Source organism: Streptomyces sp. P9-2, from assembly GCF_051903975.1.
Classification (GTDB): Bacteria; Actinomycetota; Actinomycetes; order Streptomycetales; family Streptomycetaceae; genus Streptomyces; species Streptomyces cellulosae.
The window spans coordinates 226,598-280,759 of sequence record NZ_CP192634.1 but is presented as its reverse complement, the minus strand read 5'-3'; the positions used below and the strand labels follow the sequence as shown (position 1 = coordinate 280,759).

The following is a 54,162-nucleotide window of genomic DNA, read 5'->3' as shown; positions in this document are numbered from 1 at the left end:
ACTTGCCGAGGGACACCTGGAAGTACTGCGAGAGGAACACCGTGCCGCCGAACATGGCGACACCGACCAGCAGGCTGGCGACGGTGGTGAGGGTGACGGTGCGGTTGCGGAAGATGTTCAGCGGGATGACCGGCTCGGCGGTCCGCGCCTCCACGAACACCGCGGCGACCAGCAGCAGCACACCGGCGCCGGTGAGCGCGGCGGTCTGCCAGGAGGCCCAGTCGAACTCGTTGCCCGCCAGGGTCACCCAGATCAGCAGGGCGCAGACGCCCGCCACGATCAGGAAGGCGCCCAGGAAGTCGATCTTCGCCTCGCGGCGGCCCACCGCCGGGAGGCGCAGGGTGCGCTGGAGCAGCGCGATCGCGAGCAGCGCGAACGGCACGCCGATGAAGAAGCACCAGCGCCAGCCCAGCCACGAGGTGTCCACCAGCACACCGCCGACCAGCGGTCCGGCGACGGTGCCGATGGCGAACACGGCGCCGAAGATGCCGGCGTACTTGCCGAGCCGGCGGGGCGGGATGATCGCCGCCATGACGACCTGCGCGAGCGCGGTCAGACCGCCCGCGCCGATGCCCTGCACGACGCGGCTGAAGATGAGCAGTTCGACGCCGTGGGAGAAGCCCGCGAGGAGCGAGCCCACGACGAACATGCCCAGTGACAGCTGGAGCAGCAGCTTCTTGTCGAACAGGTCGGACAGCTTGCCCCAGAGCGGCACGGTCGCCGTCATGGCCAGCAGTTCCGCGGTGACGACCCAGGTGTAGGACGACTGGCTCGCCCCCAGGTCGGCGATGATCGTCGGCAGCGCGTTGGCCACGACGGTGCCCGCCAGGATCGCCACGAACATGCCGGCCATCAGCCCGGACATGGCCTGGAGTATCTGCCGGTTGGTCATGGCGGTGGGCGGCGCCGCGTCGGGCGCCTGTGTTGCGGTCACGGTCGTCTCTCTCACGGATCGGTGGAACAAGCGGGATCACGCCCCGGAAGGGGCGGAAGCGGTGGGGGAGGGGAGGAGGCCGGTGTGCTGTGGGGTCTTCCGGCGCGCAGAGCGGGCCGGCGCCTACCGGGCCGGGGCCGGCAGTCCGGCGGCGAGCAGGTCGAACACCTCGCGGAACACGTCGGCGTACGACACCTCGTCGGCCCGTTCGCACCAGTGCTGCACGCTCACCCGCACCGCCGTGCCGGCGACCGCGGCGAGCAGCCGCGGGTACAGACCGGGGGTGGCGCGGTCGGCGTCGCTTTCGGACGGCACGGAGCCGTCCCCGGCGCGGATCCGCCGGGCGATCGCCTCGGCGAGCCCCGACTCGTCGGCCATCTGCGCGCCGAGGTTCCGCACCAGCAGATGAGGTGCGGACCGCAGCACACGGGCGTGCAGACTCCACAGCTCGTGCTGCCGCTCCGCCTCCCGCAGCTCGGCGGCGAGCGCCTCGCGCAGCGCCTCCAGCGGCGGAAGCCCGGGCGGTGCGGCGAGGAACGCCTGCCGTACGCGCTCGCTGGCGTCCGAGTCGACCACGACGAAGGCGTCGTCGCGCGAGTCGAAGTAGTTGAAGAAGGTCCGCACGGACACACCGGCCGCGGCGCTGATCGCCTCGACCGTCACCTGGTCCGCCCCGTGCTCGGCGGCCAGCCGCACCGCCGCCTCCGCGAGCGCGGCGCGTGTGGCGCGCTTCTTGCGCTCACGCAGCCCGCCGCCCACGGCGTCCTTCCCCGTCATGACGTGCATGCTATGCAAAAATGCACGACATGCAAAATTACGTTCGAGTGATCACGCCGGCGCCTGCTCACGGGCGCTCACGCCGTTGGCGTACGGAGGCGCGCGCCCGGCCCTCGCACGGCTAGCGTCGGGGCATGACCGGTGACCGGCTCGGATGGCGCGTGTGTCTGCTCGGCGGCGCCGTGTTCGCGGTGTGCATGACCGGCACCACGCTGCCGACCCCGCTGTACCCCCTCTACCAGCAGAAGTTCGGCTTCTCCGAGCTGACGGTCACCGTCGTGTACGCGGTGTACGCCTTCGCGGTCATCGGCGTCCTGCTGCTCGCGGGCAACGCCTCCGACGCCGTCGGCAGACGCCCCGTCCTGCTGGGGGGCCTGGTCTGCGCGGCCGCGAGCGCGGTCTGCTTCCTGCTGGCCACCGGCATCGCCTGGCTGTACGCCGGACGGCTTCTGTCAGGTCTGTCGGCAGGCCTGTTCACCGGAGCCGCGACAGCCTACGTCATGGAGTCGGCCCCGCCCGGGCGGGCCTCCCGCGCCACGTTCGTCGCCACGGCGGTCAACATGGGCGGCCTCGGCTGCGGTCCGCTGCTCGCCGGAATCCTGGCGGAGTACGCCCCCTGGCCCCTCTACCTCCCCTACGCCGTCCACCTGACCCTGGTCGCCTGCTCGGTGGCGGTGCTGCTGTGGCTGCCGGAGACCGTACGTGACCTGCGCCCGCTGCGCACCGTACGGCCGCAGCGCCCCGGCGTGCCGCCGCACGTGCGGGCGGTGTTCGGGCCGGCGGCGACGGCCGCGTTCGTGGGCTTCGCCCTGTTCGGGGTGTTCACCTCCGTCAGTCCCGCGTTCCTCGCGCAGTACCTGGACGTGACCGACCACGCGGTGAGCGGTGCGGTCGTCGCGACGGCGTTCTTCGCGTCGATCGCCGGACAGACGGCGGTCGGCCGCGTGGGGGTGGGCCGGTCCCTCCCGCTGGGCTGCGCCGGGCTGCTCGCGGGCCTCGCCCTGCTGGCGGGCGCCCTGCACTGGGACACGCTGGCGCTGGTCGTGCCGAGCGCGCTCGTCGGCGGTGTGGGGCAGGGGCTGGCGTTCCGCGGGGCGCTGACCGCGGTGGGCAGGGCATCCCCGCCGGACCGGCGGGCGGCGGTGATCTCGTCGCTGTTCGTCGTGGCGTACGCGGGCATCTCGGTCCCGGTCATCGGGGTGGGCCTGCTGACAGAACCGCTGGGCCTGGAGAGCGCGGGCCTTGTCTTCATCGCCTGCATGGCGGCGATGGTGGTGACGGCGGCGGGCTATCTGCTGCGCAGACCGGTACCGGCGGAGGCCGGGGCGTGATGGGCGGGGGCGTTTTCGGCCCGGGAGGCCCTTCGGCGCGCACGGCGGCGTCCGGCGTCCTATAGTCGTCGGTGCGGAGAATGTTGAATATCGAACTTCCTTGAAGGTCGAACGTCCTCGGTGGGAGGCACCCGGCATGAGCAACACGGAGACACGACCGGCGGAGATGAGGTGCGGCGGCGAGACCGAGGCGGACCGCCCGGCCGAGGTCGAGGTCCTCACGGCCCGTGACGTGCCGCTCGGCGGCCCGCGCGCCATGCGGGTACGGCGCACCCTGCCGCAGCGCGCCCGGTCACTCGTCGGCGCCTGGTGCTTCGCCGACCACTACGGTCCCGACGACGTCGCCGGCACCGGCGGCATGCACGTCCCCCCGCATCCGCACACGGGTCTGCAGACGGTGAGCTGGCTGTTCAGCGGGGAGATCGAGCACCGCGACAGCCTCGGCAGCCACGCCTACGTCCGCCCCGGCGAACTGAACCTGATGACCGGCGGTCACGGCATCGCCCACTCGGAGGTCTCGACGCCGGACACGACGATTCTGCACGGCGTGCAGCTGTGGGTGGCGCTGCCGGACCAACACCGCGGCACGGAACGCGACTTCCAGCACCACGTCCCGCACCCGGTCACCCTGAACGGCGGCGAGGCCCGCGTCTTCCTCGGCACGCTCGCGGGCGCGACGTCACCGGTCCGCACCTTCACCCCGCTGCTGGGCGCGGAACTCACCGTGTCCCCTGGCGCACGGCTGGTGCTGGACGTCGACCCCGCCTTCGAACACGGAGTGCTCGTCGACACGGGGGACGTCCTCGTCGAGGACACCCCGGTGGAACGGGCCGCCCTCGCCTACACGGCCCCGGGCCGCACCTGCCTCACCCTCACCAACCGTGGCACGGCCCCGGCCCGTCTGATCCTCCTCGGCGGCCCGCCCTTCGACGAGGAGATCATCATGTGGTGGAACTTCATCGGCCGCACGCACGAGGAGATCGTCCGGGCGCGGGGTGACTGGATGACGGAGACGGGCACGGGGACGGGGGACCGTTTCGGCGAGGTACGGGGCTACGACGGGGACCCGCTGCCGGCCCCGGAACTGCCGAACGCGCCGCTGCGGCCGCGGGGAAGGCCTGCGCCGAGGGCGTGAGAGCATCCGTCGTATGAGCGGCGACCTTGAAGTGAGTGCCCTGGCGATCAACGTCACGATCCCGGAGTCGCTCCGCTGGACGGACACACGGCGCGGCCAGGAGTTCCAGCTCACCAACTCTCAACGTCCGCCTCCTCCCGGACGGTCACCTCGCCGTGAAGGCGTACGGCCGCCCGGTCGCCGGCGGCCGGGGCGCGTACGTCTCGTTCCCGGTCCCGGACGACCCGGCGCTGGCGTCGCTGGTCGCGGAAGCGGCCACTCGCGCCGGCGCGCTGTGGGCCGCCCACCGAGGGCTCGGGGGCTGAGTGGGCCGGCCGGTGCGTCAGCCGGATCCGAGGAGGTCGGCGAGACCGACGGCGGGGCGGCCGAGCAGGGCGGTCAGCGCGAGCCGCTGATGCTCCGTCAGGGGGTTGGTGAAGACGACGGCGTCGGCGTCGGTCCGGTCGGCGGCGTGGGCCACCTCGCGGACCTTCCCCTGCCTCAGCAGCGTCCGGGACGAGAAGGGCAAGCTCATCTTCCGCGCCCCGCCGTCGGAGACGCCTCGCCGCTGCACGATCCGCGCGACGACACGTGCGCCGTCCGCTGCGAGTCGCGCGGCCCCCTCCGCCATGACCGTCTCGTAGTCCTTCTGCTTGCCGGAGAAGAAACCGACGAGGACCACGTCGGCGCCTTCGAAGGGGAGTTGGTACGACGCGTGTCGGGCCGGCTCGGCCGTCCCACGGCGGGACGACCGCCGGCCGCGTCTTCGGGGCTGGTGCATGAGAGGCAGGGTAGGGGGCAGTCGGCCTGCGGGCCTACGGAGTTTCTGTCTTCGTCGGTCCGACGCGGGTACTGGATGCCAAGGCTTCCAACGGAGAGGCGGGCGCATGTCGGTCGACCTGCTCGGGTTCCTCGGGGTGGTGCTCGTGGCCTATGTGGTGCCGGGGCCCGACTTTCTGGTGGTGGTCAGATCGGCCGCCGAGCACCCTGCGAAGGGGCGGGCGGCGGCGCTCGGTGCGCAGAGCGGGCTGTGCGTGCACATGGTGGCCGCGGCCGTGGGGTTGTCCGTGCTGGCCGCCCGTTCTCCGGTGGTCTACGACGCGGTCACGCTCATGGGCGCGGCCTACCTGGTCCACCTGGGAGTCCGCGCAGTGCTCGCCGCTCGGCGGGCGGCGCGGCAGCAGCGCGGTGGGCGCGGCGTGAGGGTGGGCGCGTCCCGCGCCCGGTGGCGGTCGTGCTTCGCCCAGGGGTTCCTCACGAACGTGCTGAACCCCAAGGCGGCCCTCTTCTTCCTCAGCGTCCTGCCGCAGTTCGTCCACGGCGACGGCTCCCCGACACGGCAGATCTTCCTCCTCGGCGTCCTGGACGTGCTGGTCGGCGTCGCGTACTGGTTCGCGCTGGTCACCGTCGCGTCCCGACTGCGCGTCCTGCTCGTGCGCCCGAGGTTCCGCCACCGTTGGGAGCTGACAACCGGGTGGTTGTTCATCGGCATCGGTGTCGGCGCCGCCGTCGCGACATGACGGCGCCCTTGACCCTCACGTGGCGTGAGGCCGCACCCTCGGGGGGGGGAGAAGCACTGGACCGTAGGACGCGTCGCCGAGTTGGCCGGGGTGAGTGTCCGTACGTTGCATCACTACGACGACATCGGTCTCGTCCGGCCGTCGGGTCGTACCGCGGCCGGGTACCGCGCGTACTCGGCGGGCGACGTCGAGCGGCTGCGAGAGGTGCTCGCGTACCGGCGGCTGGGCTTCGGGCTGCGGGAGATCGCGGAGCTGGTGGGGGGACCTCGGCGCCGACGCCGTCGCTCATCTGCGCCGTCTGCGCAAGTTGTTGCTGGAGCGGCGTGAGCGCGTCGACGTGACGGTCGCCGCCATCGACAGGGAACTCGAGGCGCGGGCGCAGGGGCTGACGGTGACGCCGGAGGAGCAACTGGGTCTGCTGGGCGCGCGGTTGTACGACGCGATCGGTGGCGCCTACACCGCGACGCGGCGTACGGATCCGCGGATCGCCGCGCGGATCTGGGACGCCCTCGGTGACGCGCGGCCGGGGGAGGTCTACCGCCCCTGAAGCCCGATCCGTGACATACGCATCAGCGCGAGCAGATCACCGTGACCAGCGTGAAGGACGCGAAGAAGGCTCCCCGCGACAGGTCCGCGAACCACCGACGTCCGCGCTCCGGGTCGACGTACCCGGCGGCGATGGCCGCCTCCATGTTGCGGCCGAGCCCCAGAGTGTGGTCCGCCTCCTCGACGTCACGGAACACCGGGGTGTGGGCGAGGACGGCCTCCACACCGAAGCCCGCCCGCTCGGCGAGACGCGCCAGACTGCGGCCGACGGTCGCGTGGCGGACCACTTCCACCGTGGTGTAGCGGGTGAAGGCGCGGCTCGTCTCCAGGTCCTCGGCGTCGACGACCAGCGTGTCCCAGTCGGGCTCGGCCAGACCCACGCGCGCGCCCGGCCGTGTCACACGGTGCAACTGAGCCAGAGCCGTCGCGGGATCGTCGACGTGCATGAGCACTCGGTCGATCTTGGCGCGGTCCACCGTGCCGGGATCGACGGGCAGATCCAGCACGTCCCCCTCACGGACCTCCACCCGGCGCAACTCCCGCGTCCGCTCACGCGCCTGCGCCAGCATGGCCGGGTCACGGTCGACCCCGATCACCGTGCCGTCGTCCCCGACTCGCTCGGCAAGGGTGGGCAGGTCGGTACCGGGACCGCACCCCGCATCCAGGACGGTGTGCCCCTCCCGGACATCCAGCAGGTCCACCAACTGCCGCTTGTACAACCGCCCTACGTCGGTGGCGGCGGCGCGCAGCATGTAGTCGGCCTGATCGGGTCGGGACACACCAAGAGTCGATGACATGGGAGTCAGTCAAGCACCCCTCACTGCCGATTGGCCATTCCGCAACGGTGGTCAGCGGTCGCGGACGTAGAGGACGATGCGGGCACCGTTCACGTGCGTCGTCGCACGTGCGCGGAAGTGCCGCCGCAGGGTGAGGGTCTTGGCCTGCTCCTGCGGGTTGCCCATCAGATGCGCGCCCGCCCGGCCGTGGACGACGACGATCCGGTCGAAGCCCAGCATGCGCGCCGCCATGACCGGCGCGGGCAGCTCCGTACCGGCCAGCGTGTGCGACGCGACCGGGCTCTCCGCCAGCGCCAGATCCGTCAGCGCACGCGTGTCCCTGGGGTTCGGCTCGGTCCAGTACCGGTGCTGCGCCGGGAGGTAGAGCAGTCCGTCACCCGGGCGGCCCGTCTCACGCAGGGCGGCGCCCACGGCGGTGGCGTCGTTGGTACGGCTGGCGGGGGTCCGGAGCTCCAGGGTCGTCGGCACGAGTGCGGCCAGTACGGCGACGGCCGCCACCGCCACGCCCACCGTGATCCACGGAGTGCCGTACGACCGCCGCAGCCGGCGGACGTAGTCCAGACCTGCCCCCATCAGCAGCGCAATCCCGACGTGGCTGTAGAGCACGTACCGGTCGACGAACAGCGGCTTGACGAGGGAGACGGCGAGCAGCAGCAGGCAGGGGAGTACGACCAGCGGCACGGCCAGTACGGGCAACCGCACCGGCCGTCCCCGCCGCCGCTCGACGGGCGCGAACGCGCACACCAGGCCCAGGACCGCCACGAGCGCGAAACCGGGAAGCCGCACCGGCGTCGCGATCCAGGCCACCTGCTCCGCCTGTGCGGCACTGCGTAGTACCAGCGGCACCAGCCCGGTCACCACGGCCGCCGCCGTCGCCGCCCACGCCCGCAGCACCGGGCGCGGCACACGGGACACGAGCAGCGTGACACCGTGCGCGACCAGGGCGAGGACCGCGAACTCGTGGAGCAGGCTCGCGAGCAGCATCGTGCCGCCGTAGACCGCCCATCGCCCACGGGCGCTCCGCCCGACGCCGGTCACGAGCGCATACGTCGCCCAGGCGACCAACGCGCAGACCAGGGCGTACGAGCGGCCCTCCTGCGCGTACTTCTGCACGTGGGGGAGCAGCGGGAACACCAGCCCGGCGAGCAGTCCGACGCGGGGGCCGGCGAGGCGCAGGCCCAGAAGGGCGACGGCGCTCGCCGCCGCTGCCATGGCCAGCACGGACGGCAGCCGCAGCGTCAGCAGTCCCGGGCCGAAGAGGTCGAAGAGCACGTGCATCAGGGCGTAGTGCAGGGCGTGGACCAGGTCGATGTGCTGGGCGGTCTGCCAGATCTGCGACAGGTCGCGCTGGGCGAGCGCGTACGTGACGGCCTCGTCGCCCCACAGGGTGTTCTCCCTGCGGACGCCCCAGAGCCCGAGTGTGAGGGTCACCAGGAAGGGTGCGAGGACCACCACGGTGCGGGACCGGCGCCGGAACGGCTGCCGGCGGACGGGTGGGGGAGGGGAGACCGTCGTCTCGGCCGGAGCGGGCACACGGGTGTCAACGGACATGGGGAGAGGGGCCTTTCGACAGGGGCCGGAAACGTGCCGACAGCGTGGCCGAACCCCGTTGACCGCTCGCTGACCCAACCTGATCGAACGGTCAGGAAGGTGCACGGGCGCTGTGCGAGGCTGCGGCGCATGCGGATACTCGTGGTCGAAGACGAGGTCGACCTCGCCCACACCCTGCGCACCGGTCTGACCGCCGAGGGGTACAGCGTCGACCTCGCCCATGACGGCCGGCAGGGACTGTGGATGGCCCGGACCGGCGAATACGCTCTGCTCGTCCTGGACTTGATGCTGCCCGGTCTCAACGGTTACAAGGTGTGCGCCCAGTTGCGCCGGGAGGGCAACGCGACGCCCGTCCTGGTGCTCACCGCCAAGGACGGCGACTGGGACCAGGCGGAGGCCCTGGACACGGGGGCCGACGACTACCTGGCAAAGCCGTTCTCCTACATGGTGCTCGTCGCCCGGTTGCGGGCCCTGGTCCGGCGGTCCGCGACCGTCGCCCCGCCCGTCCTCGCCGTGGGCGACCTGTCGCTGGACGTCGCCGGCCGGGTGTGCCGACGGGCCGGGGTCCGGGTGGACCTCACCCCGCGGGAGTTCGCCGTACTGGAGCTGCTGGCCCGCCGCGCGGGCCAGGCCGTGTCCAAGGGCGACCTGCTCTACCACGCGTGGCCCGACGAGGCCTACGACCCCAACTTGGTCGAGGCGCGCGTCAGTTCACTCCGCAGAAAGGTGGACACCGCGTTCCGGCGGCAGTCCCTGCAGACCGTACGAGGCACCGGCTATCGATTGGTGGACGACCGTGAACGCGAGTAAGAGACGCCGCCGTTGGTGGCCCCGCTCGGTACGGGCCCGCGCGGCACTCGCCGCCGCCCTGACCGCGGCGATCGTGCTGAGCGGGATCGGGTGGTGGGTGCACCAGGAGGTGTACCTGCAGAGCTTGTCGGTCGCCGAGGAGAAGGCACGCAACGACCTCTTCGCCCTCGTCGACCAGCTGAAGCAGGGTGACGTGCCCGGCCCTCGGCGTTCCGCGCCGTACGAGGTCGTCGCCACGGGGCGTCGCACCGCCGTGGCCTCCGGGGGAGGCATGGAGGCCTTCGACCGCAGCGCCGGGCATGTGCTGCCCTCCCCGCCCGCGCTCACCGCCCCGGTCCCCGAGGTGACCGACGGATGGGAGTACGCCTACCGTCCGCTGCGCATACCGGACCGTCCCGACTACGACTCCGGCAGAGGGCAAGACCTGGCCGGGCAGACGTACACAGTCCTGTACAACGACATCTGGGCCGGACAGCTGAGCCGCGAACAGGCCGCCGCGCTGGGCGTCGGCCCCGACGCCACTCTCCGTGCGTACGTCGTGCTCGTCCCGGACACCGCGGAGGAGATCGCCGCGGCCGTCGACGACATGCTGCTCCGCGCAGGTCTGGTAGGCCTCCTGCTCATCGGCGCCGTCGCCTACTTCACCGTCCGCATCGCACTACGCCCCGTCGAAGCCGTCCGTCGCCTCACCGCTTCCGTCACCGATCCACGCGAACGCGTCACCGTCCCCGCGACCGCCCACGAGATCACCGCGCTCGCCGACACCATCAACACCACGCTGCAACGCCTCGACCACGCCGCCGCCCAGCAGCGCCGGTTCGTCGCCGACGCGGCCCACGAGCTACGCAGTCCGCTCACCACCCTGCTGACCAGCCTGGAGGTCGCCCTCGCCTACCCGGAACGCACCGACTGGCCCGCCACGGCCACCACCGCCGCGCGGCAGACCCGCCGCCTCCAGGCGCTCGCCGAGGACCTGCTCCTCCTCGCCCGCCTCGACACCGGCGCCCCTACGGCCGACACCGAGACCGTCGACCTGAGCGCCCTCGCGTCCCAGCCGGCCGACCATCATCTGCTGTCGGCGCGCGAGCTGGAGCTGACCTGCGACAGCTCCGACGCCGCGTACGTCCGTGGCGACCGCGACCAACTGGAACGCCTGCTGCGCAACCTCCTCGACAACGCCGCCCGTCATGCCGCTCACCACATCCAGGTGACCGTTCGCAGTGAGGACGAGCAGGTCGTCGTCACCGTGCACGACGACGGGCCGGGTGTGCCCGCCGAGGACGCCGAGCGGATCTTCGAACGCTTCGTCCGGCTCGACGACGCCCGCTCCCGCGACCAGGGAGGCACGGGCCTCGGTCTCGCCATCGCCCGCGACCTCGCCCACCGTCACGGGGGCACTCTCACCCTCGTCCCCGGCGACGACGACGGCGCGTGCTTCGAGCTGCGCCTGCCGCAAGCCCCGGCCCCGGACGCCGCGCCCGACGCGGACGCGGCCTCTGCCCCGGACCCGACTCCGGCTCCGCATCTCGACCCGGACCAGACCCCCGACGCGGGCCCGAACCCGGGCCAGACTCCCCACCCCGGCCAGACTCCCCACCCGGGCCAGACTCCGGACCCGGACCCGGACCCGGACCCGGACCCGAACCCGAACCCGCACCCGGACCCGGACCCGGACCTAGACCCGGACCCGGACCCGGACCAGACTCCCCACCCGAACCCGGCTCACCACCCGGACCCGCATGCCGACCAGGTCACGAAGTCCGAGCCCGCCCCAGATCCCGACCCGATGCCGAACCCCGGCCCGGCCTAGCTCCTGCGCCAACTCCCGCCCTGACCCGAAATGACCCGTTCGACCGTGCTCACCCGTCCCGACGCCGCGGCGCCCCCGTGGAAGCCCGCACAACCAACTCCGTGGCCAACTCGATGTGATGGCTCTGCTCCTTCTCCCCGTTCGCCAGCCGCAGGGCGGTCCGCAGTGCGGCGGCCCCCATCTCCCGGAGCGGCTGGCGCACGGTGGTGAGGGGCGGAGAGGCCATCTGGGCGAGGCTGGTGTCGTCGAAGCCGACCACGCTCAGGTCCTCGGGCACGCGCAGTCCCCGCGCGCGGGCGGTCTCGACGACGCCGAGGGCGATCTCGTCGTTGCCCGCGAAGACGGCCGTGGGCGGCTCGTCCAGGTCCAGCAGCGCCGCCGCGCCGGCCAGGCCCGCCTCGTACGTGAACTCCCCGGGCCGGACGTACGCGTCCGGCACCGGGGCTCCCTCGGCCTCCATGGCGGCGCGATAGCCGTGCATGCGGGCCTGGTTGCAGACGGCCATGGCGGGTCCGCCGAGGTAGGCGACGCGGCGGTGGCCCAGGGACAGCAGGTGCCGGGTCGCGGACAGGCCGCCGGCGAAGTTGGTCGCGCCGACGCTGTGCACCTTGCTGTCCGGCAGGTGCAGGGGGTCGAGCACGACCAACGGCAGCCCGGAACGGGCGAGTTCGTTCAGGTGGGCGGTGGTGTAGACGCTGGTGACCGCGATGACGGCGCGGCGTCCGGCCGACACCAGGTTCCGCGCCCAGTGCGGTGCGCCGGTCGCCTTGCTCACCACCACCGATGCCCCGGACTCGGCCGCCGCGTCGACGATGCCCTCCAGCGTCTCGGCGACGTACGACTTGAGGCTGCCCTTGAACTGCACCTCGATCGTCGGGCTCTCGACGGCCTCGGTGTGCCGGAACACCGGTGCGAGGTAGTCGTGTTGATGCAAGAGTTCCTGCACCCGGACGCGGGTGTGCGGTGCCACGTCGCCGCGGCCGTTGACCACCTTGGACACGGTGGCGACGGAGACCCCCGCCGCTTGGGCGATGTCCGCCAAGGTGGTGCGCCGGGCGTTCGGTCGCATCGGTTCCTCTCAGCTGTAGGGCCGCCGGGTGGGTGACCCGCCGGTCCGGCCGGTCACGTGGACTGATCCGCTCAACCGTACCGGTGAACTCCGCCCCGCCGCCGGGATCGTCCGGCCGCCAGGGCGGTGCCGGACCGCACGGCCGACACGGAAGGCACCGACAGTGTGACAGCCTGCAGCCGCCGCGTCATCAAGGCCTGCCGACGCCTTTTTCGAAAGAGTTTCGGATCTTGCCGGAGCCCGAGGCGAGCCGATCAAGACCCTTGTGCCGCAAGGAATATGCCCGCATCGCAAGGCGGCTGCACGCGTATTGACACCGCATCAGCGTGAAACCTAGCTTGCTCGGACAGAGCTAGACGAAGTGATTTTCGAAAACCTTTCCACGACCCACGAGAAGCCGACGGCTCTCGAGTGCGGAGAAAATCATGGCGCTCTCCCGACGTACCCTTCTCGGCCTCGCGGCCGCCGTGCCCGTCTCCGCCGCGCTCGCCGCCTGCAGCGGCTCCTCGGGCCCCGGCAAGGGCGGTGCGGCCACCTACTGGTACCTGAACGGACAGCCGCAGGAAGGCGTCAGGGCCGGCGCCGTCGACGCCTTCAACAAGGCCAACCCGGATAAGCAGATCGAGGACACGACCTACCAGAACGACGCCTACAAGACGAAGATCAAGACCGCCATCGGCGCCGGACAGGCGCCCACCATCATCTGGGGCTGGGGCGGCGGCACCCTGCGCGCCTACGCGGAGGCCGGGCAGGTCGAGGACCTCACCCCGTGGTTCGACGAGAACCCCGACGTCAAGAAGGGCCTGTTCCCGTCCTCGTTCGGCGCGGCGACCGTCGACGGCAAGATCTACGCGATGCCGTCCGAGACGGTGCAGCCGATCATCCTCTACTACAACAAGCGCGTGTTCGACCAGGTCAAGGTGGACCCGCCCGAGACCTGGGACGACATCATGGCCCTGGTCCCGAAGTTCGACGCCAAGGGCATCGCGCCCTTCGCGCTCGGCGGGCAGTCCCGGTGGACCAACATGATGTGGCTGGAGTTCCTGTTCGACCGTATCGGCGGGCCCGAGGTGTTCCAGGCCGCCATCGAGGGCGAGAAGAACGCCTGGTCGCACCCCGACGCCATCAAGGCGCTCACCGCGCTCCAGGACCTGGTGAAGGCCGACGGGTTCGTGAAGGGTTTCTCCTCCATCACCGCGGACTCCAACGCCGACCAGGCCCTCCTCTACACCGACCGTGCCGCCATGATGCTGCACGGCGCCTGGTCGTACGGCATCCAGCAGGCCGACGGCGGAGACTTCGTGCCCAGCGGCTCGCTCGGCTTCATGAACTTCCCGGCCGTCGAGGGCGGCAAGGGCGACCTGAGCGACACCGTCGGCAACCCCGCCCAGTACCTGTCCATCTCCTCCAAGGCGAGCGACGAGCAGAAGAAGATCGCCAAGGACTTCTTCGCCACCGGAGTCCTCCAAGAGGAGGAGGTGAAAAAGTGGATCGGCAACGGGTCGGTGCCCATCCGGCTCGGCACGGAGAAGCTGCTGGCCGCCTCCGACAACGCCGAGTTCCTGCAGTTCACCTACGACGTCGCCAGCAAGGCCAAGGTGTTCGTGCAGTCCTGGGACCAGGCGCTCAGCCCCACCGCCGCCGAGACGCTGCTCGACAACATCGTCAAGCTCTTCCAACTCTCGATATCCCCGCAGCAGTTCGCCTCCAACCTCAACGCGGTCACCGCCGCATGAGCACGCTCACCGCCAAGCAGAGCGGCCGCCGCCCCCAGCGCAGCATCCTGCCCTGGCTGGCGACGCCGGCCCTGCTGCTGTTCACCGGCTTCGCCGTCGTACCGCTCGTCGGCGTCTTCGCGCTGAGCTTCACCACCTGGGACGGCATCGGCTCCATCCGCCCGACCGGACTGACCAGTTGGCGTGCGGTGCTCACCGATCCCGGGCTGCCGCACGCCCTCTGGGTGACGTTCCTGGTGATGGCCGTGTCGTGGGCCGTGCAGACACCGATCAGCATCCTGCTCGGCACGTTCCTCGCCGGACGCCAGCGGTACCGGGCGGTGCTGGGCGTCATCTACTTCATCCCGCTGATGCTCAGCTCCGCCGCCATCGCCATCGCCTACGAGGCCCTGCTGGACCCGAACTTCGGGCTCGGCGCCGGACTGAAGATCGAGGCGCTCAGCCAGGACTGGCTGGGCCGGCCGGGGCTCGCGTTCGGCGTCGTCATCTTCGTCGTGTCCTGGCAGTTCATCCCGTTCCACTCGCTGATCTACCAGGGCGGCATCCAGCAGATCCCGAAGTCCCTCTACGAGGCCGCACAGTTGGACGGGGCCGGACGGGTCAGGCAGTTCTTCGGCATCACGCTGCCCCAGTTGAAGTACACCATCATCACCTCGTCCACCTTGATGGTCGTCGGGTCGCTGACCTTCTTCGACCTCATCTTCGTCCTGACCGAGGGCGGCCCCGGCGACGCCACCCGGGTGCTCGCACTGGACATGTACAAGCGGGGCTTCCAGGCCGGCCTGATGGGACCCGCCAGCGCCATCGCGGTCATCCTCGTCCTCGTCGGCCTCGCGCTCGCCCTGCTGCTGCGCCGCCTCGGAGGCCGGGACGCCGGAGCGAGCCAACTCGAGGGGGCCTCCTGACGTGACGACCACGCTCACCAAGACCCGGCGGCCCCAGCAGGCCGACCGCCCCGAAGGGCCCCAGCGCTCCCGTCCGGCGGCCCGCCGGCGGAACTGGCCCGGCGGCCTGGCCGGCTGGCTGTGGCTGGCCGTCGTCGCCGTACCCCTTTACTGGACCCTCATCACCAGCCTCAAGGACCGCAGCCGCTACTACGCGAGCAACCCGCTCGTCCCGTCGGCCGACCCCACCCTCGAGAACTACCGGATGGTCGTCGAGTCCGACTTCCTGCAGTACTTCGTGAACAGCGTCGTCGTGACCGCCGGAGCGGTGATACCGGCCGTCCTCGTCTCCTTCATGGCGGCCTACGCCATCGTCCGCGGCCGGCGCATGCGCGTACTGCGCGCGATGAACGGGCTGTTCCTCATGGGACTGGCCATCCCCCTCCAGGCGACGGTCATCCCGGTCTACCTCATCATCATCAGACTTCACCTCTACGACAGCCTGACCGCCCTCATCCTCCCGTCCATCGCCTTCGCCATCCCGCTGTCCGTGCTGGTCCTCGCCAACTTCATCCGCGACGTGCCGAAGGAACTCTTCGACTCGATGCGCGTGGACGGCGCCACCGAGTGGACCACGCTGTGGCGGCTCGCGGCCCCGCTCACCCGGCCCGCCATCCTCACCGTGTCCCTCTTCAACGCCCTGACCATCTGGAACGGCTTCCTGCTGCCCCTGGTCCTCACCCAGAGCCCGGACCGCAGGACCCTGCCGCTCGCCCTGTGGACCTTCCAGGGCCAGTACGGGGTCAACGTCCCGGCCGTGCTGGCCGCCGTCGTCCTCACCACGCTGCCCGTCCTGGTGCTGTACGCCTTCGGCCGCCGCCAGCTGCTGAGCGGCCTGACCGCGGGATTCAGCCGCTGACCCCATCGGACGTGATCTGCCCGACACCGGCATCGGCGGGGCACGCGCCCCGCCCCGACTCCCACACGACCACCGGTTCGCCCGCCCCGACCCCGGTTCGGGGCCCGGCGGGCGGAGGAGGAAAGTGAACGCCGACGTCGCCGCGGAGAACCCCTCCGCCCTCTCCCTCTGGAACGACCCGACCGCCCCCGTATCCGCGCGCGTCGACGCGCTGATCGCCGCCATGACCCTCGAGGAGAAGACCGCCCAGCTGTTCGGTGTGTGGGTGGGGGCCTCCGACGAGGGCGGCGAAGTCGCCCCGCACCAGCACGAAATGGAGGAGGCCGTCGACCTGGACGCGCTTCTCCCCACCGGACTGGGCCAGTTGACCCGCCCCTTCGGCACGGTCCCGGTCGACCCCGCCCTGGGCGCGCTGTCCCTGGCCCGCACCCAGGCGCGTATCGCCGCCTCCAACCGCTTCCGCATCCCCGCCCTCGCACACGACGAGTGCCTCGCCGGCTTCGCCGCCTGGGGCGCCACCGCCTATCCCGTCCCGCTCTCCTGGGGCGCCGCGTTCGACCCTGACCTGGTACGGCGCATGGCCGCCGCCATCGGCCGCGACATGCGGTCCGTCGGCGTCCACCAGGGTCTCGCGCCCGTCCTGGACGTCGTGCGTGACGCCCGCTGGGGCCGCGTCGAGGAGACCATCGGCGAGGACCCGTACCTCGTCGGCACCATCGGCACCGCCTACGTCCAGGGCCTGGAGTCCGCCGGGATCGTCGCCACGCTGAAGCACTTCGCCGGGTACTCGGCCTCCCGCGCCGGACGCAACCTCGCGCCGGCCTCGATGGGGCCGCGGGAGCGCGCCGACGTGGTGCTGCCGCCGTTCGAGATGGCGATCCGCGAGGGCGGCGCCCGCTCGGTGATGAACGCCTACACCGACACCGACGGCGTGCCCTCCGCGGCCGACGAGAGCCTGCTGACCGGCCTGCTGCGGGACACCTGGGGCTTCGACGGCACGGTGGTCGCCGACTACTTCGCCGTCGCCTTCCTCACGCTCCTGCACGGTGTCGCCGCCGACTGGGCGGACGCCGCCGGCACCGCGCTCCACGCGGGCATCGATGTCGAGCTGCCCAACGTCAAGACGTACGGCGCCCCGCTCACGGAGGCCGTCGCCGACGGCCGCGTTCCCGAGGAACTGGTCGACCGCGCCCTGCGCCGGGTCCTCACCCAGAAGATCGCGCTCGGCCTGCTCGACCCGGACTGGGACGCGCTGCCTGCGGCCCTCGACGGCACGGACCCGGACGACCCCGAGGCCCTGCGCGGCCGCGTCGACCTCGACAGCCCCGAGAACCGGGCCCTGGCGCGCACACTCGCCGAGGAAGCGGTCGCACTGCTCGGCAACGACGGCACCCTGCCGCTGGCCCGCCCCCGCCGCATCGCCCTGATCGGCCCCAACGCCGACGAACCCACCGCCGTGCTGGGCTGCTACTCCTTCCCCCAGCACATCGGCGTCCGCCACCCCGGCACGCCCCTCGGCATCAGCCTGCCCACCCTGCGCGAGACGCTCACCGCGGAATTCCCCGACGCCGACGTCACGTACGTCCGCGGCACGGGCGTCGACGACGGGGACCTGTCCGGCCTGGACGAGGCGGTACGGGCGGCCCGCGAGGCCGACGTCACCCTCGCGGCGCTGGGCGACCGGGCCGGCCTGTTCGGCCGCGGCACGAGCGGCGAGGGCTGCGACGCGGAGACGCTGGACCTGCCCGGCGCGCAGCAGCGGCTCCTCGACGCGCTGCTGGACGCCGGGACGCCGGTGGTGACCGTGCTGCTGGCCGGACGCCCGTACGCGCTCGGCCGCGCGGTCACGGAGTCGGCGGCGATCGTGCAGTCGTTCTTCCCGGGCGAGGAGGGGACGCACGCGATCGCCGGGGTCCTGAGCGGCCGGGTCAACCCGTCCGGACGCCTCCCGATCGGCGTGCCGCGCACACCGGGCTCCCAGCCGAGCACCTATCTGGGCGCACGGCTGGCGCAGGCCAGCGAGGTGTCCGACGTCGACCCGACGCCCGCGTTTCCCTTCGGTCACGGTCTGTCCTACACACGGTTCGACTGGACGGACCTGACGCTGGACGCCGACGAGGCCCCGACGGACGGCGAGTTCACGCTCGCGCTCACGGTCCGCAACGCGGGCGAGCGGTCGGGCACGGAGGTGATCCAGCTGTACCTGCACGACCCGGTCGCGTCGGTCGTCCAGCCGGTGCAGCGTCTCGTCGGCTACACACGGGTCACCCTGGAACCGGGGGAGGCCCGACGGCTGACGGTCACGGTCCCGGCCGACCTGGCGTCGTTCACGGGCCGCGACGGGAGGCGCGTGGTCGAACCGGGCGCGCTGGATCTGAGGTTGGCGGCGTCGAGCGCGGATGCCCGCCTGACGGCCCGGGTGGTACTGACCGGCGAGGAACGCCACGTCGACCACGCCCGACGCCTGCACGCCACGTTCGTACAGAAGCCGGCCACCGCATGAACCGCGGGGTGTGCGGCACACGTCAGGGGGCCGCGCACCCCACCACGGTGGATGGGGAAGGGAGGTCCGTGACAGTCTCGGCCGCATGATGGGGGACTATGCCGCCAAGGACATCCTGCACCGGCGACTGCGGCGGGACCGTGAGGCGCTCCTCTGGAAACTCGACGGCCTGTCCGAGTACGACGCCCGCCGCCCCCTGACGGCCACCGGGACGAATCTCCTCGGCCTCGTCAAACACGGTGCCACAGTGGAGGCCAGATACTTCGGCGAGGTCTTCGACCGCCCCTCCCCGGAACCGCTGTGCCGCTGGCAGGACTCCGACGGCAGCGACCACTGGGCGGTCGAGGATGAAACGCGCGACGAGATCATCGTGTTCTACCGCCGCACCTGGGCCCACGCGGACGCGACGATCGCCGCACTGACCCTCGACACCCCGGGCCACGTCCCCTGGTGGCCGGACCCACACCCCAACACGACCCTGCTGGCCGTCATGCTCCACGTCCTCGGCGAAACCGCCCGCCACACGGGTCACGCGGACATCCTCCGCGAATCGGTGGACGGCCGCACGGGGATGCGGACGGAGCATGAGCAACGGCTCGACGAAAGGACCCGCGCGGCGCACTTCGCGAAGCTCGAGCAAGTCGCCAGGGCAGCGGGGCTCAGCTGACGGGGTGCTGACATCCGGCTACAACAACCCCCGCCGCCCCAGGCTCCGCATCAGCGCCCCCACCCCGAACGTCCACGGCGTTGCCTCCTCGCTGGGCACCACCGTGTTGATCAGGGCGCCCAGACGGGGGCTGGAGATGTGGACGACGTCCCCGTACTCGTGGGTGAAGCCCTCGCCCGGGGTCTTCCGGTCTTCCGTCGGGGCGAACAGCGTGCCCGTGAACAGGGCGAAGCCGTCCGGGTATCGGTGGTGGGCGCCGTAGGTCGCGGACACCAGGTCCAGTACGTCGCGGCTGATCTCGCGCAGGGAGCTGCTGCCCCGCAGCACATAGCCGTCCCGCCCCTCGATCCGCAGGTCGATGTCGAGGCCCCGTACCGCGTCGATGCCGAAGTCGTCGTCGAGCAGGCGGACGAACGGGCCGATCGCGCAGGACGCGTTGTTGTCCTTGGCGCGGGACAGCAGCAGGGCGCTGCGGCCCTCCACGTCCCGGAGGTTCACGTCGTTGCCGAGGGTCGCGCCCCGTACCCGGCCGCGTGAGTCCACCACGAGGACCGCCTCCGGTTCGGGGTTGTTCCACACGGAGGCGCGGAGCACGCCGATGTCCGCGCCCGTGCCGACCGCCGACAGCACGGGCGCCTTCGTGAACACCTCCGGGTCCGGCCCGATGCCGACCTCCAGGTACTGCGACCACAACCCTTCGGCGGCCAGCAGGTCCTTGACCTTCGCCGCCTCCGGGGATCCGGGTTCGATGCCGTCGAGCCGACCGCCCACCAGCCGCACCACACGCTCCCGCACCCGTGCCGCCTGCGCCGGGTCCCCGCCCGTGCGTTCCTCGATGACCCGTTCCAGCAGGCTCCGCGCGAAGGTGACGCCCGCTGCCTTGATGACCTGGAGGTCCACGGGGGCCAGCAGGTGCGGCACGTCAAGCCGGCCGGGCCGGGCGGCCAGGAGGTCGTCCAGGCGCCAGCTTCGTCCGCCGTCCGCCTCCCGCACCACCTCCACCGCGTCGTCGCGTTCCAGCAGGTCGGACACGGTGGGCGCGACGGCCGTCAGGTCGACGACGTCCTCCCCGCGCACCACCGCCACGCACGGTCCGCCCGCCTCCGGGTCGTGGATGCGCGCGACGAGGGCGGCCCGGCCGGCGTCCTCCGGCAGGACGGAGTCGGCGGTGAGGACCGGACGAGGGTGCGCTGTTGCCGTTTCCACGGTCGATGTACTCCTCGAAGGACGGAGGCTCAGTGGGAGTCGCGAGGCACCGCGTGGCCCCGCCCGCCGCGCAGGAACCCGAAGTCCGCGCCCCGGTCGGCCTGTTCGACATGCTGGGTGTACAGCCACGTGTAGCCACTCACGTACTGCTCGGCGGCCGGGGCCCACTCCTCCCTGCGTCGCGCCAGTTCGGCGTCGTCGACATCCAGGCGGAGGGTGCGGCCGGGGACGTCGAGGACGACGGGGTCACCGTCGCGCACCAGGGCGAGGGGGCCGCCCACGGCCGCCTCGGGAGTCACGTGCAGGACGACCGTGCCGTATCCCGTCCCGCTCATCCGGCCGTCGCAGACGCGCACCATGTCCGTGACCCCGGCCTTCAACAGCTTCGCCGGCAACGGCACGTTGGAGACCTCGGGCATGCCCGGGTAGCCCTTGGGCCCGGCGTTGCGGATGACGATCACGGTGTTCTCGTCGACGTCCAGGTCGGGGTCGTCGGCCACGGCGTGGTACGCCTCGGGGGAGTCGAAGACGCGAGCCGGTCCGCGGTGGGTGAGCAGGTGCGGTGAGGCGGCGGACTGCTTGATGACCGCGCCGTCCGGGCACAGGTTGCCGCGCAGGACGGCGATGCCCGTGCCGGCCGGCTGGAAGGGCGCGTCGAGCGGGGTGATGACGTCGGAGCCGACGCGTTCGGCCCGCGCGGTGTTGTCGGCGACGGTGCGTCCGGTGACCGTGACCGGACCGCCGTGCAGCAGACCGCCGCCGAGCAGTTCGGCCGTCACGGCGGGCAGCCCGCCCGCGTAACAGAAGTCCTCCATGAGGTACTTGCCGCTCGGCATCAGGTTCACCAGCGTCGGTATCTCGCGGACCAGCCGGTCGAAGTCGTCCAGGTCGAGCTTCACACCCACGCGTCCGGCGAGCGCGGTGAGATGGATGACGGCGTTGGTGGAGCCGCCGATCGCGGCGTTGACCCGGATGGCGTTCTCGAACGCCTCCCGCGTGAGAATCCGCGAGGGACGCAGCTCTTCCTCCACCATGTCGACGATGCGCCGCCCCGCCGCCTGCGCGGTCTCCATCCGCCGGGAGTCGACCGCCGGCCAGGCCGCCGAACCCGGCAGTTGCATACCGAGCGCCTCCGCCACGCACGCCATCGTCGAGGCGGTCCCCATCGTCATGCAGTGACCGTTGGAGCGCGCCATGCACCCCTCGGCGAAGAAGCACTCCTCCTCGGTCATCCGCCCGGTCTTCAGATCCTCCTCGAACTTCCACACATGCGTGCCCGAACCCACGTCCTGGCCCCGGTACTTGCCGTTGAGCATCGGCCCGCCGGTCACCATCACCGCGGGCAGGTCGACGCTCGCGGCGCCCATCAGCATGGCGGGGGTCGTCTTGTCACAGCCGGACAGCAGCACCACCCCGTCGAGCGGGTTGGCCCGGATCAGCTCCTCGACCTCCATCGCCATGAGGTTGCGGTACAGCATGGCCGTCGGACGCATCAGCGTCTCGCCGGTCGCCATGGTCGGGAACTGCAGCGGCAGACCGCCCGCCTGCCACACCCCCCGCTTCACGGCCTCCGCGACACGCGTCAAGTGCGCGTTGCACGGCGCGAGTTCGGACGCACTCGTCGCGATGCCGATGACCGGACGCCCGTCGAACACCTCGTGCCCGAAGCCCTGGTTGCGCATCCACGAGCGGTACAGCATCCCGCTGCGTCCCTGTGCGCCGAACCAGGCCTGACTACGGCGGTTCGAGTTCCGACGGTCGGTCATGTGCACACTCCCGTGGCTCCGGCGTCGTCCGCCGCGCGGTTGGGGCGTGGCCGAGGTGCGGACCCCGCTACCCTGGAGCCTCAATCATTAAATGATTCGATGAATGGCGTCCAGGGGGTGGGCGGAGATCGACACGAACTTCCCGACCATGCAGCAGCGTGTGGCCGACGAACTCGGGCGGCGCATCGTGGCCGGCGTGTGGCAGCCGGGCAACTCGCTGCCGGTCGAGGACGCCCTCGCGGCGGAGATCGGCGTCAGCCGCGGTCTGCTGCGGGAGGCGGTCAAGTCGCTGGTGGCCAAGGGCATGCTGCGCGTCCGGCCCCGCACCGGCACGCGCGTACTGCCCCCGGACCACTGGAACCACCTGGACCCGGACGTCCTGCGCTGGAAGCAGGCCGGGGACGCGGCGGCCCTGCTGCGCGACACGGGCGAACTGCGCCGCATCGTCGAACCCGAGGCGGCCCGCCTCGCCGCCGAACGGGCCGGACCCGACGACGTACGCGCCCTCAGCGACGCCCTCGCCGCGATGGAGGCCGCGGCGGCGTCACCCGCGCGCGGCGGCTACGTCGAGGCCGACATCGCCTTCCACCGGGCCCTGCTGGACGCCGGCGGCAACCGACTGCTCGGCTCCCTGGGGCGCGCCGTGGAGATCGCGCTGCGGCACAGCTTCGACGTCAGCACCCAGACCCCGGGCGCGGTGGAGGCCTCACTGCCCGGTCACCGCGCCGTCGTACGGGCCGTCGAGGCCCGTGACCCGGACGCGGCAGCGGCGGCCGTACTCGGCATCATCGAGGCGGCCCAGCGGGAGATCGCCCGGTCGCCGGGGAAACCGGGAAAGCCGGGCCGGCCGGGGGACCGGGGGTAACGGGCGGCGGTCCCCACGACCGCCCTCACATCAGGGTCACTCCGGCCACGCCGAGTTCTGGATGACGTCGACGAAGTCGACCCGGCGGAACCCCGGCACGAAGTGCTCCAGGACGTCCGCGTTGACCGTGGCGAAGGTGGTGTCGGGGCGATGCCTGAAGCCGTCCGTGAACGCCTGGAGGATCTGCCGCTTGAAGTCCGGCCGCGGATGCGCGGCGGTCACCTCGTCGATCTGAGCACGGGTGATGTTGTCCAGGTTCAGGCCCAGCACGTCCGTCTCCACGCCCGCCGTCGTCGCGGCGATCTCGGAGGCCATCTTGTACGGCACCTCCGGGGTGGTGTGCAGGGCGACCGCCGTCCACACCGTGTTCGCGTCGCCCTCGGACAGCCCGTGCCGCAGCAGGAACGCCCGTGCCTGGTCGGCGCCGTCCATCTCGAACCGCTGGTCGTCGGAGCGGTACGGCTCCACGAGACCCGTGTCGTGGAACAGGGCCGCTACGTACAGCAGCTCAGGATCGGGCTGAAGCCCGCGCGCAGCGGCCTGGAGGCTGCCGAACAGGAACACCCGGCGGGAGTGGTGGTAGATCAGCGGCGGGGTCGTGTCACGGATCAGCTCGGTGGCCTCCCGCGCCAGCGTGCTGTCCGGGATCGCGACACCGGCGATCTTCTCGCTCATGACTGCCTCCGAGGGGTTCGGTGTGACCGTGACCGGAACACCTCCACCCTGCGGCATCCGCCCCGCCATCGCCGCTCACGGACGGCCGACAACCCCTCCCGAACAGACACGGGGCCCTCAGAGAACGTCCCTCCTCGTCGAAGCGAACCGCTGCCGGTACCGCGTAGGTGACACCCCCAGGTGCCGTGAGAAGGCCCGCCGCAGACTCTCGTAGCTGGGGAACCCGGAACGCGCCGCCGCCTCCGTCGCGTTGTGCCCCGCGTCCAGCAGCGCCTTCGCCATGTCGAAGCGGACCAGCTCCACGTACTTCATCGGCGTGGTGTCCAGCTCCGCGCGGAACAGCCGGGTCAGATGGCGCGGGCTCACCCGGACGCGCGCCGCGAGGGACTCCACGGTGTGGTCGCCGGTCGGGTCCGCCCGCACCGCGTCCTGCACGAGCCGCAGCACGGGTGTCTGCGGGGCCGGCCCCTGGAGCGAGGCGGAGAACTGCGACTGGCCGCCCGCGCGCTGCATGTACACCACCAGCGAGCGGGCGACGCCGCGCGTCAGGTCGGGCCCGTGGTCGTCCTCCACCAGGGCCAGCGCCAGGTCGATGCCCGCGGTGACCCCGGCCGAGGTGTACGTGCCGCCGTCCTTGACGAAGATCGCGTCGGGTGCCACCTGGGCGGCGGGGTGGAGGCGGGCCAGGAGCGCGGTGTGCTGCCAGTGCGTCGTGGCCCGCCGGCCGTCGAGCAGACCGGCCGCGCCCAATACGAACGCGCCCGTGCAGATCGACGCGACCCGCCCCGCCCGCGCGGCCAGTCCCGCGGCGGCGGAGCTGAGGTCGGGGTCGACGGGGGAAGTGGGCAGCGCGTCACCGCCGACCACCAGGAAGGTGTCGAAGGCGGGCGCGTCCAGCGCGTCCGCGCCGGCCGGCACCGGCACGCCGATCGACGACCGCGCGGGCTTCCCGCCGACCGAGACGATGCTCAGCCGGTAGGCGGCGCCGAAGCGGTTCGCCTCGCTGAACACCTCGGCGGGGCCGGACAGGTCCAGCATCTTCATCCCGTCGAAGACCAGCACCCCGACGTGATGCTCCCGCCGTTCCCGCAGCTCCATCCGCCCTCACTCCGCACACCCGCTCACGGCTCCCGCACCCGGGAAAGCCTGGTCACCCGCATTCTCCCTCCCACCCGCGGCGCCCGGTCACCCCGACGAGGCCGCCTGCGCGGCGCCCCGGCCGGGCCTACGAAGCGTCCGCGGCGTCCGGTCACCCCGACGAGGCCGCCTGCGCGGCGCCCCGGCCGGGCCTACGAAGCGTCCGCGGCGTCCGGTCACCCCGACGAGGCCGCCTGCGCGGCGCCCCGGCCGGGCCTACGAAGCGTCCGCGGCGTCCGGTCACCCCGACGAGGCCGCCTGCGCGGCGCCCCGGCCGGGCCTACGAAGCGTCCGCGGCGCCCGGTCACCCCGACGAGGCCGCCTCCGCGGCGCGCCGCGTCACCTCCTCCGCCGCCCGGGCAGCCCGCCCGCTCACCTTCCAGACGGCCGTCCGCAGCGCCGCCGTCGGCGACGGCGGGAGCACCCCCAGTTGCTGCAGCGTCGTCACGTCGTCCCGCACCGCCTCGTGCCCCACGACCCGGCCCTCCCGCAGATGGAGCACATGAATCCGCTCGCAGTCGATCTCCCGGCCGGTGGGCGGCACCGCCTGGTCCAGCCGCCCTTCGCGGTACCGCACGAAGGGACCGGTGTGCCGTCCCTGCATCGGAGCCGCACCCACACCCGGTCCCCGTCCTCCGCCACGGCGTCGACCGGCAGGCGAAGGTCCCCGTAGGCGCTGCGCAGCCACGCCGAGGAGGCGAGGACGCCGGCCGGCCCGTCGAGCGAGCATGCGGCCGGGGCGACGGCGGCCTCCCGGTTGACGAAGCGGTCGTGGACCACGTCCGCGGCCAGTGCCGGAACGCGCCACCGGCGAGTACCGCAAGGCGTCGCGTGACGTCGCCGCCCACCTGGACACGCTCACGGCGCGTCCGGCGGAGCCGGAGGAGGGCACGGCGGATCTGCTGTGGTTCTGGTTCGGCCCCTCCGGCTGGCGCCCCCTGGTCGTCGAGAACGGCTGGTCGTGGGAGCGCGCGGAACACTCCCCGGCCCGTACGACGATCGCCATGCTCGGCTGACCGCCCGGCGTCTCCCCTGCGCGGACGGCGTCCGACGGCACGGCGGCCCCGCCCCGGCGCCCGTGAGAGGGCCGGAGCGGGGCCGACTGCCCACCGCCGACTAGGACTTGAGCCAGTTCAGGATGTCCCCGTTGAGTTCGTCGGGGTACACCGACAACATGCCGTGCGGATAACCCTCGTAGGTCTTCAGCGTGCCGTTCTTCAGCAGCTTCACCGTCAGCGGGGCCGAGTCGTCGTACGGCACGATCTGGTCGTCCGTGCCGTGCATGACCAGCACCGGCACGTCGATCTTCTTCAGGTCCTCGGTGAAGTCGGTCTCCGAGAACGCCTTGATGCACTCGTAGTGGGCGTTCGTCGCGCCCGTCATCCCCTGCCGCCACCAGTTGTCGATCAGCCCCTGGGAGACCTCCGCGCCCGGCCGGTTGAAGCCGTAGAACGGGCCCGACGCGATCTCGATGTACAGCTGGGAACGATTGGCCGCGAGCTGGCTGCGGAACCCGTCGAAGACCTCGATCGGCGTGCCGCCCGGGTTGCTCTCGGACTTGACCATGACGGGCGGCACCGCGCTCACCAGCACCGCCTTCGCGACCCGGCCCGGCTTGGCGCGCGCCACGTACCGCGTCACCTCACCGCCGCCGGTGGAGTGCCCGATGTGCACGGCGTCGCGCAGGTCGAGCGCGTCGGTCAGGGCCGCGACGTCGGCCGCGTACGTGTCCATCTCGTGGCCCCCGGCCGTCTGGTCGGAGCGTCCGTGCCCGCGCCGGTCGTGGGCGATCACCCGGTAGCCGCGCTGCAGGAAGAACAGCATCTGCGCGTCCCAGTCGTCGGCGCTGAGCGGCCAGCCGTGGTGGAGGACGAGGGGCTGCCCGTCTCGCGGGCCCCAGTCCTTGTAGAAGATCGTCGTCCCGTCAGAAGTCGTCACCGTGCCCATGGTTGGTCCTCCGCAAGATGAGGCTGAGGCGGCCGGGCCGGTGCGCGACCACCGGCGCACGGCAAGATGCGCGGGCGGATTCCGGCCGGCCGGAGGGACTGCGGCCGCAGCTCGGAGCCACGGCCGGATGCACGGCAATCACCTTACGCCGAAGAGACGAACCGCTCATCTCGGGACGTTTGGGGTGGCGTCGAGTTGGTCCGATACGCATCGTTTGATCCGCATATGGTGGTCCAATGCTGCTTGTTCCCAGGTGGGTTCTGTTCTCGTCGGGGTGCGCGCCGGTGCTGTTGATCGGGGGCTGGGCGATCTCGGCGGCGCTGGAGGGGTCGGGTTACGACCCGGTGACCCAGACGATCAGCGTCCTCGCGGCGTACGGCGCCTCGGGCTCCTGGGTGATGACCGGCGCGTTCCTCGCGCTGGGCGTCTGCCATCTGCTCACCGCATGGGGACTGCGGGCGGCCGCGGCGGCCGGGCGGGTGGCGCTGGCCGGCGGGGGAGTGGCCGCACTGGCCGTGGCGATGGTCCCCGCCCCCACCAGCGGAGGCTCACTGGGGCACGGCTCGGTGGCCGCCGTCGGCTTCACGCTGCTCGCCCTGTGGCCGGTCCTCGCCGCGACCGCGGGCAGCACCACGCCGTGGGCGTTGCGGCCCCTGCCGTCCTTCGCCGCGACCAGCGTGATGGTCGCGGGGGCGGTGTGGTTCCTCGTCGAGATGCACCGCCACGGCATGGCGGGCGTCGCCGAACGCGTCGTGACGGCCATGCAGTCGCTGTGGCCGTTCGTGGTCGTCCTGTCGTGCCTACGGCACCGCGCGGTGCGTGGCGAGCGGGACGCGCGACTGTCGTCGTGAGGGGCCGCGTGCGCACGGACCCGTGCAGCTGTGCCCGCACCGCGATCCGGCGTCACCGCCCGTCGCGGTCCGCCGCCCCCGCCGGGAACTCCTCGCTGCCGAGCACCCGCAGCAGTTCCATCCGCTCGCGGGTCTCGTCGTCCGCCGGGGTGAGCACCAGCAGTTCCTGCCGCTGGTCGGGGGTGACCAGCGTCTCGCAGTCCAGGAGCAGCCGGCCGACCCGGGGATGCAGCAGCGTCTTGCGGTCCGCGCGCCGGACCGCGACCTCGTGCTCCGCCCAGAGCGCCTTGAACCCGGAGCCGGCGGCCTCCAGCCGCTCGACCAGTCCGGCCACCTCCGGGTCGCCCGCCCGGCGTCCGGCGGCCGCCCGCAGGTCGGCGACCAGCCTGCGGCCGTGCAGCTCCCGGTACTCCGCAGGGCAGACGGCGCGCGCCTCCGGCTCGGTGAACCAGCGGTAGATCATGTAGCGGCGGTCGCCGCGGAAGCCGGTGAGATCCGACATCAGCAACAGCGAGGCGCGGTTCTGCGCCAGCATCTCGCCGAGGTCGGACAGCACCGCGGCCGGGGTGTCGCCGAGCAGGTCGAGCATCCGCACCAGCCCCGCGCGCGCCGGCCGGGCCGTGCCGTCCGCGGGCGGCGGCCGGTGACCCGCCAGATGGAACAGATGGTCGCGCTCGTCGTCGGACAGACGCAGCGCGCGGGCCAGCGCGGCCAGCAGCTGCGTCGAGGGCTGGCTGCTGCGGCCCTGTTCCAGGCGGACCACGTAGTCCACCGACATGCCGGCGAGCATCGCCACCTCCTCCCGGCGCAGTCCGCGCGTGCGGCGCCGGGGTCCGTCGGCGAGGCCCACCTCGGCCGGGCGGATCGCCTGACGGCGGCGGCGCAGGAAGTCGGCGAGCTGTTCTCGTTCCACGGCTCCATGGTCCCGCGCAGGCGAACTCCCATCCAGGGAGCGCCGCTCCCACGATGAACGCTCCGCTCCCGCCCGCCCCGCCGCCGCCACACAGTGGAGGCGACCACGACGTGCAGATCAGTAAGGAGCACATGATGCGCACACGCACACTGGGCAGCACCGGACCGAGGGTCTCCGCGCTCGGACTGGGCGCGATGAGCATGTCGGGTTCGTACGGCGAGGCCGACCGCAGCGAGAGCATCGCGACCGTCCACGCCGCGCTGGACGCCGGCGTCACCCTCGTCGACACGGGTGACTTCTACGGCATGGGCCACAACGAGCTGCTGCTCGCGGAGGCGCTGCGCGGCAGGGACCGTGACAGCTACGTGCTGAGCGTGAAGTTCGGGATGCTGAGCGGCCCCGGCCCGACGTACGGCGGGGTCGACGGCCGTCCGGCCGCGGTGAAGAACTTCCTCGCCCACTCGCTGACCCGTCTCGGCACCGACCACATCGACGTCTACCGGCCCGCCCGGCGCGACCCCGACGTGCCGATCGAGGAGACGGTCGGCGCGGTCAAGGAACTGATCGAGGCCGGCCACGTACGGCACCTCGGCCTCTCCGAGGTCGACGCGGAGACCGTGCGGCGGGCGCACGCCGTGCATCCCGTCGCCGACCTGCAGATCGAGTACTCGGTGATCTCCCGCGCCGTCGAGCCGGAAGTCCTGCCCACCCTGCGCGAGCTGGGCATCGGCCTGACCGCGTACGGCGTCCTCGCCCGCGGGCTGATCTCCGGGCACTGGTCGCCGGACCGCGCCGCCCGGCCGGGCGACCACCGTGCTGCCGGCCCCCGGTTCGCCGCGGGGAACGTGGAGCACAACCTCGCCCTCGTCGAGGCGCTGCGCGGGGTGGCCGCGGTGAAGGGGTGCACCGTCGCCCAGCTGGTCATCGCGTGGGTGGCGGCGCAGGGCGAGGACATCGTGCCGCTCGTCGGCGCCCGTACCCGTGAACGGCTGGCGGAAGCGCTGCCGGCGCTCGACGTGGAGCTCACGGCGGACGACCTGGCGGAGATCGAGAAGGCGGTGCCGCCGGGTTCGGCGCGCGGGGACCGCTATCCGGCCGCGTTCATGTCCACGCTGGGCGTGGGGAATTGACCACTGCCGCTCCGGGCGCCGGCGCCCCCGGGTGTCCCTAACCCGCTTCGAGGCCGAGGACGCGGCGGGCCGCCTCGGCCTCCGCGGCCGGCGGGGAGAGCTCGTCCAGGGTGTCCAGTTCCGTGTCGTCCGCCAGCTCCCGCTCCCAGGCGTCGGCGAGCCGCTGCTGCTCCTCGTGGGGTTTCGCGCTGACGGCTTCCCGGTGCTCCGGGTCCAGGGCCGTGAGGAAACGCTCGACCGAGTCCATGGACATGCCGTACTCCTTGTTCGCTTCCGGAAGGCGCCGCACGGCCCAGGATGGCCAGCGCCCTCGGGGTACGGGTGCCCGACACGGCCCGCGGCCACCCTGATGGCCCCGCAGGGATGGGACCCCCCACTTGCCGCACCTATCGAATTTCGATAGCTTCCCATCGTCATTCGATCGGTGCGCAGGTGTTTGTGCGGTGCCCTCGGCATCGCGCCCTGTGCGCGCCTCGAGCCCTGGAGCGCCTCATGTCCTCAGCCGTCCCTGCCCCCGCGCCCGCCGCCCGTCCGGTCTCCGGGGGAGTGACCCGTACCGACGTGCTGGTCGTCGGGGCCGGACTGGCCGGGCTGCACGTCGCCACGCGGCTCGCGCGGCAGGGACGCGACGTGCTCCTCGTGGACCGCCGCACCACCCTCGCCGGGGCCGTCCGCACCACCGGGATCTTCGTGCGCAAGACGCTCGACGACTTCCCGCTCCCCGAGCGCCACCTCGGCCCGCCCATCCGGCGCATGCTGCTCTACCCGCCCGACCTGAGCCGCCCCGTCGCCCTGGTCAGCGACCGGGACGAGTTCCGCGTCGGCGACATGGCCGGGCTGTACGAGACGTCGGCCGCGGTCGCCGTCGATGCGGGCGTACGGCTCGCGCTGGGCACCCGCTACGCCGGCCGGCACGACGGGACGTACCACCTGATCGGCCGCGACGGGACGTACCGCGTCCGCGCCCGGTACGTCGTCGGCGCGGACGGCGCCCGGTCGAGCGTGGCCCGCGACCTCGGCCTCGACCGCAACCGGCATCTGCTGGTCGGCGCCGAGGAGGTCTTCCCGGTCGCCCCGAACGGCGAACCGCCCACCTTCCACTGCGTCCTCGACCCCCGGGTCGCCCCCGGATACCTCGCCTGGGCGGTCAACGACGGGGAGCACGCCCACGTCGGCGTCGCCGGATACGCCGACCGCTTCCCGCACGGTCTGCGCCGCGCCATGGAACGCTTCAGCGCCGACGCGCCCGGCCTGGAGGGCGTGCGCCGTCCGGACACGGTGGAGCGGCGTGGCGGGCCGATACCCGTCGGCGGGGTGCTGCGCCGCATCGGCTGCGCGGACGGACTGCTCGTCGGGGACGCGGCCGGCGCGGTGTCGCCGCTCACCGCCGGCGGCCTCGACCCGTGCCTGCGCCTGTCCGACCTGGCCGCCCAGGTCCTCGACGACGCCCTGCGCACCGGCGCCTCCGCCCCCCTGACCCACTACAGCGGCACCTCCCTCCGCTCCCGCTTCCGCGGCCGGCTGGCGCTGCGCAACGGACTGGCGCACATCCGGACGCCCGCCGCGACCACCGCGGCGTTCACTCTTCTGCGCACCCCGCCCGGCCGCGCCGCGGCGGCCCGCATCCTCTTCGGCGACCGCTCCTTCCCCGGCCGCCCGGTCCCCGAGCCGAGCCCGGTCGGCGGCTGACCCCGCGGCCGCGGCGGGCCCGCGCCCGCATGCGCGCCCCTGCCGGCCCGTGCACGCTGGACCCATGGCGAGCGACCAGCCCACCGTCGTGATCTACCCGCCCTCCGGCGACGGCGGCCGCCGCGTCCGCGCGGGCCCGCACTTCCTGGGCATGGCCTACACGCTCCTGGACGTCGTGGAGTTCCTGCGGCTGCACGGAATGGACGACGCCGACGGCGACTGGCTGCGACGGTCCCCGCGCGTCGAGTGGCGCGGCGGCGGCCCGGACACCTGGACGGCGGCCCGCGGCCTGCACGACTGACAGGGCGGCGCCCCTCGGGCATCATGTGATCATGACGGAACTGGTCGAACGGGTGGACGACGACGATCGGGTGATCGGCGTCGTCGACAGAGGCGAGGCGATCCGCAGACGGTGGCTGCACCGCGTCGCGACGGTCGTCTGCCGGGACACGCGGGGGAGGATCCTCGTGCACCGCCGGCCGCACGACGACGTCCGCTTCCCGGGCGGCGTCAACTTCATGCTCGGGGGAGCGGCGGAGCCCGGCGAAACCTACGAGGAGGCCGCCGCCCGGGAACTGACGGAGGAACTGGGCGTACGGGCCCGCCCCCGCTTCGTCCTCAAGTTCCGGTGCGCGGGCGTGATCAGCCCGTACTGGCTCGGGCTGCACGAGGCCGTGGTGACCGGGCCGTTCGCCCCCGCCCCGGACGAGATCGCCTGGCACGACTGGCTGACGGAGCCCCAGCTCGCGGAACTGGTGCGGGACGAGGCGTTCGTCCCCGACGCCCGGGAGGCGTACCACCGCTGGGTGTCCCCGCGCCGCGAGGGGTCTCACCGTGCGGAGCCCTCCGCCCGGTGACGAGCCGGTCGCCCTCCCGCGTTCGCGCACCGTCCGCAGGACGGTCACCATGGCAGGGACCGGGGGCGGACCGACTCGTCGTGGAGGGTGGACATGTTGCTGCCGGTCCTGTTCGCGCTGGGCGCCGCGCTCAGCAACGCGCTCGCGACCGTGCTCCAGCGCAAGGCCGCCCTGACGGTGCCCAAGTCCGAGGGACTGCGCCTCGGACTCATCCTCGACCTGCTGCGCCGACCCGTCTGGCTGCTCGGCATCCTCGCCGTGATCACCGCCGGCGTCTGCCAGGCCGTGGCGCTCGTGACCGGTCCGATCACCATCGTGCAGCCCCTGTTCGTCCTTGAACTGCCCCTCGCCCTCGTCATCGCCGCGGCCCTGCTCCAGGGACGGCTGTCACGCGCCGGCTGGCTGGCCGTCGGCACGGTGGTGGCCGGCCTCGGCATCGTCCTGTTCGCGGCCTCGCCCGCGGGAAACCGCACCCAGGTGCCGATGACCCACTGGATCCCGGCCGTCGCCGTGTGCGTCGCCGCCATCGCCGCCCTGGTCGTCGCGGCACTCCGCCGCCCCGAGGGCCGCGGCCGGGCTGCCTGCTTCGGACTCGCCACGGCCATCTCGTACGCCATGACGGCCGCGCTGATGAAGACGTCGATGCACACCCTCGACGACGGCGGCATCACCGCCTTCTTCACCACCTGGCAGACGTACGGCTTCGCCCTCTTCGGGGTGTGCGCGCTGTTCTTCCTCGAGAACGCGATGCAGTCGGGCCCGCTGGTCGCCTCCCAGCCGGCGCTGACACTGGGCGACGCGTGCGTGAGCCTGGCGCTGGGGATCACCGTCTACGAGGAGTACGTCCGGACGGGATGGTGGCTGGTCCCGCAACTCCTGGGCGCGGCACTGATCGCGGCGGGCGTGCTGGCGCTGTCGCGGCTTCCGCTGGCGCGGGCGCTGGCGAGCGAGGAGAAGGAGCAGCCGGGGGAGGGCACGGCCGCGGACGCGGGGACGCCCGCACCCTGACACCGGCCGGGTGACCGCCGTTCGTTATCATCACCGGCGACGCCGAGGCCGACGATCAGTGCCGCCGTCCCGCCCCGGAGGGCGAGGCGCGCCGCGCGACGCACGGCGATCAGGGACGCGGGGGAGACATCAGGGTGACGGAGGCACAGGCGGTGAGACGGCCGCGTGGCGATGCGGCGGTACTGCCGAGGCCGAGCGCCCGAGCCGGACGCCCTCACCTGCTCCCCCCACCACGCGCGCCGCTCGCCGGCTGACGTGCCCACCCTCCCCCCCCCACAGGCTTACGAGGAGCCCTTTCGTGAACCGTTCCGTCCCCGCCCTGGCCGTACTCTGCCTCGCCGCGCTCACCGCGTGCGGCGGAGGCGGGGAGCCGGAGAACTCCACGGGTGAGCCCAGGCCCTCCGCGACCCGGTCGGAGCGGGCCGCGCCGGCCGAGCGGCTGGCCGGGCTGATGGTCACCCCGGCCGAGGTGAAGGGCTTCGCGGTGAAGCCGTACGACGACCGGTTCGCCCTCGCCGAGTCCGCGTCGGAGATGAGCGCCGACACGCCGGCCTGCGCGCCGCTGGCCCTCGCGCTGAACCAACTGCCGCTGGGCGAGCCGCAGGCGGACCTCACACGGTCCTTGGACTCGGAGTCCGAGGGCGCGCCCGACACGTACGTCACGCTCACGACGTACGCGCCGGGCGGGGCGCAGGCCGTGCTGGCGGACGTGAAGAAGGCCGTGGCCGCGTGCGGGGACGGCTTCACCGCCAAGGGGAGCAACGGCAGCACCGTGTACGAGGCGGTCGCGGCGGAGGACGTCGCCCCGGCCGGCGAGGAGACGGTGGGCTTCACGGCCACGACCTCGTTCCAGGGCGTGTCGCACACCCTCCACACCCAGGTCGTCCGCGCGGGCGACGTCGTCGGCGTCTACTTCGCCGCCGACGGCATGGCGATGGTCACCGGCCGCCCGAGCGACGCGGAACTGCCGCCGGCGGTGGTGAAGGCGCAGTCGGCGAAGCTGGGTTGAACGCTTTGACGCTGCCGCTTCGTCTGACGCCGGGCGCGGGATACGCACGGCGCTCCTGCTGTGCCTGTGCGCCCTGGCCGTGCTCCTGTGCACCGCGCCCCAGGCCCGCGCGGCGTCCGACGGCCAGGTCACTTTGCAGGCGGCCCACCTCGCGGAGGGCCTGCGCGAACCCGGTCCCCATCACCGGCCAGTTGCCCCGCGGGGCGGCCGAACCCGCCACGACGAGACCACGGGTCTCCTGACGTCAGTACCCGACGGAGTCGCGGCCCTGGCGGTCGCTGCCCTGGAAGTAGGACCAGCCCGCACATGACCCGCTAACCGAAGCGCCTCGAGACAGCGAGCCGCCTGAACGTCCAGGCCGATGCCGGAGAGCGGTGCCGGCTCGGAAGGATCCCGCAGCCCCCGGGCGGACGTTCTGCAGGCCGCAGGCCGGCCTCGGCTGCGCCCGGCAGGGCGGCCCCCGCCGGCGCTGATCGGAACCGTCCTCGGCGCGCCCTTCTGTCCGCTCCTCGTGCTCCTGATGCTGCTGGCCCGATGGCGGCACGCCGATGTCTCCCATGCCGGGTACTGGAGGTCGATGCTCGTCGACGGGCATCCCGACGGATGGGGCACGCTTCGCCCGGCTCCACGCCGACCACGGCCCCACGGTGCCCGACGGAGCGGCCCTCGCCGGGCCGCAGCTCGTCCGGCTCCTCGACGACTTGAACACCGCCCGACTGCCGGCCTGGGCCTGGCCCCTGCCCGGTGGGGTGAGGCGGTGGGATCGGATCGCTCACGAGGCGACAGGCGGTCGGGGCTGGCCGCGTGGGGGAGGTCTGTCGGGTCTCGCAGGGCGCGCGCCGGGGTGCTGGGTAAGGTCCCGCCCATGAACTCGGCTGCCACTCCCCGTCCCTGCGCCCGTGACCTCGGCATCGTCGTCGGGCCCACCCCCACCGGCCCCCTCAACGCCCTCACCGACGTGCCGGGAGTCCGTGTCGGGCACACCACCGTCCGGACTCGGCCCGACGTGCACAGTGGGGTGACCGCCGTCGTGCCCGACGGGGTCCGGCCCGGGGCCGCGGTTCCCGCCGGGGTGTTCGTCGGGAACGGGTACGGCAAGCTCGTCGGGTCCACCCAGCTCGCCGAACTCGGAGAGCTGGAGACCCCCGTGCTGCTCACCTCCACGCTGTCCGCGTTCCGGGTCGCCGATGCGCTTGTCGGGTGGGTGCTCGAACAGCCGGGGTGTGAAGACGTGTTGAGTCTCAATCCGGTCGTGGGGGAGTGCAACGACGGATATCTGTCCGACATTCGCAGTCGGCCAGTGGGCGAGGAGCATGTGCGGGCCGCGCTCGACGGGGCGTCGGACGGGCCCGTGGCCGAGGGGTGTGTCGGGGCCGGGACCGGCACCGTCGCCCTCGGGTTCAAGGCCGGCATCGGGACGTCCTCCCGTACACCGGACGTGGGCGGCCGCCGGTTCACCGTCGGCGCTCTCGTGCAGGCCAACTTCGGCGGCACCCTGCGCGTCCTCGGGCGCGCCCTCGACGGCGGCGGACCGGCCTCCGAGACCGGGTCCTGCATGATCGTCGTCGCGACCGACGCCCCGCTCGACGCCCGCCGGCTCACCCGGGTCGCCCGCCGTGCCGTGTTCGCCCTCGCCCGTACCGGCGCGGCCTACAGCCACGGCAGCGGCGACTACGCCGTCGCCTTCACCACCACCCGCCCCGGCACCGCGCCCCCGCTCGCCGACGCCGACCTCAGCCCCCTCTTCGAGGCGGTCCTCGACGCCGTGGAGGAGGCCGTCCTCAACTCCCTCCTCGCCGCCACCACGACCACCGGATACGCCGGACGCACCGTCCCGGCCCTCCCCGTGGACCGACTCCTCGCAGGCCCGGCCACCTCGGAGGGCCAGGGCCTTTCCTCGGGAGCATCCCGGCGTCGCGGGGCCTGACACGCACCCCCCACTGCCCTGAACGGGCGTGGGGGCGCCCCCAGCGGCGTTGTCGTCGGTTGCCGCCCCCCCCCACTCGGCTTCGCCCGCGCGGAAGGGACCCCCATCGCGTCGACGCCCTCCTCCGCTTGCAGCTGCACGCACCGGACCCCGCTCGGGTCGGCCCAAGGCGCACCGCGACTCACAGCGAGGCTGATCCGAACGAAAGGCCCTGGTCCTCCCGGCGTCCCCACACCATCGCCATCCCCGGACCCACCTCCGCCAGCTGCGGCGACTCCAGGTACGCCAGTGCCTCGTCCACCACCCGCGCGTCCACCAGCCCCGTCGCCTCCAGCTCAGGCCGCATCCGCTGCCAGGTGCCCGACCAGAAGTGGGCCGCCGGGCCGCCCGGGAGCAGGGGCGGGCAGACCACCTCCGCGCCGATGTCGCGCAGACCCTCCTCGCGGAGGTAACGCGGGTACGCCGGCACCTCGGTGATGTCGGTGCCGATCGTCGCCCACAGCGCCGCCCACATGGCGTCCATGGTGCGCCGGTAGGCGGAGGAGCGGTCGAGTGTGTCGGGCAGTTCCACCGCGTCGCCGAGCACCAGCACGCCGCCCGGGCGGAGCAGGCCCGCCAGCCGGTGGACGAGCCCGCGGCGCCCCGGCAGGTGCATCAGCACGAACCGCGCGTGCACCAGGTCGAACCTGCCCGGGTCCAGGTCCTCGTCGGTGACGTCCGCGGTGAGCACCCGAAGGCCCGGCAGATCCCAGGCGGCCAGGGCGCGCGTGTCCCGGTCGAGGGCGACGACCTCCGCCACCCCGGCCTCCTCCAGAAGCCACCGCGCGACGGTTCCCGTCCCCGCGCCGACCTCCAGGCACCGCATGCCCGGACCCGCGCCCAGCTCGCTCAGCCGCCGGGTGGTGATCGGGTCGTACACCAGCGCTGCGGCATCGATGCGCTCCGACTCGTGCGGGTCCTCGGGCGGGAACAGCTCCCGGCCGTAGAGTCCTCCGCCCGGGTCAGGCGGACCGCCGTCGCCGGGCGCGCCGACGCCGGGGCCCGGGGGCGGCCCGCCGCCCGCGCCCGCCCCGCCGTCCCGGGGATCCGCCGCATCCGTCACCCGCGCACCCCGGTCAGTTGATCCCGCTCGGCGTCGGCGACGGCGTGCGTCCCGCGAGCACTTCCTGCAGCCGCAGCGTGCCCCGCTCCACCGCGGCCGACGTCGTGTCGTGGTCGGCGCCGTCGAGACCGCCGTTGGTGACCGTGATCGCGTCCGCGCCGATCTGCACCGCGGCGACGTCCAGGCTCAGCGTGACGGGGGCGCCGCTGCTCTCACCCTTCACCGTCACGGTCAGCCCCTGCCGGTTGTCCCCGGCCTGCGGCAGCGACGTCTCGATGACCTGCACCGTGCGCTCCCCGGCGTCCCCGCCGGTCAGCGTGAACTGGTCACAGGCGTCGGGCAGCTCGCTCAGCCACTGCATGGAGTCGTTCAGCTCCGCCTTGTCGTACGCGGCGACCTGGTACAGCAGCCGGGAGTCGCCCTGCTGGAAGCCGGTGACGGCGGACGCCCCCGTGGGCTTGCCCAGCAGCGTCTCCTCGAACAGCGCGTCGACCAGCCGCTGGCAGTCCTGCACATCGCTCTGGCCGTCGACGAACGCGGCCACGTCGACGGTGCCCACCAGCAGTGTGTCCCGCCACTCGCGCGGGTCCCGCACCTGCGTCCAGTCGTCCTCGATGTCCGCCGGGGTGATCAGCGCGTTCCGGGCGCCCTCCTCACTGAGGTCCGACGGTGACTGAGAGGCGGCCGGCGACGACGCGGCGGGCGAGGTCGTCTGCGCGGCGAGGCCCCGCTCGGCGACCGTGGACGAGGCGTCCGACTCGGGCGACGCGCTGCTGTCCGAGCCGGAGCAGGCCGCCGTGGCGAACAGCGTGCCGGCGGCCAGGGCGGCGGCCAGGACGCGGGCCGGCCGGACGAGCGGGCGAGGGGTGGTCACGTGTGCCTCCTGTGGGACGGACGGTCCGCCCGGTGCCGACGCGCACCGGGCACGCTTGCTCCCCCCGGCCTCCCACCGCACCACCGCTGGGCCCGGCCGACCAGCGCAGCGGAGGCATACAGGTGAGACCAGAGGGAACACGGGCCCGTGGCCCCGCCCGGTGCCACACCCGGAACGGCGGCCGCGACGACCCCAACGGGCGCCCAGCCACGGCGCCCGCACGGGAACACTGTTACGTTCCCGATGCACCGTTCTGTCCCGGAAAGGAACGAAGCCACGTCCCCCACCGACAACGGCCCGACTCCGCCCCCCGAGGCGGCCAGGCGCCACCCGACCCTGTTCCGTGCCATCCGTCGCCGGCGCAACCCGCCGCTACGGCGCTCGGACATCACGGTGACGGACGAGCGGGCGGTGAAGCGCGCGGTGAAGGCCGCCTCGCTCGGCAACGCCATGGAATGGTTCGACTTCGGGATCTACGCGTACCTGGCCGGCACCATCGGCAGGGTCTTCTTCCCCTCGGGGAACGAGACGGTGCAGCTGTTGTCCTCGTTCGCCACCTTCGCCGTGGCGTTCCTGGTGCGCCCACTGGGCGGCATGGTGTTCGGACCGATGGGCGACAAGATCGGCCGTAAGAAGGTCCTCGCCCTCACGATGATCCTCATGGCGATCGGCACGGCCGCGATCGGCATGCTGCCCACGTACGCGGCGGTCGGCTTCTGGGCTCCGGTGCTGCTGATCCTCTTCCGGCTGCTCCAGGGCTTCTCCACCGGCGGCGAGTACGGCGGAGCGTCCACCTTCATCGCCGAGTACGCCCCCGACCGGCGGCGCGGTTATTTCGGCAGCTTCCTGGAGCTGGGCACACTCGCCGGCTACACCGGCGCGGCCAGCCTCGTCGTGGGGCTCACCGCCTGGCTGGGCTCCGACACCATGGACGCCTGGGGCTGGCGCATCCCCTTCCTGGTGGCCGGTCCGCTCGGCATCGTCGGCATCTACCTGCGGCTCAAGCTGGACGACACCCCCGCCTACCTCAAGCTGGGGGAGGGCAACGTCCATGTCTCCGACGCCGCGAACCACGTCGAGACCACCGCCCGCGGCGACCTCGCCAAGATCTTCCGGCAGCACTGGCGGCCCCTGGTGCTGTGCATCGCCCTGGTCGGCGCGTACAACATCACCGACTACATGCTGCTGTCGTACATGCCGACGTACCTCTCCGACGAGCTGCACTACAAGGAGTCGCACGGGCTGCTGATCCTCGTCGCCACCATGGTGGTCCTGATGCTGATCATCACTCAGGTCGGCAAGCTCAACGACCGCTACGGACGCAAGCCGCTGCTGATGACCGGCATGCTCGGCTTCCTGGTCCTGTCCGCGCCGGCGTTCGTGCTGGTGCAGCAGGGCAGCCTGATCGCGGTGTCCGCCGGCATGCTGATGCTCGGCCTGTCCCTGGTCTGCCTGCTCGGCACCATGTCGGCCGCGCTGCCCGCCATGTTCCCGACACCCGTGCGCTACGGCTCGCTGTCCGTCGGCTACAACCTGTCGGCCTCGCTGTTCGGCGGCACCACCCCGCTGGTGATCACCGCGCTGATCGGCGCGACCGGCTCGGACATGATGCCCGCGTACTACGCGATGGCGGCCGCCCTGGTCGGTGTGATCTCGGTGGCCCTCATGAAGGAGACGGCACAGCAGCCGCTCGAGGGCTCGCCGCCCTCGGTGCAGACCGAGGAGGAGGCCGCCGAACTGGTGCAGGCGCAGGCGCCGACGCCGAAGTTCTGACGCGGGCGACCAGCGCTGGGCAGGGGGCGGGTGCACGGCACCCGCCCCTTGTCACGTCAGGCCGCGGTCAGAGCGCCGCGAGCAGACCGTCCAGAGGCGCGGGCGCCCGCTGCTCACCCAGCGCCTCGACCAGCACCCGGCCGTAGTGGATCTTGCGGCCCTTCTTGGTGCCCAGGAAGCGGCGGAGTTGCTGCTCGGGGGTCCGGCCCCGCTGGGCGGGCTGCCGCAGGAAGGTACTCAGGGGGCGGATGTCCCCCTGCTCCCGCACCAGCCCGGTCACCCGCTCCACGCCCAGGGCGCGGATCAGCTCGTCCTCGAGATCCGCCGCGCAGACTAAGACGCCGTCACTCCCGGCGCCCGCCCGCTCCCAGCCGCGCGCGTAATAGCCGAGCTCCCCCTCGTCGCACAGCCCCGTCAGACGCAGGCCCAGTCCACGGGGGCCGAGCAGGGCCGAGAAGCGGCCCACGTTCATCGCGCCCCCCATCGGCAGCACGCAGACGCCCTCGGTGGCCAGGTCCCGGCCGTGGCGCGCGGCGAGCGCACCCACCGCGGCGGCGTCGCTGAGCCCTTCCAGCAGGACGACCGTACGGACGGACAACCGCCCGGCCAGTTCACGCGCCGGCTCACCGGACCCGCCCGCCGCCCACGCGGTCACCGCGTCCCGGAACGCGTTCATGTCACTCATGCGCCGAGTCTTCGCCGATCGCGACGACTTCGGTACTGGATTTCGGCCTGCGGCCCGTCGGGGCACGGTCCGGGCACCGCCGTCACGGGGCAGCGAGGCGCGCACGACGCGGGTGTCACCACCACCGTCGACTGGTCCCGCGGCCTCCAGACCGTGGACCACGCGGACGCCGCCGTGGACGCCAGGGAGGCGGTGCCCGGCCGGGAGTCCAGGATGTTCGTCGAGCGCCGCTTCCACGGGAGCGACATGCTCGGCTTCCAGACGGCCTTCGACGTCACCGGCGACCCCGCCTGTGCGTTGGCGGGAACCCGTCGGGACCTGGCCCTCGTGCCCATGGGCCCCCGCGCGGCGGCTCGTTAGCTTCGGTGGCGTCCGCGTCCGGCCGGACCGGAGACCGGACGCCCCACCGGAGGAAAGACCGCCCATGCATGCCCAGATCGTCCTGTTCGACGGCTTCGACCCGCTCGACGTCGTCGCCCCCTACGAGGTCCTGTACGCGGGAGGCACCGCGTCCGGCGGGGCGCTCACCGTCGAGCTGGTCACCGCCGAGGGCCCGCGCGAGGTGGTGAGCGGCACCGGCGCCCTCACCCTGCGCGCCACCGGCACGCTCGCCCCGCGTGCGGCCGACCTGGTCGTCGTCCCGGGCGCCTCGGGACGGGTGGGGGAACCCGGCGAGGTGCCTGACGTGGACGCGGGGGAGGGGGAGTGGCGGCAGGACGAGTTCGTCCCCGTCCTGCTGGGCCGCGCCCTGAACACCCCGCTGCCCGCGCTCCTCAAGGAGGCGCTGGACGACCCGTCGGTGACCGTCGCCACGGTGTGCGGCGGCTCGCTGGTGCCCGCCATGGCCGGCCTGCTGGAGGGCCGCCACGCCACGACCCACCACCTGGGCCTCGACATGCTCGACGCGTCCGGCGTCCACGCGGTGAACGCCCGAGTCGTCGACGACGGCGACCTGGTCAGCGGCGCCGGCGTCACCTCCGGCCTCGACCTGGGCCTCTACCTGCTCGAACGGGAACTGGGCCCGCGCATCGCGCACGCCGTCGAGACCCTCTTCGCCCACGAGCGCCGCGGCACGGTCTGGCGCGCCACGGGCCCCGCTCCGGCGGCACTGTGACACCTGCCCCCGCCCGCCTCACCACAGGAGCCACTCGCACATGACCGCCGACACCGACCGGACCGCCTCCCTCGAAGGCGTCTGGGACCTGACCGTCGCCACGCCCGTCGGCCGTATCAAGGCCGTCGTCGAGTTCCGCCGCCGGGACGGCTCGCTCACCGGCGTCGCCTCCGGGGCGGGCGAGGACGTACCGCTGCGGGACATCGCCGTCGACGGCCCCCGCGTCACCTGGAAGCAGTCGGTCACCAAGCCCCTCCGGCTGAACCTCGCCTTCGCCGTCGACGTCCACGGCGACACCCTGGAGGGCACCTCGCGCGCCGGCCGTCTGCCGGCCTCGAAGGTCACCGGGACACGCCGGACGACACCGGTGCGAAGGACGGAATAGGGGACCGGGGGTCGCTGTTACACCTGCTGCCTGACATGCGCGAGTCATTCGACTCGGGCGGTGACGGCGGAAGGAGCACCTCATGGCACGCAGCACGGCACGCCCGGTCGTCAAGCTGAAGTCCACGGCCGGCACCGGCGTCACCTACGTGACGCGCAAGAACCGTCTGAACGACCCCGACCGGCTGGTTCTGCGCAAGTACGACGCGGTCGCCGGACAGCACGTCCTCTTCCGCGAGGAGCGCTGACGCGCGCGGACCGCGCGCGGACCGCGCGCGAGGTCGTCGACAACCCCGGCTCCGCCGCTCCCGGGCGGCGGAGGCCGCGAGAAAGGACACCCATGAGGCACGGCATCCACCCCGTCTCCCGTCCGGTCGTCTTCCGTGACCGCGCGGCAGGGTTCCAGTTCCTGACCCGCTCCACCCTCGACTCCGACAGGACGGTCGAGTGGGAGGACGGCACGACGTATCCGGTCGTCGACGTGGAGATCTCGTCGGCGAGCCACCCGTTCTGCACCGGCACGGCCCGCGTCCTCGACACCGCGGGACGCGTGGAGCGCTTCGAGCGGCGCTACGGCGCCGCCACGGCCGGCCGCTGACCGGACCCGGCCCTCGTCCAGGGCCTTCCCACCAGGAGTACGTGATGAAGGTACGCAAGTCCCTGCGCTCGTTGAAGGCCAAGCCCGGCGCCCAGGTGGTGCGCCGCCGGGGCGTGACCTTCGTGATCAACAAGAAGGACCCGCGCTTCAAGGCCCGCCAGGGCTGACCCGGGGCCGGCGAGCCGCAGGCACCACGACGTCCGGACGGTCCGGCACCGCACTGCGCGGTGCCGGACCGTCGGCGTGTCCGCGCGCAGTGCGGTGCGGAGCCGTCGGCGTGTCCGCGCGCGGTGCGGTGCGGAGACGTCGGCGTGTCCCCGAAACCCCGCCATGCCGGCCGTCGGCGTGTCCCCGCGCGCTCGTCCGGTCGTGCGGGGTCCACGCCGCGCGGCCAGGATGGGAGGGACGTCGCGGGACCGGGCGGGGTGATGCCGCCCCGGCGGGGCGCACGGCAGCCGGGAGGCGGAGATGACGGTGAACCGGGTCGGCATGGTGGTGCACGGCGGACACCGCGAGGCGGTGGCGGCCGCCGACACCGTCCGCGCATGGTGCGCGGAGCACGGCATCGCCTGCAAGGACGTCGACGTGTGGGACGACGGCGACCGGCACAGCGCCCGCCAGGAGGTGGCCGCCGCAGGCGACCCGGACCTGGTCGTCACCCTGGGAGGCGACGGCACGTTCCTGCGCGGCGCCCGGCTGGCCGCGGCCGCGGACGCCCTGGTCCTCGGCGTCGACCTCGGCCGGGTGGGCTTCCTGACCGAGGTGCCCATGACCGAGGTGCGCTCCGCACTGGACGCGGTGTACGAGGGCCGCCTCGACGTCGAGGAGCGGATGCTGCTGACGATGCGCGCCTCCCGCCGCCTGGAGGTCCCCTCGGACATCGAGGCGCTCATGCGGTACGGACGAGGCCCGCTGCTGCCGCCGACCAGCGTGCGGCCCGACTGCGAGTCGGGCGGCGAGTGGGGCATCCCGCTGGACGTGGCCGCCCTCAACGACGTGGTCCTGGAGAAGCTCGCCCGGGACCGGCAGATCTCCGTCGGCGTCTACATCTCCGGCCGGCTGCTCGCCTCGTACTCCGCCGACGCGCTGCTCGTCGCGACCCCGACCGGCTCGACGGCGTACAGCTTCGCCGCCGGCGGGTCGGTCGTGTCACCGCGCGCGGAGGTACTGGTGTTCACGCCGGTCGCGCCGCACATGACCTTCAACCGCTCGGTCGTGGCCGCGCCCGACGAACCCGTCGGACTGCGCATCCTGGAGCGGTCCGGGCGGGCGGCCGTCAGCGTCGACGGCCAGGTCCGCGGCGTCATCGGCCCGGGCGACTGGATCGGCGTGTACGCGTCCCCGCACAAGCTGCGCGCCGTACGCCTCGGTCCGATGGACTTCTACGGCCGGCTGCGTGAACGCATGAATCTGACCGACGCGCCGGCGGCGGTCGCCGACGGCACGCCCGCCCCGCTGTGGCCCGTGAGCACCCCTCCGCCGGGCGACCTGGCCCACCTCGCCATGCCGGAGAGCCCGGTCGCGCAGCCCTGACGCGCCTCGCGTATCAGTGGACGAGGGACTTGACGGTCGTCAGATCCTCACCGGTCAGTTCGGCGATCCGGTGCGCCGGAACCCCGGCCGCGACGGCACGGGCGAGCAGCGCCTCACGGCCCTCGGCGCAGGAGCGGTAGGCGAGCAGTTCCTCCTCCATCTTCGCGACGTCGTAGGGGGCGTTGAGCTGCCGTACGCGGATCAGCTCCTCGTCCCCGAGGGGCACGGGCAGCCGCTCGGCGTCCTCCGGAACGGCGGAGGTCTCCTCGGGCGGCAGCAGCCGCAGCCCCGGCGAGGTCACGGTGACGCCCTGCGCCTCCAGCCACGCCCGCACGGCCGGCGTGTCCAGGAAGGACGCGTCCTCCACGGCGGCGAGCGGCACCCCCAGCGGCACGGCGGGGTCGTCGAACAGCACCAGATAGGCGTCGTCGGTCATGGTCGGTACCTCCTGCAAGGGCGTGTGGTCCCACTCCGTGTGGTCCCGCTCCGGTGGACCTCCCTCTACCCCTGATCCGGCGGTCCACGACAAGGCGTCACCCCCCCGGAGCGAGGCCCGCGCGAACGGGTGTGGTCCATACGGCTTGCTGTTTCCGTGCCTGCTGATCGCCCGCGCCTGTGCGGAGGTTACGCGGTGGCGTACCAATCGGCGGGGCCGGCCTCTCAGAATCCCGAGGCGGGGACGAAGCGCGGCCACCACGGGGGCACGCCGTCAGGGCACGGCGGAGTGGCGGCGCCCTGCCAGAAGACCGAGACGGCACACCGGACGACCCCGAGGAGCGTCACCGCGAGGGCGAAGGTGCGGAGGAGTGGACGGCTTGCGGCCAGGGCGCCCACCGCGAACCAGGCCGGCAGCAGGACCGTCCAGAGACCCGGGACGAACAGCCGTAGCAGGAAGCCGCTGTTGGCCGCGTTGTTCACTCCCACGTCGCAGGCGGCCCACGACGGAGAAGCAGCGCAGTCGGTACCGCGAGAAGCAGAGCCGCCGCCGCTCCGACGCCCCCGTGGAAGACGCGGATGTATGCCCCTGTCACTCAACGCCTTCCGTTCCCGGTCACCTTGTAACCGGGAACGGAAGGCCAACGGACCGTCAGCACCACGGACTCCTCCTCCGCGAACCAGGAGTGATCGACACCCTTGCCCCACACGACGTAGTCACCCTGCTCGGCCAACAGGACGCTGCGACCGGGCAGTTCCACCCGGAAGCGTCCGCTGACGAGGACCAGAAGCGCGGTGCGCTCCTCACCCGTGACCCACCGGGCCCGCTCGTCACCCTTCGGGTGAACGCCCCACTTGATCTCCACGTCCTCGCTGTGACGGGGATCGGAGGTTTCCTTGAAATGCCCCAGCAGCCACCCCCTGTCCAGCGCGGCATCCTTGCCGGCGTTGCCCACGTACACGCTGTCGGTCATGGTGACGGACGGTAGCAGCCGCCCCGCCGCAGTGCCCTCAGCCCGGGCCTCTAGTCTGCTGGGGTGATCGACTATGACGAGTCCGGCGCCCTCGTGGTCCAGGTGGCCGAGGGTTTCCTGCTGTCGGAACCGATCCGACCGTACGAAGGCGACCCGTCGCTCTACTTCCTCGTCCAGGCTCGCGGGCGCTGGGGGAGCGTCGGGACCACGGTGGAGACGTGGGACGGCGACGGCCTCGACACCTTCCTCGCCTCACTTGCGGGAGACTTCCGTGGCTGGCAGGGAGCGCGCACGTGGCACTCGCTCTGCGACGACCTGACCCTCTCGGCGGAGCACCACTCCGGTGGCTATGTCCGACTGACGTGGGTGATCAGCGACGGGGCGCCCACGGAGGAATGGCGGTTCGAGACCAGCACATGGCACGAGGCAGGGGAGGACATGCGCACCCTGGCCGCGGACATCCGCGCGTTCATCGCGAGCGTCGCGGACTGAGCTCGGCCTGCGCCCGCCGTCCGCTCCGGCGGTGGATCGAACGAGTTCGGCGCGGGATTCCGTCTCCATCCGTGCGCACGGGGCCGCCCAGTTGATCAGAGGGGCCGGCGAGGTGCCGCGAGTACGTCTGTGAGTACCTTCTCGAGCGTGACGCCGGCCAGTTGGTGTCTCAGGGTCTCCTCGATGTCCTGGTAGATGTCCCGCATCGCCGGCTGGATGCCGTGACCCACCACGCATCCCTGGTCCGGGGTGGTGCGGTGCATCGCGAACAGCGGGCCGGGTTCCACTGCCTCGTACACGTCGAGCAGGGTGATCGACCCCAGCTCGCGCGCCAGCGACCAGCCCGCGCCCGCGCCTCGCCGGGACTCCACGAGCCCGGCCCTGCGCAGCTCGCCGAGCAGCCGCCTGATCACCACGGGGTTGGTGTTCACGCTGGCAGCGATCCCCTCGGAGGTGGCGACCTCGTGGCCCTGACGCTGGTAGAGACCGATCCAGGCCAGCGCGTGGGCGGCAATGGTCAGCCTGCTGTTGGCGCTCATGATGCCTCCTCCGGTCGCAATGCTCCACGTTACGACAGCACAGTCGTAACAGTGAAGGTTGCGACAATCCGTTGTAACAATTACTGTTGCGACGGTTGAAGAGTCGATCAGTGGCAAGCGTGGACCGTGGGCGTGCCGCGAACTCGGAGGAGAGCAGGAATGGAAAGTAACGAAAAGATCATTCGTGAGGCTTACCGGCTCGCGGAAGGGGACATCCTCGACGGTGACGGTTTCCTGGCCTTGTTCACCGAGGACGGGTCGTTCAACGACATGTCGACCTCGCAGACTTTCCGCGGGGAGCAGATTCCTCAGGTGATCGCGGGTCTCGCCCGCTCGTTCCCCGATGTGCACCGTGAGCTGCTCGCGGTGCACGCGTTCGGTGATGTCGTCGCCGTCGAGTTGCGCATCCAGGGCACGCATCTCGGAGGGTTTCCGACTCCGGCCGGCGAGATCCCGCCGACCGGGAACCGGATCGACGTGCCGGCGGCGGACCTCTGGTACCTCCGTGACGGAAAGATCGAAAGGTTCAACTGCTACAACTCGATGAGCGTGTGGCTTGACCAGATCGGGGTCCACCCTGACTTCAAGGCCGCAGTCGAAGCCGGCGAGGCAGCAGCCGCGACGGCGTGACTCCGCTGTTCAGCGCCGGGTATGCGACAGGGAAGTCCCTTCCGCGGGCCGCATACCCGGCGCTGCTTCTCCAACAAGGGCGTCACGACATGTGCGGCCCAGGCATGCGTCGGGTGAGGAGTCCCGCGTCCGCATGTGTCGTCCGCTCCCTGGTGGACGCCACGCGGCTTCAGCCTGCCGCACACCGCAGCGCCCGCCCCGATGCGCGTCTTCCTCGTGCGGACGGTCGGGGTCGGTGCGGGCGCCGTGGGACTGCTCGTCATGTGTTCCAGTCTCGGCGGCGTCCTGGGCGCGTTGCTCGCGACGCGCCTCTGCCGCCGTCGGGGCAGCGCACGGGCGATGGTGCTCAGCCAGGCGGTGGCCTGCCCCTTCGCTCTGCTGTTGCCCCTCACCACCTCTGGTTGAGGCCTGCTGTTCTTCGCGACGGGAGCCTTCGTGCTGGGAGTCGGGGTGTCCATGGCGAACGTCGTCATCGGCACGTTCCGCCAGAGCTACTGTCCGCCGCGCGTGCTGGGGAGGGTCTCCTCGGCCCTCGACGGCCACCGACCAGGGCACGATCGCGATCGGCTCCGCCCTCGGCGGCTTCCTCGGACCGGCCATCGGCACGCGCCCCACTCTGCGGGTGATGACGGCTCCCCTCGCCCTCACCCGGATGCTCCTGGCGCTCAGCCCTGCGGGCAGGGCACGCGAACTGCCGCTCGCCGCCGTCCCGGCACGGCACACCGGACCGGCGGCCGACGCGCCGTCCCCCGCCTGACCGCACGGCTCGTCGCACACGAGTGGGGCGCGGCACACGCGCCCGCGCCCCCCCCGCACCGAAGACCCCTACCGCTCGTCGACCTCCCGGTCGAAGTCCCGCGCGCAGTCCTGCCGTTCGCTCTGGCTGTTCGCCTGCTCGACGCAGTCCTGGTAGCTCTTGAACTCGTCGCTGTTGATCACCGCGACGCCCATCGCCAGCAGCACCGACGACACCACCAGCGCCAGCGCGCCCAGCACCGCGCCGACGACCGCCATCGTCCCGTTCGTCGCCACGCCTCGTCTGCCGCGCCGGAACCCGAGCACACCGAAGATCACGGCCAGCAGGCCCAGCACGATGCCGCCGAACGCCGTCCAGAACAGCAGGACGCCCACGATGCCCAGGACCAGCGCCGCGATGCCGAAGCCGTTGCGCCGTTCACCCGTGCCTGCCGGCTGTCCGTGCCTCGTCGGCTGATCATGCCCCGCCGGTTCGCCGTAGCCCATCTGCTGCCCGTGGCCCGTCGGCTCAGGGTGCCCATGTGTCGAAGTCATCCGCGGCTCCTCTTCGTATGAAGGATCGTCAGGTGCACTCGCCCCGTCCGTGTGCCCGGACCCGCCGTCCACATGCCGGACGTCCCTCATGGCACCCGTGACACGGCACAGCGGAGTGGCCCCGCCCGGCCCTGTCTCGCATTCCGCCCTTGTGCCCTGACCTGCGCCACCCCTACGATGAATGCGCTTTCATCACCGTCACCGGCACCCCACCCACACCCTCCGCGCGCACAGACCAGGGATGACCCCCATGAGTACCGCCCCCACGGTGTACGACGTGGCCGAACGCTCCGGCGTGTCCATCGCCACCGTGTCCCGCGTCTACCGCAACCCCGACTCCGTGCGCGCGCAAACCCGGGAGCGGGTGCTCGCCGCCGCGCGCGACCTCGGCTACGTGCCCAGCGGCAACGCGCGCGGACTCGCCAGCCGCTCCACCGGCGTCCTCGGCCTCTGCTTCCCCGACTACGCCGACCCGGACACCGACGCCGAGGACGACGACGCGGCGATGCTCTACTCCGACCAGATCATCCGCGGCATGGAGCGCGCCGCCCGCCGACACGGGTACGCCCTCCTCATCGCCGCGTCCCTCAAGGGCGGCCCCGAGAGCCTCGTCGCCAAGGTCGCCGGACGCGTCGACGGCTTCGCCGTGATGGCCCGCACCGTGCCCACCGAGGAGCTCGAAGGCATCTCCCGGCGCCGCCCCGTCGTCATGCTCGCCGGGCCCCGCGAGGACGGCGACCATCTGGACCACCTCGACCACATCGAGGTCGCCAACTTCGACGGGCAGCGGGAGCTGACCCGCCACCTCATCGAGGACCACGGCCTGCGCCGCCTCGCCTTCGTCGGCTCCGCCGAGGAGTCCCCGGACGTCGAGGCCCGCTTCCAGGGCTTCCTCGCCGCCTGCCGCGCCGCCGGCGTCGACACCCCCGAGGAACCCGCCGTGCGCGCCGCCATGATGACCCAGGCCGAGGGCGCCCGCGCCGCCGATGCCCTCTGCGACCGCGACGGCCGGCCCCCGCAGGCCCTCGTCTGCGCCAACGACCAGATGGCCGTCGGCGCCCTCCACGCACTGGAGCGCCGCAGGCTGACCGTGCCGGACGACGTCGCCGTCACCGGCTTCGACGGCATCCCCCTCGGCCGGCTCGTCCGCCCCACGCTCACCACCGTCCGCCAGCCCATGCTGCGGATGGGGGAGGAGGCGGTCGAACTCCTCGTACGCCGCCTCAGCGGCACACCCGGCACCGACCCCGTCTCCCTGATGCTCCCCGTCACCGTCGCCCGCCGCGCCAGCTGCGGCTGCGGCCCCGAGGAGCAGACCGCCGTCGCCATCGGGGCCTGACGGCCGCCCCCGCGAGCCGGCGGCACACGCGGTCGCCCCCACACCCGTACCGCGGCGCCCACACCCGCGCCCCGCCCCCAGGGCGAGCGGACGGCTTCTGCAGCCGCGCCTGAACACCTCCACCACACCCCGTTCACCACACCCCCACGGGACGTATCTCACACCCGCTTCCGCAGGCTCCACCCCCGCCTTAGGTTGCTGACAGGGCCTTGTGCCGTCCCTGGGGGTGTCCGCCTGCCGCGATGAAACAGCGCGCAGGTGAACGCCCCTTTTTCGCGCCCTTTCACGTCCACGAAGGGGCGCACCGCAGCCGTTACCGGAGTGTGACCCAGCTCCCCCTTGTCACGGCGGAGCCCCTCCCTCAGAGTCATGTATGCGCTTACAGAATGCGCATACATCAGGAACGCTCGAGGAGGAGCAGTCCATGCACCGCGCCACACCTGCCGCGATCGCCCTCACCGTGGCGTCCGCGCTCACCCTCACCGCCTGCGGCGGCTCCGGTGGCGCGGACGTGGACGCCGACGCCGAGCAGACGCTCACCGTCTGGGCGATGGGCACCGAGGGCGAGAAGCTCGCCGAGGTCGCCGACGTCTACGAGAAGTCCCACCCGAACATCACCGTGAAGGTGACCCCGGTCGGCTGGGACGTGGCGCACCAGAAGCTCGTCGCCGCGGCCGCCGCGGGCAAGCTGCCCGACGTCATGCAGATGGGCGGGACCTACCTCGGGGAGTTCGCCGACATGGGCGTCCTCGAACCGGTCGACACCAAGACGGTCAAGGAGGGCGACTTCTTCCCCGCCGCCTGGGAGCAGGCCTCGTACGACGGCGAGACGTACGGCGTGCCCTGGTACGTCGACACCCGCGTCCTCTTCTACCGCACCGACCTCGCCCGCAAGGCCGGCGTCGCCAGGACGCCCGCCACCATGGACGAGCTGCTGAAGGCCGCCCAGGCCCACCAGGACAAGGCGAAGACCAAGTGGGGCCTGTCCATCCAGCCCGGCGGCCTGGACACGGTGCAGAGCTTCTACCCGTTCCTGTACTCCTCCGGCGGCGAGATCATCGACGAGGACGGCAAGGCCGCCGTCAACAGCCCGGAGGCCGTCAAGGCGCTGGAGACCTACGGCGAGTTCTTCGCCAAGGGCGTCAGCGAGAAGGCGGTCCGCCCCGGTTACGACGTGACGAAGGACTTCAACACCGGCGACGTGCCGATGTTCTTCGGCGGCCCGTGGATCATGTCGCTGCTCGACGAGAACTACCCGGACATCAAGGGCAAGTGGGCCGTCGCCCCAGTGCCGGCCGGCAAGGAGTCCGTGTCGATGGCCGGCGGGTCCAGCCTCGCCGTGTCCGCCGACAGCGAGCACAAGGCCGCCGCCAGGGAGTTCATCTCCTTCCTCACCGACGCCAAGGGCCAGTCAGACTGGTACGAGCGCACCCGTGACCTGCCCGCCAACCAGCAGGCCTGGAAGACCGGCAAGCTCGCCACCGACCCCAAGCTGAAGGTCTGGCGCGAGCAGATGGAGACGGCGAGGACCACCCCGTCGCAGCCCCGGCTGACCGAGATCACCTCCAAGGTGGACTCCGCCATCGAGTCGGTCACCCAGGGCAAGTCCAGTGCCAAGGACGCCCTGGACAAGGCGCAGGCCGAGATCGAAGGGCTCGTGGGGTAACCGGCATGCCCCTGCTGACCAAGGCGGCCGCCGATCCCGCGGCCCCGGTGACCAAGACCGGCCCGGACGGGCCGCCGGGAGACGGGCGGCGTCCGCGCCGCCCGCTCGGCCGGCACAACCTCCACGGCTGGCTGTTCTCCACGCCGTTCCTGGTGCTGTTCGCCGTCTTCATGGCCTTCCCGATCGTTGCGACGCTCCTGATGAGCTTCACCGACTTCGGGGCCCGCCACGTCACCCGCCCCCTGGAGGCGGAGTTCGTCGGCCTGGAGAACTACACCAAGCTCTTCGAGGACGACCGCTTCCTCAAGGCCCTGTTCAACACGGCGTACTTCGTGGTCGTCGGCGTGCCGCTGACCGTCCTGCTCGGACTGCTCGTCGCGATCCTGCTGAACAACGGCATCGACCGCGCCCGTACGTTCTTCCGGGTCGGCTTCTACGCCCCCGTGGTCACCGCCGTCGTCGCGGTCGCCGTCGTCTGGCGGTTCGTCCTCGACCCGTCCGACGGACTGATCGCCGGCCTCGCCGCCGAACTGGGCATGACCGCGCCGGACTTCCTCGGCTCCGAGACCTGGGCCATGCCCTCGCTCATCGCCATGGCGGTGTGGCGCAACCTCGGCACCGTCATGGTGCTGTTCATCGCCGGTCTCCAGGCCATCCCCGCCGACGTGCGGGAGGCCGCCCGGCTCGACGGCGCGGGCGCCTGGCAGGAGATGCGCCGCATCACCGTGCCGCTGCTGCGGCCGACCATGCTCTACGTCACCGTCATCACCACCATCGGCTACCTCAACGTCTTCGAGGAGCCGTTCGTGATGACCCAGGGCGGCCCGTCCGACGCGACGCTGACGGTGTCCCTGGACATGTACCGCGAGGGCTTCAACTTCTTCCACATGGGCTATGCGAGCGCCATGGCGTACGTGCTGTTCGTGGTCATCATGGGCATCACGGTGCTCCAGCTCCGACTGCTGAAGGACAACACCCGATGAGCGCCCCCACCACGACCGCGCGCCCGGTGCCCGCGCAGGACCGCCCCCGCGGCCGGGGCCGTGTCCGCACCCCCGTGCTCTACACGGTCGCCTCACTCGGTCTGCTGGTGATGTCCGCGCCGTTCCTGTGGATGGCGCTGTCCGCCTTCAAGACCCGCCGGGACCTCACCGCGAGCCCGCCGGTGTGGATCCCGTCGGAGTGGACGCTGAGCAACTTCACCGCTCTGCTCGACCAGCTCGACATGGAGCGGTACTTCCTGAACAGCCTGATCGTGGCCGTACTGGTCACCCTGTGCAACCTGTTGTTCTGCTCCATGCTCGGCTACGCCCTGGCCAAGCTGGAGTTCACCGGCCGGTCCAAGGTGTTCGGCGTGGTGCTGGCGGCCCTCATGGTCCCCGGCAACCTGCTGATCCTTCCGCTGTACGTGCTGATGACGAAGCTCGGGCTCATCGACACCTACGCCGGTCTCGTCCTGCCCTTCGCGGCCGGGGCGTTCGGCGTGTTCCTGATGCGGCAGTTCATGCAGTCCATCCCCGACGAGCTGCTGGAGGCGGCCCGGATCGACGGCGCCGGCGAGTGGTACATCTTCTGCCGCATCGTGCTGCCGCTGGTGAAGCCCGCCCTCGCCACGCTGACGATCTTCACGTTCCTCGGCTCGTGGAACAACTTCGTCTGGCCGCTCATCGCGACCAACGACCCCGACAAGTACACCCTGCCGGTCGCCCTGGCCACCTTCGCCAACGATCCCAACCGGACCGTCGGCGGCGGCAACGGCATGCTGATGGCGGGCTCCCTGCTCGTCGTCCTCCCGGTGCTGCTCGTCTTCGTGGTCCTCCAGCGCCACTTCACCCAGGGCATCGCGACCGCCGGACTCAAGTGACCGGTCCCGCCCGCCCGCCCGTCACACCGGCACCGCCCCACCCCCACCAGAGAGACAAGGACGATGACGCGTACCTCCCTGCCCTTCCCCGACGGCTTCCTGTGGGGGGCGTCCACCGCCGCCCACCAGATCGAGGGGAACAACGTCAACAGCGACTGGTGGCGGAAGGAACACGACCCGGCGGCGAACATCGCGGAACCCAGCCTGGACGCTTGCGACAGCTACCACCGCTGGGAGCAGGACATGGACCTGCTCGCGGAACTCGGCTTCACCGACTACCGGTTCAGTGTCGAGTGGGCCCGTATCGAGCCGGTGCCCGGCACCTTCTCGCACGCCGAGACCGCGCACTACCGGCGCATGGTGGACGGCGCCCTCGCCCGCGGTCTGCGGCCCATGGTGACCCTGCACCACTTCACCGTGCCGCAGTGGTTCGAGGACCTCGGAGGCTGGACCGCCGACGGCGCGGCCGACCTGTTCGCCCGCTACGTCGAGCACTGCGCCCCGATCATCGGCAAGGACGTCCGGCACGTCTGCACCATCAACGAGCCCAACATGATCGCCGTCATGGCGGGCCTGGCCAAGACCGGCGACCAGGGCTTCCCGCCCGCGGGACTGCCCACCCCCGACGAGGAGACCACCCACGCGGTCATCGCCGCCCACCACGCCGCCGTCAAGGCCGTACGGGCCATCGACCCGGACATCCAGGTCGGCTGGACCATCGCCAACCAGGTGTACCAGGCGCTGCCCGGCGCCGAGGACGTCACCGCCGCCTACCGGTACCCCCGCGAGGACGTCTTCATCGAGGCCGCGCGCGGCGACGACTGGATCGGCGTGCAGTCCTACACCCGCACCAAGATCGGCGCCGACGGCCCGATCCCCGCGCCCGAGGACGCCGAGCGCACCCTCACCCAGTGGGAGTACT

57 protein-coding genes and 5 pseudogenes (2 of these 62 only partly in view) are annotated in these 54,162 nt (G+C 72.3%); 39 read left to right on the top strand and 23 right to left on the bottom strand.

Annotated elements, in window-relative coordinates; genetic code table 11:
* A protein-coding gene (locus ACQY0Z_RS33940; RefSeq protein WP_381729575.1) for an MFS transporter crosses the window boundary here: on the bottom strand, positions 1-892 show its 5' portion. The gene continues 671 nt to the left of window position 1, outside the view; 892 of the gene's 1,563 nt are visible here — the first part of the coding sequence; the start codon lies at positions 890-892; its stop codon lies off the left edge, out of view.
* Positions 893-1,057: 165 nt separating this feature from the next.
* Positions 1,058-1,720 carry a TetR family transcriptional regulator gene (locus ACQY0Z_RS33935; protein WP_189900031.1) on the bottom strand — a complete coding sequence of 221 codons (663 nt, stop codon included), beginning with the start codon at positions 1,718-1,720 and terminating at the stop codon, positions 1,058-1,060.
* A 125-nt stretch (positions 1,721-1,845) separates the two neighbouring features.
* On the opposite strand from ACQY0Z_RS33935, the gene ACQY0Z_RS33930 reads away from it, so the two are divergent.
* The 3 genes and pseudogenes from ACQY0Z_RS33930 to ACQY0Z_RS33920 all read left to right on the top strand — a co-directional run bounded on the left by ACQY0Z_RS33930 (position 1,846) and on the right by ACQY0Z_RS33920 (position 4,482).
* Complete coding sequence (locus ACQY0Z_RS33930; RefSeq protein WP_189900033.1) at positions 1,846-3,042, top strand: MFS transporter; 1,197 nt, start codon at positions 1,846-1,848, stop codon at positions 3,040-3,042.
* Positions 3,043-3,178: 136 nt separating this feature from the next.
* Entirely contained in the window at positions 3,179-4,177 is a 999-nt protein-coding gene (locus tag ACQY0Z_RS33925) for a pirin family protein (protein ID WP_381729568.1), read from the top strand.
* A gap of 13 nt (positions 4,178-4,190) precedes the next feature.
* Positions 4,191-4,482: pseudogene (locus ACQY0Z_RS33920) on the top strand (hypothetical protein).
* 17 nt (positions 4,483-4,499) lie between these two features.
* On the opposite strand, the gene ACQY0Z_RS33915 reads toward ACQY0Z_RS33920, so the two are convergent.
* Positions 4,500-4,937 carry a hypothetical protein gene (locus ACQY0Z_RS33915; protein ID WP_439813487.1) on the bottom strand — a complete coding sequence of 146 codons (438 nt, stop codon included), beginning with the start codon at positions 4,935-4,937 and terminating at the stop codon, positions 4,500-4,502.
* Positions 4,938-5,043: 106 nt separating this feature from the next.
* On the opposite strand from ACQY0Z_RS33915, the gene ACQY0Z_RS33910 reads away from it, so the two are divergent.
* Positions 5,044-5,676 (top strand): LysE family translocator, encoded by a 633-nt coding sequence (locus ACQY0Z_RS33910; protein ID WP_439813486.1) that lies wholly within the window; start codon positions 5,044-5,046, stop codon positions 5,674-5,676.
* A 24-nt stretch (positions 5,677-5,700) separates the two neighbouring features.
* Positions 5,701-6,199: pseudogene (locus ACQY0Z_RS33905) on the top strand (MerR family transcriptional regulator); the annotation flags it as partial.
* Positions 6,200-6,245: 46 nt separating this feature from the next.
* On the opposite strand, the gene ACQY0Z_RS33900 reads toward ACQY0Z_RS33905, so the two are convergent.
* Positions 6,246-7,001: a methyltransferase domain-containing protein gene (locus ACQY0Z_RS33900; RefSeq protein ID WP_439813485.1), complete on the bottom strand. Its 756-nt coding sequence runs from the start codon at positions 6,999-7,001 to the stop codon at positions 6,246-6,248.
* Between the two features lie 69 nt (positions 7,002-7,070).
* Positions 7,071-8,570, bottom strand: a complete 1,500-nt coding sequence (locus tag ACQY0Z_RS33895; protein WP_439813484.1) for a glycosyltransferase family 39 protein — start codon at positions 8,568-8,570, stop codon at positions 7,071-7,073.
* 129 nt (positions 8,571-8,699) lie between these two features.
* Here ACQY0Z_RS33895 and ACQY0Z_RS33890 point away from each other — a divergent pair, with 129 nt between their 5' ends.
* Positions 8,700-9,380, top strand: a complete 681-nt coding sequence (locus tag ACQY0Z_RS33890; protein ID WP_189900044.1) for a response regulator transcription factor — start codon at positions 8,700-8,702, stop codon at positions 9,378-9,380.
* A pseudogene (locus ACQY0Z_RS33885) lies at positions 9,367-10,857 on the top strand (sensor histidine kinase); the annotation flags it as partial. The gene ACQY0Z_RS33890 and the pseudogene ACQY0Z_RS33885, both read left to right, overlap by 14 nt.
* Before the next feature lie 382 nt (positions 10,858-11,239).
* Here the strand turns inward: ACQY0Z_RS33885 and ACQY0Z_RS33880 are convergent.
* Positions 11,240-12,259 carry a LacI family DNA-binding transcriptional regulator gene (locus tag ACQY0Z_RS33880; RefSeq protein WP_254585992.1) on the bottom strand — a complete coding sequence of 340 codons (1,020 nt, stop codon included), beginning with the start codon at positions 12,257-12,259 and terminating at the stop codon, positions 11,240-11,242.
* A gap of 425 nt (positions 12,260-12,684) precedes the next feature.
* Between ACQY0Z_RS33880 and ACQY0Z_RS33875 the strand changes: the two genes are divergently transcribed.
* The 5 genes from ACQY0Z_RS33875 (at position 12,685) to ACQY0Z_RS33855 (ending at position 18,968) form a co-directional block, all read left to right on the top strand.
* Positions 12,685-13,995 (top strand): extracellular solute-binding protein, encoded by a 1,311-nt coding sequence (locus tag ACQY0Z_RS33875; protein WP_439813483.1) that lies wholly within the window; start codon positions 12,685-12,687, stop codon positions 13,993-13,995.
* Complete coding sequence (locus tag ACQY0Z_RS33870) at positions 13,992-14,900, top strand: carbohydrate ABC transporter permease (protein ID WP_439813482.1); 909 nt, start codon at positions 13,992-13,994, stop codon at positions 14,898-14,900. Before ACQY0Z_RS33875 ends, ACQY0Z_RS33870 begins: the two co-directional genes overlap by 4 nt.
* 1 nt (position 14,901) lies before the next feature.
* Positions 14,902-15,798, top strand: a complete 897-nt coding sequence (locus tag ACQY0Z_RS33865; RefSeq protein ID WP_439813481.1) for a carbohydrate ABC transporter permease — start codon at positions 14,902-14,904, stop codon at positions 15,796-15,798.
* A gap of 124 nt (positions 15,799-15,922) precedes the next feature.
* Entirely contained in the window at positions 15,923-18,301 is a 2,379-nt protein-coding gene (locus ACQY0Z_RS33860) for a glycoside hydrolase family 3 N-terminal domain-containing protein (RefSeq protein ID WP_439813480.1), read from the top strand.
* Positions 18,302-18,389: 88 nt separating this feature from the next.
* Positions 18,390-18,968 carry a DinB family protein gene (locus tag ACQY0Z_RS33855; protein ID WP_189900129.1) on the top strand — a complete coding sequence of 193 codons (579 nt, stop codon included), beginning with the start codon at positions 18,390-18,392 and terminating at the stop codon, positions 18,966-18,968.
* A gap of 18 nt (positions 18,969-18,986) precedes the next feature.
* Here ACQY0Z_RS33855 and ACQY0Z_RS33850 read toward each other — a convergent pair whose 3' ends face one another.
* Together ACQY0Z_RS33850 and ACQY0Z_RS33845 are read right to left on the bottom strand one after the other, a co-directional pair.
* The gene (locus ACQY0Z_RS33850) at positions 18,987-20,174 is read right to left on the bottom strand and encodes a fumarylacetoacetate hydrolase family protein (protein WP_189900055.1); all 1,188 of its coding nucleotides are present in this window, start codon (positions 20,172-20,174) and stop codon (positions 18,987-18,989) included.
* Between the two features lie 29 nt (positions 20,175-20,203).
* Positions 20,204-21,940, bottom strand: coding sequence for a dihydroxy-acid dehydratase (locus ACQY0Z_RS33845; protein ID WP_189900056.1), 1,737 nt, complete (start codon positions 21,938-21,940; stop codon positions 20,204-20,206).
* Between the two features lie 103 nt (positions 21,941-22,043).
* Here ACQY0Z_RS33845 and ACQY0Z_RS33840 point away from each other — a divergent pair, with 103 nt between their 5' ends.
* The gene (locus ACQY0Z_RS33840; protein ID WP_189900057.1) at positions 22,044-22,805 is read left to right on the top strand and encodes a FadR/GntR family transcriptional regulator; all 762 of its coding nucleotides are present in this window, start codon (positions 22,044-22,046) and stop codon (positions 22,803-22,805) included.
* 36 nt (positions 22,806-22,841) lie between these two features.
* On the opposite strand, the gene ACQY0Z_RS33835 is transcribed toward ACQY0Z_RS33840, so the two are convergent.
* The 4 genes and pseudogenes from ACQY0Z_RS33835 to ACQY0Z_RS33820 form a co-directional block, all read right to left on the bottom strand.
* Entirely contained in the window at positions 22,842-23,480 is a 639-nt protein-coding gene (locus tag ACQY0Z_RS33835) for an HD domain-containing protein (protein WP_439813479.1), read from the bottom strand.
* Positions 23,481-23,597: 117 nt separating this feature from the next.
* The gene (locus ACQY0Z_RS33830) at positions 23,598-24,578 is read right to left on the bottom strand and encodes a GlxA family transcriptional regulator (protein ID WP_439813478.1); all 981 of its coding nucleotides are present in this window, start codon (positions 24,576-24,578) and stop codon (positions 23,598-23,600) included.
* A gap of 343 nt (positions 24,579-24,921) precedes the next feature.
* A complete protein-coding gene (locus tag ACQY0Z_RS33825; RefSeq protein WP_439813477.1) occupies positions 24,922-25,221 on the bottom strand; it encodes an ester cyclase in 300 nt (99 codons plus the stop codon).
* A 41-nt stretch (positions 25,222-25,262) separates the two neighbouring features.
* Positions 25,263-25,397, bottom strand: a pseudogene (locus ACQY0Z_RS33820) (ester cyclase); the annotation flags it as partial.
* An 11-nt stretch (positions 25,398-25,408) separates the two neighbouring features.
* On the opposite strand from ACQY0Z_RS33820, the gene ACQY0Z_RS33815 reads away from it, so the two are divergent.
* Positions 25,409-25,633 (top strand): hypothetical protein, encoded by a 225-nt coding sequence (locus ACQY0Z_RS33815; RefSeq protein WP_189900060.1) that lies wholly within the window; start codon positions 25,409-25,411, stop codon positions 25,631-25,633.
* A gap of 100 nt (positions 25,634-25,733) precedes the next feature.
* Here ACQY0Z_RS33815 and ACQY0Z_RS33810 read toward each other — a convergent pair whose 3' ends face one another.
* Positions 25,734-26,564 (bottom strand): alpha/beta fold hydrolase, encoded by an 831-nt coding sequence (locus ACQY0Z_RS33810; protein WP_189900062.1) that lies wholly within the window; start codon positions 26,562-26,564, stop codon positions 25,734-25,736.
* A 236-nt stretch (positions 26,565-26,800) separates the two neighbouring features.
* On the opposite strand from ACQY0Z_RS33810, the gene ACQY0Z_RS33805 reads away from it, so the two are divergent.
* The gene (locus ACQY0Z_RS33805; protein WP_189900064.1) at positions 26,801-27,415 is read left to right on the top strand and encodes a DUF998 domain-containing protein; all 615 of its coding nucleotides are present in this window, start codon (positions 26,801-26,803) and stop codon (positions 27,413-27,415) included.
* A gap of 52 nt (positions 27,416-27,467) precedes the next feature.
* Here the strand turns inward: ACQY0Z_RS33805 and ACQY0Z_RS33800 are convergent, their stop codons facing one another.
* Positions 27,468-28,328: an MmyB family transcriptional regulator gene (locus ACQY0Z_RS33800; protein WP_189900066.1), complete on the bottom strand. Its 861-nt coding sequence runs from the start codon at positions 28,326-28,328 to the stop codon at positions 27,468-27,470.
* A 134-nt stretch (positions 28,329-28,462) separates the two neighbouring features.
* Between ACQY0Z_RS33800 and ACQY0Z_RS33795 the strand changes: the two genes are divergently transcribed.
* Entirely contained in the window at positions 28,463-29,458 is a 996-nt protein-coding gene (locus ACQY0Z_RS33795; protein ID WP_189900068.1) for an aldo/keto reductase, read from the top strand.
* A gap of 37 nt (positions 29,459-29,495) precedes the next feature.
* On the opposite strand, the gene ACQY0Z_RS33790 is transcribed toward ACQY0Z_RS33795, so the two are convergent.
* On the bottom strand, positions 29,496-29,711 hold the full coding sequence (locus ACQY0Z_RS33790; protein ID WP_189900070.1) for a hypothetical protein: 216 nt from the start codon (positions 29,709-29,711) through the stop codon (positions 29,496-29,498).
* Positions 29,712-29,950: 239 nt separating this feature from the next.
* Between ACQY0Z_RS33790 and ACQY0Z_RS33785 the strand changes: the two genes are divergently transcribed.
* The 6 genes from ACQY0Z_RS33785 to ACQY0Z_RS33760 all read left to right on the top strand — a co-directional run bounded on the left by ACQY0Z_RS33785 (position 29,951) and on the right by ACQY0Z_RS33760 (position 35,948).
* A complete protein-coding gene (locus tag ACQY0Z_RS33785; RefSeq protein ID WP_439813476.1) occupies positions 29,951-31,147 on the top strand; it encodes an FAD-dependent oxidoreductase in 1,197 nt (398 codons plus the stop codon).
* Between the two features lie 64 nt (positions 31,148-31,211).
* Positions 31,212-31,448: a hypothetical protein gene (locus ACQY0Z_RS33780; protein WP_189900071.1), complete on the top strand. Its 237-nt coding sequence runs from the start codon at positions 31,212-31,214 to the stop codon at positions 31,446-31,448.
* A gap of 31 nt (positions 31,449-31,479) precedes the next feature.
* Positions 31,480-32,004: an NUDIX hydrolase gene (locus ACQY0Z_RS33775; RefSeq protein ID WP_189900073.1), complete on the top strand. Its 525-nt coding sequence runs from the start codon at positions 31,480-31,482 to the stop codon at positions 32,002-32,004.
* A gap of 93 nt (positions 32,005-32,097) precedes the next feature.
* Positions 32,098-33,012 carry a DMT family transporter gene (locus tag ACQY0Z_RS33770; protein WP_189900075.1) on the top strand — a complete coding sequence of 305 codons (915 nt, stop codon included), beginning with the start codon at positions 32,098-32,100 and terminating at the stop codon, positions 33,010-33,012.
* 298 nt (positions 33,013-33,310) lie between these two features.
* Positions 33,311-34,021, top strand: a complete 711-nt coding sequence (locus tag ACQY0Z_RS33765) for a hypothetical protein (RefSeq protein WP_189900077.1) — start codon at positions 33,311-33,313, stop codon at positions 34,019-34,021.
* Between the two features lie 865 nt (positions 34,022-34,886).
* Positions 34,887-35,948, top strand: a complete 1,062-nt coding sequence (locus tag ACQY0Z_RS33760) for a P1 family peptidase (protein ID WP_439813475.1) — start codon at positions 34,887-34,889, stop codon at positions 35,946-35,948.
* 181 nt (positions 35,949-36,129) lie between these two features.
* On the opposite strand, the gene ACQY0Z_RS33755 is transcribed toward ACQY0Z_RS33760, so the two are convergent.
* Both ACQY0Z_RS33755 and ACQY0Z_RS33750 read right to left on the bottom strand, forming a co-directional pair.
* On the bottom strand, positions 36,130-37,050 hold the full coding sequence (locus ACQY0Z_RS33755; RefSeq protein ID WP_439813474.1) for a class I SAM-dependent methyltransferase: 921 nt from the start codon (positions 37,048-37,050) through the stop codon (positions 36,130-36,132).
* 13 nt (positions 37,051-37,063) lie between these two features.
* Positions 37,064-37,924, bottom strand: a complete 861-nt coding sequence (locus ACQY0Z_RS33750; protein ID WP_347224528.1) for a hypothetical protein — start codon at positions 37,922-37,924, stop codon at positions 37,064-37,066.
* Positions 37,925-38,167: 243 nt separating this feature from the next.
* Between ACQY0Z_RS33750 and proP the strand changes: the two genes are divergently transcribed.
* Positions 38,168-39,697: a glycine betaine/L-proline transporter ProP gene (gene proP / locus ACQY0Z_RS33745; protein WP_189900084.1), complete on the top strand. Its 1,530-nt coding sequence runs from the start codon at positions 38,168-38,170 to the stop codon at positions 39,695-39,697.
* Between the two features lie 67 nt (positions 39,698-39,764).
* On the opposite strand, the gene ACQY0Z_RS33740 is transcribed toward proP, so the two are convergent.
* Positions 39,765-40,382, bottom strand: coding sequence for a TOPRIM nucleotidyl transferase/hydrolase domain-containing protein (locus ACQY0Z_RS33740; RefSeq protein WP_189900086.1), 618 nt, complete (start codon positions 40,380-40,382; stop codon positions 39,765-39,767).
* Positions 40,383-40,481: 99 nt separating this feature from the next.
* Between ACQY0Z_RS33740 and ACQY0Z_RS33735 the strand changes: the two are divergent.
* From ACQY0Z_RS33735 to ACQY0Z_RS33705, 7 genes and pseudogenes are all read left to right on the top strand, one after another.
* Positions 40,482-40,673, top strand: a pseudogene (locus ACQY0Z_RS33735) (amidohydrolase family protein); the annotation flags it as partial.
* A gap of 133 nt (positions 40,674-40,806) precedes the next feature.
* The gene (locus tag ACQY0Z_RS33730; RefSeq protein ID WP_347224531.1) at positions 40,807-41,496 is read left to right on the top strand and encodes a DJ-1/PfpI family protein; all 690 of its coding nucleotides are present in this window, start codon (positions 40,807-40,809) and stop codon (positions 41,494-41,496) included.
* Between the two features lie 40 nt (positions 41,497-41,536).
* Positions 41,537-41,881, top strand: a complete 345-nt coding sequence (locus tag ACQY0Z_RS33725) for a hypothetical protein (RefSeq protein WP_189900090.1) — start codon at positions 41,537-41,539, stop codon at positions 41,879-41,881.
* A gap of 82 nt (positions 41,882-41,963) precedes the next feature.
* Positions 41,964-42,128, top strand: coding sequence for a 50S ribosomal protein L33 (gene rpmG, locus ACQY0Z_RS33720; RefSeq protein ID WP_006130960.1), 165 nt, complete (start codon positions 41,964-41,966; stop codon positions 42,126-42,128).
* A gap of 92 nt (positions 42,129-42,220) precedes the next feature.
* The gene (locus ACQY0Z_RS33715; RefSeq protein ID WP_189900092.1) at positions 42,221-42,478 is read left to right on the top strand and encodes a type B 50S ribosomal protein L31; all 258 of its coding nucleotides are present in this window, start codon (positions 42,221-42,223) and stop codon (positions 42,476-42,478) included.
* Between the two features lie 44 nt (positions 42,479-42,522).
* Entirely contained in the window at positions 42,523-42,645 is a 123-nt protein-coding gene (ykgO, locus tag ACQY0Z_RS33710; protein ID WP_006130958.1) for a type B 50S ribosomal protein L36, read from the top strand.
* Between the two features lie 301 nt (positions 42,646-42,946).
* Positions 42,947-44,011, top strand: coding sequence for an NAD(+)/NADH kinase (locus tag ACQY0Z_RS33705; RefSeq protein WP_254588011.1), 1,065 nt, complete (start codon positions 42,947-42,949; stop codon positions 44,009-44,011).
* Positions 44,012-44,024: 13 nt separating this feature from the next.
* Here the strand turns inward: ACQY0Z_RS33705 and ACQY0Z_RS33700 are convergent, their stop codons facing one another.
* The 3 genes from ACQY0Z_RS33700 to ACQY0Z_RS33690 all read right to left on the bottom strand — a co-directional run bounded on the left by ACQY0Z_RS33700 (position 44,025) and on the right by ACQY0Z_RS33690 (position 45,420).
* Positions 44,025-44,447, bottom strand: a complete 423-nt coding sequence (locus tag ACQY0Z_RS33700; protein WP_189900096.1) for a DUF6003 family protein — start codon at positions 44,445-44,447, stop codon at positions 44,025-44,027.
* A 224-nt stretch (positions 44,448-44,671) separates the two neighbouring features.
* On the bottom strand, positions 44,672-44,935 hold the full coding sequence (locus tag ACQY0Z_RS33695) for a hypothetical protein (RefSeq protein WP_439813473.1): 264 nt from the start codon (positions 44,933-44,935) through the stop codon (positions 44,672-44,674).
* 107 nt (positions 44,936-45,042) lie between these two features.
* Positions 45,043-45,420 (bottom strand): signal peptidase I, encoded by a 378-nt coding sequence (locus ACQY0Z_RS33690; RefSeq protein ID WP_189900098.1) that lies wholly within the window; start codon positions 45,418-45,420, stop codon positions 45,043-45,045.
* Positions 45,421-45,483: 63 nt separating this feature from the next.
* On the opposite strand from ACQY0Z_RS33690, the gene ACQY0Z_RS33685 reads away from it, so the two are divergent.
* Positions 45,484-45,912 (top strand): DUF6228 family protein, encoded by a 429-nt coding sequence (locus ACQY0Z_RS33685; RefSeq protein ID WP_189900100.1) that lies wholly within the window; start codon positions 45,484-45,486, stop codon positions 45,910-45,912.
* 95 nt (positions 45,913-46,007) lie between these two features.
* Here the strand turns inward: ACQY0Z_RS33685 and ACQY0Z_RS33680 are convergent, their stop codons facing one another.
* The gene (locus ACQY0Z_RS33680) at positions 46,008-46,451 is read right to left on the bottom strand and encodes an Rrf2 family transcriptional regulator (protein WP_189900101.1); all 444 of its coding nucleotides are present in this window, start codon (positions 46,449-46,451) and stop codon (positions 46,008-46,010) included.
* Between the two features lie 159 nt (positions 46,452-46,610).
* Here ACQY0Z_RS33680 and ACQY0Z_RS33675 point away from each other — a divergent pair, with 159 nt between their 5' ends.
* The 3 genes from ACQY0Z_RS33675 to ACQY0Z_RS33665 all read left to right on the top strand — a co-directional run bounded on the left by ACQY0Z_RS33675 (position 46,611) and on the right by ACQY0Z_RS33665 (position 47,838).
* Complete coding sequence (locus ACQY0Z_RS33675; protein ID WP_347224533.1) at positions 46,611-47,081, top strand: nuclear transport factor 2 family protein; 471 nt, start codon at positions 46,611-46,613, stop codon at positions 47,079-47,081.
* 135 nt (positions 47,082-47,216) lie between these two features.
* Complete coding sequence (locus tag ACQY0Z_RS33670; protein ID WP_189898169.1) at positions 47,217-47,486, top strand: hypothetical protein; 270 nt, start codon at positions 47,217-47,219, stop codon at positions 47,484-47,486.
* A gap of 220 nt (positions 47,487-47,706) precedes the next feature.
* Positions 47,707-47,838: a hypothetical protein gene (locus tag ACQY0Z_RS33665; RefSeq protein WP_275981529.1), complete on the top strand. Its 132-nt coding sequence runs from the start codon at positions 47,707-47,709 to the stop codon at positions 47,836-47,838.
* A gap of 68 nt (positions 47,839-47,906) precedes the next feature.
* Here the strand turns inward: ACQY0Z_RS33665 and ACQY0Z_RS33660 are convergent, their stop codons facing one another.
* On the bottom strand, positions 47,907-48,371 hold the full coding sequence (locus ACQY0Z_RS33660; protein WP_254588631.1) for a DUF4190 domain-containing protein: 465 nt from the start codon (positions 48,369-48,371) through the stop codon (positions 47,907-47,909).
* Between the two features lie 250 nt (positions 48,372-48,621).
* On the opposite strand from ACQY0Z_RS33660, the gene ACQY0Z_RS33655 reads away from it, so the two are divergent.
* From ACQY0Z_RS33655 to ACQY0Z_RS33635, 5 genes are all read left to right on the top strand, one after another.
* Positions 48,622-49,710 carry a LacI family DNA-binding transcriptional regulator gene (locus ACQY0Z_RS33655; protein WP_189898171.1) on the top strand — a complete coding sequence of 363 codons (1,089 nt, stop codon included), beginning with the start codon at positions 48,622-48,624 and terminating at the stop codon, positions 49,708-49,710.
* Positions 49,711-50,134: 424 nt separating this feature from the next.
* The gene (locus tag ACQY0Z_RS33650) at positions 50,135-51,376 is read left to right on the top strand and encodes a sugar ABC transporter substrate-binding protein (RefSeq protein ID WP_439813472.1); all 1,242 of its coding nucleotides are present in this window, start codon (positions 50,135-50,137) and stop codon (positions 51,374-51,376) included.
* Positions 51,377-51,381: 5 nt separating this feature from the next.
* Positions 51,382-52,359: a carbohydrate ABC transporter permease gene (locus ACQY0Z_RS33645; RefSeq protein ID WP_439813471.1), complete on the top strand. Its 978-nt coding sequence runs from the start codon at positions 51,382-51,384 to the stop codon at positions 52,357-52,359.
* A complete protein-coding gene (locus ACQY0Z_RS33640) occupies positions 52,356-53,240 on the top strand; it encodes a carbohydrate ABC transporter permease (protein WP_189898174.1) in 885 nt (294 codons plus the stop codon). Before ACQY0Z_RS33645 ends, ACQY0Z_RS33640 begins: the two co-directional genes overlap by 4 nt.
* A 63-nt stretch (positions 53,241-53,303) precedes the next feature.
* On the top strand, positions 53,304-54,162 hold the 5' portion of the coding sequence (locus ACQY0Z_RS33635; RefSeq protein ID WP_189898176.1) for a glycoside hydrolase family 1 protein. Its footprint extends 344 nt past the window's final position; 859 of the gene's 1,203 nt are visible here — the first part of the coding sequence; it begins with the start codon at positions 53,304-53,306; its stop codon lies off the right edge, out of view.

Coding starts and splice junctions, on each gene's coding strand:
- ACQY0Z_RS33705 (WP_254588011.1), top strand. CDS start 42,947: ATGACGGTGAACCGGGTCGGCATGGTGGTGCACGGCGGACACCGCGAG.
- ACQY0Z_RS33875 (WP_439813483.1), top strand. CDS start 12,685: ATGGCGCTCTCCCGACGTACCCTTCTCGGCCTCGCGGCCGCCGTGCCC.
- ACQY0Z_RS33855 (WP_189900129.1), top strand. CDS start 18,390: ATGGGGGACTATGCCGCCAAGGACATCCTGCACCGGCGACTGCGGCGG.
- ACQY0Z_RS33780 (WP_189900071.1), top strand. CDS start 31,212: ATGGCGAGCGACCAGCCCACCGTCGTGATCTACCCGCCCTCCGGCGAC.
- ACQY0Z_RS33640 (WP_189898174.1), top strand. CDS start 52,356: ATGAGCGCCCCCACCACGACCGCGCGCCCGGTGCCCGCGCAGGACCGC.
- ACQY0Z_RS33760 (WP_439813475.1), top strand. CDS start 34,887: ATGAACTCGGCTGCCACTCCCCGTCCCTGCGCCCGTGACCTCGGCATC.
- ACQY0Z_RS33730 (WP_347224531.1), top strand. CDS start 40,807: ATGCATGCCCAGATCGTCCTGTTCGACGGCTTCGACCCGCTCGACGTC.
- rpmG (WP_006130960.1), top strand. CDS start 41,964: ATGGCACGCAGCACGGCACGCCCGGTCGTCAAGCTGAAGTCCACGGCC.
- ACQY0Z_RS33655 (WP_189898171.1), top strand. CDS start 48,622: ATGAGTACCGCCCCCACGGTGTACGACGTGGCCGAACGCTCCGGCGTG.
- ACQY0Z_RS33810 (WP_189900062.1), bottom strand. CDS start 26,564: ATGGGCACGGTGACGACTTCTGACGGGACGACGATCTTCTACAAGGAC.
- ACQY0Z_RS33805 (WP_189900064.1), top strand. CDS start 26,801: ATGCTGCTTGTTCCCAGGTGGGTTCTGTTCTCGTCGGGGTGCGCGCCG.
- ACQY0Z_RS33925 (WP_381729568.1), top strand. CDS start 3,179: ATGAGCAACACGGAGACACGACCGGCGGAGATGAGGTGCGGCGGCGAG.
- ACQY0Z_RS33895 (WP_439813484.1), bottom strand. CDS start 8,570: ATGTCCGTTGACACCCGTGTGCCCGCTCCGGCCGAGACGACGGTCTCC.
- ACQY0Z_RS33870 (WP_439813482.1), top strand. CDS start 13,992: ATGAGCACGCTCACCGCCAAGCAGAGCGGCCGCCGCCCCCAGCGCAGC.
- ACQY0Z_RS33935 (WP_189900031.1), bottom strand. CDS start 1,720: ATGCACGTCATGACGGGGAAGGACGCCGTGGGCGGCGGGCTGCGTGAG.
- ACQY0Z_RS33700 (WP_189900096.1), bottom strand. CDS start 44,447: ATGACCGACGACGCCTATCTGGTGCTGTTCGACGACCCCGCCGTGCCG.
- ACQY0Z_RS33830 (WP_439813478.1), bottom strand. CDS start 24,578: ATGGAGCTGCGGGAACGGCGGGAGCATCACGTCGGGGTGCTGGTCTTC.
- ACQY0Z_RS33645 (WP_439813471.1), top strand. CDS start 51,382: ATGCCCCTGCTGACCAAGGCGGCCGCCGATCCCGCGGCCCCGGTGACC.
- proP (WP_189900084.1), top strand. CDS start 38,168: ATGCACCGTTCTGTCCCGGAAAGGAACGAAGCCACGTCCCCCACCGAC.
- ACQY0Z_RS33790 (WP_189900070.1), bottom strand. CDS start 29,711: ATGTCCATGGACTCGGTCGAGCGTTTCCTCACGGCCCTGGACCCGGAG.
- ACQY0Z_RS33835 (WP_439813479.1), bottom strand. CDS start 23,480: ATGAGCGAGAAGATCGCCGGTGTCGCGATCCCGGACAGCACGCTGGCG.
- ACQY0Z_RS33890 (WP_189900044.1), top strand. CDS start 8,700: ATGCGGATACTCGTGGTCGAAGACGAGGTCGACCTCGCCCACACCCTG.
- ACQY0Z_RS33680 (WP_189900101.1), bottom strand. CDS start 46,451: ATGAGCGCCAACAGCAGGCTGACCATTGCCGCCCACGCGCTGGCCTGG.
- ACQY0Z_RS33930 (WP_189900033.1), top strand. CDS start 1,846: ATGACCGGTGACCGGCTCGGATGGCGCGTGTGTCTGCTCGGCGGCGCC.
- ACQY0Z_RS33785 (WP_439813476.1), top strand. CDS start 29,951: ATGTCCTCAGCCGTCCCTGCCCCCGCGCCCGCCGCCCGTCCGGTCTCC.
- ACQY0Z_RS33795 (WP_189900068.1), top strand. CDS start 28,463: ATGCGCACACGCACACTGGGCAGCACCGGACCGAGGGTCTCCGCGCTC.
- ACQY0Z_RS33690 (WP_189900098.1), bottom strand. CDS start 45,420: ATGACCGACAGCGTGTACGTGGGCAACGCCGGCAAGGATGCCGCGCTG.
- ACQY0Z_RS33845 (WP_189900056.1), bottom strand. CDS start 21,940: ATGACCGACCGTCGGAACTCGAACCGCCGTAGTCAGGCCTGGTTCGGC.
- ACQY0Z_RS33660 (WP_254588631.1), bottom strand. CDS start 48,371: ATGACTTCGACACATGGGCACCCTGAGCCGACGGGCCACGGGCAGCAG.
- ACQY0Z_RS33740 (WP_189900086.1), bottom strand. CDS start 40,382: ATGAGTGACATGAACGCGTTCCGGGACGCGGTGACCGCGTGGGCGGCG.
- ACQY0Z_RS33910 (WP_439813486.1), top strand. CDS start 5,044: ATGTCGGTCGACCTGCTCGGGTTCCTCGGGGTGGTGCTCGTGGCCTAT.
- ACQY0Z_RS33725 (WP_189900090.1), top strand. CDS start 41,537: ATGACCGCCGACACCGACCGGACCGCCTCCCTCGAAGGCGTCTGGGAC.
- ACQY0Z_RS33675 (WP_347224533.1), top strand. CDS start 46,611: ATGGAAAGTAACGAAAAGATCATTCGTGAGGCTTACCGGCTCGCGGAA.
- ACQY0Z_RS33840 (WP_189900057.1), top strand. CDS start 22,044: ATGGCGTCCAGGGGGTGGGCGGAGATCGACACGAACTTCCCGACCATG.
- ACQY0Z_RS33880 (WP_254585992.1), bottom strand. CDS start 12,259: ATGCGACCGAACGCCCGGCGCACCACCTTGGCGGACATCGCCCAAGCG.
- ACQY0Z_RS33715 (WP_189900092.1), top strand. CDS start 42,221: ATGAGGCACGGCATCCACCCCGTCTCCCGTCCGGTCGTCTTCCGTGAC.
- ACQY0Z_RS33665 (WP_275981529.1), top strand. CDS start 47,707: ATGACGGCTCCCCTCGCCCTCACCCGGATGCTCCTGGCGCTCAGCCCT.
- ACQY0Z_RS33775 (WP_189900073.1), top strand. CDS start 31,480: ATGACGGAACTGGTCGAACGGGTGGACGACGACGATCGGGTGATCGGC.
- ACQY0Z_RS33650 (WP_439813472.1), top strand. CDS start 50,135: ATGCACCGCGCCACACCTGCCGCGATCGCCCTCACCGTGGCGTCCGCG.
- ACQY0Z_RS33825 (WP_439813477.1), bottom strand. CDS start 25,221: ATGCAGGGACGGCACACCGGTCCCTTCGTGCGGTACCGCGAAGGGCGG.
- ACQY0Z_RS33770 (WP_189900075.1), top strand. CDS start 32,098: ATGTTGCTGCCGGTCCTGTTCGCGCTGGGCGCCGCGCTCAGCAACGCG.
- ykgO (WP_006130958.1), top strand. CDS start 42,523: ATGAAGGTACGCAAGTCCCTGCGCTCGTTGAAGGCCAAGCCCGGCGCC.
- ACQY0Z_RS33915 (WP_439813487.1), bottom strand. CDS start 4,937: ATGCACCAGCCCCGAAGACGCGGCCGGCGGTCGTCCCGCCGTGGGACG.